The sequence below is a fragment of the Thioalkalivibrio sp. ALE22 genome (assembly GCF_000381445.1).
Lineage (GTDB): Bacteria > Pseudomonadota > Gammaproteobacteria > Ectothiorhodospirales > Ectothiorhodospiraceae > Thioalkalivibrio.
In genome coordinates this window covers 1-55,323 of record NZ_KB906499.1, presented here as the reverse complement: position 1 = coordinate 55,323, position 55,323 = coordinate 1, and the positions used below count along the sequence as shown (strand labels likewise).

The 55,323-nt window shown below is 68.2% G+C and carries 55 protein-coding genes, 1 pseudogene and 1 riboswitch (1 of these 57 only partly in view); of the genes and pseudogenes, 26 read left to right on the top strand and 30 right to left on the bottom strand.

All coding sequences use genetic code 11. The features are described 5' to 3' along the window. Positions 1-993: the 3' portion of an argininosuccinate lyase gene (argH, locus tag F793_RS0100285; RefSeq protein ID WP_018867593.1), read on the top strand. Its footprint begins 456 nt before the window's first position; the window shows 993 of its 1,449 coding nt (coding positions 457-1,449); the start codon falls outside the window, past its left edge; its stop codon occupies positions 991-993. Positions 994-1,050: 57 nt separating this feature from the next. Here argH and F793_RS0100280 read toward each other — a convergent pair whose 3' ends face one another. Further along, positions 1,051-1,554, bottom strand: a complete 504-nt coding sequence (locus F793_RS0100280; protein WP_018867592.1) for a hypothetical protein — start codon at positions 1,552-1,554, stop codon at positions 1,051-1,053. Between the two features lie 145 nt (positions 1,555-1,699). Here F793_RS0100280 and F793_RS0100275 point away from each other — a divergent pair, with 145 nt between their 5' ends. Further along, positions 1,700-3,208, top strand: coding sequence for a YdiU family protein (locus tag F793_RS0100275; protein WP_018881983.1), 1,509 nt, complete (start codon positions 1,700-1,702; stop codon positions 3,206-3,208). 37 nt (positions 3,209-3,245) lie between these two features. Here the strand turns inward: F793_RS0100275 and F793_RS0100270 are convergent, their stop codons facing one another. Together F793_RS0100270 and F793_RS0100265 are read right to left on the bottom strand one after the other, a co-directional pair. After that, positions 3,246-4,505 carry an inorganic phosphate transporter gene (locus F793_RS0100270; RefSeq protein WP_018881984.1) on the bottom strand — a complete coding sequence of 420 codons (1,260 nt, stop codon included), beginning with the start codon at positions 4,503-4,505 and terminating at the stop codon, positions 3,246-3,248. Positions 4,506-4,537: 32 nt separating this feature from the next. Continuing rightward, complete coding sequence (locus F793_RS0100265; RefSeq protein WP_018867589.1) at positions 4,538-5,218, bottom strand: TIGR00153 family protein; 681 nt, start codon at positions 5,216-5,218, stop codon at positions 4,538-4,540. A gap of 100 nt (positions 5,219-5,318) precedes the next feature. Continuing rightward, a riboswitch (TPP riboswitch) is annotated at positions 5,319-5,416 on the top strand. A gap of 77 nt (positions 5,417-5,493) precedes the next feature. Between F793_RS0100265 and thiC the strand changes: the two genes are divergently transcribed. Beyond that, on the top strand, positions 5,494-7,383 hold the full coding sequence (thiC, locus tag F793_RS0100260) for a phosphomethylpyrimidine synthase ThiC (RefSeq protein ID WP_018880936.1): 1,890 nt from the start codon (positions 5,494-5,496) through the stop codon (positions 7,381-7,383). A 30-nt stretch (positions 7,384-7,413) separates the two neighbouring features. Here thiC and F793_RS0100255 read toward each other — a convergent pair whose 3' ends face one another. After that, on the bottom strand, positions 7,414-8,511 hold the full coding sequence (locus F793_RS0100255; RefSeq protein ID WP_018881985.1) for a diguanylate cyclase: 1,098 nt from the start codon (positions 8,509-8,511) through the stop codon (positions 7,414-7,416). Between the two features lie 41 nt (positions 8,512-8,552). Beyond that, positions 8,553-8,858 (bottom strand): annotated as a pseudogene (locus F793_RS0100250) (DUF5362 family protein); the annotation flags it as partial. Between the two features lie 568 nt (positions 8,859-9,426). On the opposite strand from F793_RS0100250, the gene F793_RS0100245 reads away from it, so the two are divergent. Next, a complete protein-coding gene (locus F793_RS0100245; protein ID WP_018867585.1) occupies positions 9,427-9,909 on the top strand; it encodes an FHA domain-containing protein in 483 nt (160 codons plus the stop codon). A gap of 20 nt (positions 9,910-9,929) precedes the next feature. After that, positions 9,930-11,630 carry a protein kinase gene (locus tag F793_RS0100240; protein WP_018880935.1) on the top strand — a complete coding sequence of 567 codons (1,701 nt, stop codon included), beginning with the start codon at positions 9,930-9,932 and terminating at the stop codon, positions 11,628-11,630. A gap of 296 nt (positions 11,631-11,926) precedes the next feature. Here F793_RS0100240 and F793_RS0100235 read toward each other — a convergent pair whose 3' ends face one another. From F793_RS0100235 to F793_RS0100225, 3 genes are all read right to left on the bottom strand, one after another. Continuing rightward, a complete protein-coding gene (locus F793_RS0100235; RefSeq protein WP_018881987.1) occupies positions 11,927-12,964 on the bottom strand; it encodes a LysM domain-containing protein in 1,038 nt (345 codons plus the stop codon). Between the two features lie 52 nt (positions 12,965-13,016). Next, the gene (locus F793_RS0100230; protein ID WP_018881988.1) at positions 13,017-13,853 is read right to left on the bottom strand and encodes a PP2C family serine/threonine-protein phosphatase; all 837 of its coding nucleotides are present in this window, start codon (positions 13,851-13,853) and stop codon (positions 13,017-13,019) included. 75 nt (positions 13,854-13,928) lie between these two features. Continuing rightward, the gene (locus F793_RS0100225) at positions 13,929-14,879 is read right to left on the bottom strand and encodes a PDC sensor domain-containing protein (protein WP_018881989.1); all 951 of its coding nucleotides are present in this window, start codon (positions 14,877-14,879) and stop codon (positions 13,929-13,931) included. A 148-nt stretch (positions 14,880-15,027) separates the two neighbouring features. Between F793_RS0100225 and F793_RS0100220 the strand changes: the two genes are divergently transcribed. After that, complete coding sequence (locus F793_RS0100220) at positions 15,028-15,546, top strand: GNAT family N-acetyltransferase (protein WP_018879292.1); 519 nt, start codon at positions 15,028-15,030, stop codon at positions 15,544-15,546. A 2-nt stretch (positions 15,547-15,548) separates the two neighbouring features. On the opposite strand, the gene F793_RS0100215 is transcribed toward F793_RS0100220, so the two are convergent. The 7 genes from F793_RS0100215 to F793_RS0100185 form a co-directional block, all read right to left on the bottom strand. Next, positions 15,549-15,761 (bottom strand): hypothetical protein, encoded by a 213-nt coding sequence (locus F793_RS0100215; protein WP_018867579.1) that lies wholly within the window; start codon positions 15,759-15,761, stop codon positions 15,549-15,551. A gap of 139 nt (positions 15,762-15,900) precedes the next feature. Next, positions 15,901-16,905, bottom strand: coding sequence for a hydrogenase expression/formation protein HypE (hypE, locus tag F793_RS0100210; RefSeq protein WP_018881990.1), 1,005 nt, complete (start codon positions 16,903-16,905; stop codon positions 15,901-15,903). After that, positions 16,902-17,990, bottom strand: coding sequence for a hydrogenase formation protein HypD (gene hypD, locus F793_RS0100205; RefSeq protein ID WP_018881991.1), 1,089 nt, complete (start codon positions 17,988-17,990; stop codon positions 16,902-16,904). The genes hypE and hypD overlap by 4 nt, the downstream gene beginning before the upstream one ends. After that, a complete protein-coding gene (locus tag F793_RS0100200) occupies positions 17,987-18,241 on the bottom strand; it encodes a HypC/HybG/HupF family hydrogenase formation chaperone (protein WP_018881992.1) in 255 nt (84 codons plus the stop codon). The genes hypD and F793_RS0100200 overlap by 4 nt, the downstream gene beginning before the upstream one ends. Positions 18,242-18,244: 3 nt before the next feature. Then, on the bottom strand, positions 18,245-20,560 hold the full coding sequence (gene hypF / locus F793_RS0100195) for a carbamoyltransferase HypF (protein WP_018881993.1): 2,316 nt from the start codon (positions 20,558-20,560) through the stop codon (positions 18,245-18,247). Further along, positions 20,557-20,817: a hydrogenase maturation nickel metallochaperone HypA gene (locus F793_RS0100190; protein ID WP_018881994.1), complete on the bottom strand. Its 261-nt coding sequence runs from the start codon at positions 20,815-20,817 to the stop codon at positions 20,557-20,559. Before F793_RS0100190 ends, hypF begins: the two co-directional genes overlap by 4 nt. 10 nt (positions 20,818-20,827) lie before the next feature. After that, on the bottom strand, positions 20,828-21,175 hold the full coding sequence (locus F793_RS0100185) for a DUF3024 domain-containing protein (RefSeq protein ID WP_018880930.1): 348 nt from the start codon (positions 21,173-21,175) through the stop codon (positions 20,828-20,830). A 191-nt stretch (positions 21,176-21,366) separates the two neighbouring features. Here F793_RS0100185 and F793_RS0100180 point away from each other — a divergent pair, with 191 nt between their 5' ends. From F793_RS0100180 to ubiB, 6 genes are all read left to right on the top strand, one after another. Continuing rightward, entirely contained in the window at positions 21,367-21,687 is a 321-nt protein-coding gene (locus tag F793_RS0100180) for a hypothetical protein (protein ID WP_018881995.1), read from the top strand. 370 nt (positions 21,688-22,057) lie between these two features. Then, positions 22,058-22,963: a DMT family transporter gene (locus F793_RS0100170; protein WP_018878216.1), complete on the top strand. Its 906-nt coding sequence runs from the start codon at positions 22,058-22,060 to the stop codon at positions 22,961-22,963. Between the two features lie 186 nt (positions 22,964-23,149). Beyond that, complete coding sequence (locus F793_RS0100165; protein ID WP_018867570.1) at positions 23,150-23,515, top strand: gamma-butyrobetaine hydroxylase-like domain-containing protein; 366 nt, start codon at positions 23,150-23,152, stop codon at positions 23,513-23,515. A 13-nt stretch (positions 23,516-23,528) separates the two neighbouring features. Beyond that, positions 23,529-24,278, top strand: a complete 750-nt coding sequence (gene ubiE, locus F793_RS0100160; protein WP_018867569.1) for a bifunctional demethylmenaquinone methyltransferase/2-methoxy-6-polyprenyl-1,4-benzoquinol methylase UbiE — start codon at positions 23,529-23,531, stop codon at positions 24,276-24,278. Between the two features lie 7 nt (positions 24,279-24,285). Further along, positions 24,286-24,906 carry an SCP2 domain-containing protein gene (locus F793_RS0100155; protein ID WP_018867568.1) on the top strand — a complete coding sequence of 207 codons (621 nt, stop codon included), beginning with the start codon at positions 24,286-24,288 and terminating at the stop codon, positions 24,904-24,906. Continuing rightward, positions 24,906-26,591, top strand: a complete 1,686-nt coding sequence (ubiB, locus tag F793_RS0100150; protein ID WP_018867567.1) for a ubiquinone biosynthesis regulatory protein kinase UbiB — start codon at positions 24,906-24,908, stop codon at positions 26,589-26,591. Before F793_RS0100155 ends, ubiB begins: the two co-directional genes overlap by 1 nt. A gap of 144 nt (positions 26,592-26,735) precedes the next feature. Here ubiB and odhB read toward each other — a convergent pair whose 3' ends face one another. Beyond that, positions 26,736-28,085, bottom strand: a complete 1,350-nt coding sequence (odhB, locus tag F793_RS0100145; RefSeq protein ID WP_018867932.1) for a 2-oxoglutarate dehydrogenase complex dihydrolipoyllysine-residue succinyltransferase — start codon at positions 28,083-28,085, stop codon at positions 26,736-26,738. 35 nt (positions 28,086-28,120) lie between these two features. Then, positions 28,121-30,931: a 2-oxoglutarate dehydrogenase E1 component gene (locus F793_RS0100140; RefSeq protein ID WP_018881997.1), complete on the bottom strand. Its 2,811-nt coding sequence runs from the start codon at positions 30,929-30,931 to the stop codon at positions 28,121-28,123. A 181-nt stretch (positions 30,932-31,112) separates the two neighbouring features. On the opposite strand from F793_RS0100140, the gene uvrD reads away from it, so the two are divergent. Beyond that, positions 31,113-33,320: a DNA helicase II gene (gene uvrD, locus F793_RS0100135; protein ID WP_026280364.1), complete on the top strand. Its 2,208-nt coding sequence runs from the start codon at positions 31,113-31,115 to the stop codon at positions 33,318-33,320. A gap of 388 nt (positions 33,321-33,708) precedes the next feature. Here uvrD and F793_RS0100130 read toward each other — a convergent pair whose 3' ends face one another. Continuing rightward, a complete protein-coding gene (locus F793_RS0100130; protein WP_018878209.1) occupies positions 33,709-34,239 on the bottom strand; it encodes a DsrE family protein in 531 nt (176 codons plus the stop codon). Positions 34,240-34,399: 160 nt separating this feature from the next. Here F793_RS0100130 and rpsT point away from each other — a divergent pair, with 160 nt between their 5' ends. Continuing rightward, positions 34,400-34,669, top strand: a complete 270-nt coding sequence (gene rpsT, locus F793_RS0100125) for a 30S ribosomal protein S20 (RefSeq protein WP_018880926.1) — start codon at positions 34,400-34,402, stop codon at positions 34,667-34,669. A gap of 211 nt (positions 34,670-34,880) precedes the next feature. Here the strand turns inward: rpsT and ggt are convergent, their stop codons facing one another. From ggt to coaD, 3 genes are read right to left on the bottom strand one after another with little or no spacing between them, the layout of a single operon-like run. Beyond that, entirely contained in the window at positions 34,881-36,593 is a 1,713-nt protein-coding gene (ggt, locus tag F793_RS0100120) for a gamma-glutamyltransferase (protein WP_018881998.1), read from the bottom strand. A gap of 8 nt (positions 36,594-36,601) precedes the next feature. Further along, positions 36,602-36,853: a YfhL family 4Fe-4S dicluster ferredoxin gene (locus F793_RS0100115; RefSeq protein WP_017942992.1), complete on the bottom strand. Its 252-nt coding sequence runs from the start codon at positions 36,851-36,853 to the stop codon at positions 36,602-36,604. A 36-nt stretch (positions 36,854-36,889) separates the two neighbouring features. Then, positions 36,890-37,378 carry a pantetheine-phosphate adenylyltransferase gene (gene coaD / locus F793_RS0100110; protein WP_018867926.1) on the bottom strand — a complete coding sequence of 163 codons (489 nt, stop codon included), beginning with the start codon at positions 37,376-37,378 and terminating at the stop codon, positions 36,890-36,892. A gap of 92 nt (positions 37,379-37,470) precedes the next feature. Here coaD and F793_RS0100105 point away from each other — a divergent pair, with 92 nt between their 5' ends. Further along, positions 37,471-37,695: a hypothetical protein gene (locus F793_RS0100105; protein ID WP_018877013.1), complete on the top strand. Its 225-nt coding sequence runs from the start codon at positions 37,471-37,473 to the stop codon at positions 37,693-37,695. Positions 37,696-37,755: 60 nt separating this feature from the next. On the opposite strand, the gene F793_RS0100100 is transcribed toward F793_RS0100105, so the two are convergent. The 3 genes from F793_RS0100100 to F793_RS0100090 all read right to left on the bottom strand — a co-directional run bounded on the left by F793_RS0100100 (position 37,756) and on the right by F793_RS0100090 (position 39,769). Further along, a complete protein-coding gene (locus tag F793_RS0100100) occupies positions 37,756-38,733 on the bottom strand; it encodes a PA2778 family cysteine peptidase (RefSeq protein ID WP_051074721.1) in 978 nt (325 codons plus the stop codon). Between the two features lie 67 nt (positions 38,734-38,800). Further along, on the bottom strand, positions 38,801-39,223 hold the full coding sequence (locus F793_RS0100095; protein ID WP_018867923.1) for a PA2779 family protein: 423 nt from the start codon (positions 39,221-39,223) through the stop codon (positions 38,801-38,803). A gap of 108 nt (positions 39,224-39,331) precedes the next feature. Further along, positions 39,332-39,769 (bottom strand): hypothetical protein, encoded by a 438-nt coding sequence (locus tag F793_RS0100090; protein WP_018867922.1) that lies wholly within the window; start codon positions 39,767-39,769, stop codon positions 39,332-39,334. Between the two features lie 154 nt (positions 39,770-39,923). Here F793_RS0100090 and F793_RS0100085 point away from each other — a divergent pair, with 154 nt between their 5' ends. Further along, entirely contained in the window at positions 39,924-40,154 is a 231-nt protein-coding gene (locus F793_RS0100085; protein ID WP_018878207.1) for a GDCCVxC domain-containing (seleno)protein, read from the top strand. 18 nt (positions 40,155-40,172) lie between these two features. On the opposite strand, the gene F793_RS0100080 is transcribed toward F793_RS0100085, so the two are convergent. Beyond that, positions 40,173-41,438, bottom strand: coding sequence for a 6-phosphofructokinase (locus F793_RS0100080; RefSeq protein ID WP_018877010.1), 1,266 nt, complete (start codon positions 41,436-41,438; stop codon positions 40,173-40,175). A gap of 219 nt (positions 41,439-41,657) precedes the next feature. Here F793_RS0100080 and F793_RS0100075 point away from each other — a divergent pair, with 219 nt between their 5' ends. Continuing rightward, on the top strand, positions 41,658-42,671 hold the full coding sequence (locus tag F793_RS0100075; RefSeq protein WP_018877009.1) for a class 1 fructose-bisphosphatase: 1,014 nt from the start codon (positions 41,658-41,660) through the stop codon (positions 42,669-42,671). Positions 42,672-42,742: 71 nt separating this feature from the next. Next, entirely contained in the window at positions 42,743-44,104 is a 1,362-nt protein-coding gene (gene chrA / locus F793_RS0100070) for a chromate efflux transporter (RefSeq protein ID WP_018882000.1), read from the top strand. Positions 44,105-44,119: 15 nt separating this feature from the next. On the opposite strand, the gene F793_RS0100065 is transcribed toward chrA, so the two are convergent. The 3 genes from F793_RS0100065 to F793_RS0100055 form a co-directional block, all read right to left on the bottom strand. Beyond that, positions 44,120-45,115 (bottom strand): 2-hydroxyacid dehydrogenase, encoded by a 996-nt coding sequence (locus tag F793_RS0100065; RefSeq protein WP_018879303.1) that lies wholly within the window; start codon positions 45,113-45,115, stop codon positions 44,120-44,122. A gap of 250 nt (positions 45,116-45,365) precedes the next feature. Beyond that, complete coding sequence (locus F793_RS0100060) at positions 45,366-47,363, bottom strand: CocE/NonD family hydrolase (RefSeq protein WP_018882001.1); 1,998 nt, start codon at positions 47,361-47,363, stop codon at positions 45,366-45,368. A gap of 26 nt (positions 47,364-47,389) precedes the next feature. After that, positions 47,390-48,727 (bottom strand): acetyl-CoA carboxylase biotin carboxylase subunit family protein, encoded by a 1,338-nt coding sequence (locus tag F793_RS0100055; RefSeq protein WP_018879305.1) that lies wholly within the window; start codon positions 48,725-48,727, stop codon positions 47,390-47,392. A gap of 184 nt (positions 48,728-48,911) precedes the next feature. Between F793_RS0100055 and F793_RS0100050 the strand changes: the two genes are divergently transcribed. The 8 genes from F793_RS0100050 (at position 48,912) to F793_RS0100015 (ending at position 54,693) form a co-directional block, all read left to right on the top strand. Further along, complete coding sequence (locus F793_RS0100050) at positions 48,912-50,024, top strand: sulfite reductase subunit A (RefSeq protein ID WP_018882002.1); 1,113 nt, start codon at positions 48,912-48,914, stop codon at positions 50,022-50,024. Then, a complete protein-coding gene (locus F793_RS0100045; RefSeq protein ID WP_018867911.1) occupies positions 50,021-50,494 on the top strand; it encodes a cyclic nucleotide-binding domain-containing protein in 474 nt (157 codons plus the stop codon). The genes F793_RS0100050 and F793_RS0100045 overlap by 4 nt, the downstream gene beginning before the upstream one ends. Continuing rightward, the gene (locus tag F793_RS0100040) at positions 50,484-51,359 is read left to right on the top strand and encodes an FAD/NAD(P)-binding protein (protein WP_018880919.1); all 876 of its coding nucleotides are present in this window, start codon (positions 50,484-50,486) and stop codon (positions 51,357-51,359) included. The genes F793_RS0100045 and F793_RS0100040 overlap by 11 nt, the downstream gene beginning before the upstream one ends. Then, on the top strand, positions 51,356-52,144 hold the full coding sequence (locus F793_RS0100035; RefSeq protein ID WP_018867909.1) for an oxidoreductase: 789 nt from the start codon (positions 51,356-51,358) through the stop codon (positions 52,142-52,144). Before F793_RS0100040 ends, F793_RS0100035 begins: the two co-directional genes overlap by 4 nt. Continuing rightward, positions 52,141-53,439, top strand: a complete 1,299-nt coding sequence (locus tag F793_RS0100030; RefSeq protein ID WP_018882003.1) for a Ni/Fe hydrogenase subunit alpha — start codon at positions 52,141-52,143, stop codon at positions 53,437-53,439. The genes F793_RS0100035 and F793_RS0100030 overlap by 4 nt, the downstream gene beginning before the upstream one ends. A 68-nt stretch (positions 53,440-53,507) precedes the next feature. Next, complete coding sequence (locus F793_RS0100025) at positions 53,508-53,780, top strand: BrnT family toxin (protein WP_018878197.1); 273 nt, start codon at positions 53,508-53,510, stop codon at positions 53,778-53,780. Positions 53,781-53,805: 25 nt separating this feature from the next. Next, positions 53,806-54,015, top strand: coding sequence for a type II toxin-antitoxin system BrnA family antitoxin (gene brnA / locus F793_RS0100020; protein WP_018878196.1), 210 nt, complete (start codon positions 53,806-53,808; stop codon positions 54,013-54,015). A 204-nt stretch (positions 54,016-54,219) separates the two neighbouring features. Further along, entirely contained in the window at positions 54,220-54,693 is a 474-nt protein-coding gene (locus tag F793_RS0100015; RefSeq protein ID WP_018878195.1) for a hydrogenase maturation protease, read from the top strand. A 22-nt stretch (positions 54,694-54,715) separates the two neighbouring features. On the opposite strand, the gene F793_RS0100010 is transcribed toward F793_RS0100015, so the two are convergent. After that, complete coding sequence (locus F793_RS0100010) at positions 54,716-55,078, bottom strand: RES domain-containing protein (protein ID WP_018882005.1); 363 nt, start codon at positions 55,076-55,078, stop codon at positions 54,716-54,718. A gap of 20 nt (positions 55,079-55,098) precedes the next feature. Next, positions 55,099-55,323, bottom strand: a 225-nt coding sequence (locus F793_RS13295) for a transposase (protein ID WP_026279207.1), incomplete at its 5' end; no start/stop codon positions are given.

The window sequence follows — 55,323 nt, the reverse complement described above, 5'->3', positions numbered from 1 at the left end:
TACCAGGACGGTCTGGTCGCCCTGGCCGAACGCGAGGCGGAGACGGTGATGCCGGGCTTCACCCACCTGCAGACCGCGCAGCCGGTCACCTTCGGCCACCACATGCTGGCCTGGTACGAGATGCTGGAGCGCGATGCCGAGCGCCTGCGTGACGCGCGTCGTCGGGTGAACATCCTGCCGCTGGGCGCGGCCGCGCTGGCCGGTACGCCGTATCCGCTGGATCGCGAATACACGGCCGACTTGCTGGGCTTTGATGGCGTGACCCGCAACTCCCTGGACGCCGTCTCCGATCGTGATTTCGCCATCGAATTCACCGCGGCCGCGGCGACCCTGATGATGCACCTGTCGCGCCAGGCCGAGGAGCTGGTGCTGTGGACCAGCGCCCAGTTCGCTTTCATCGAGCTACCGGACCGCTACTGCACCGGTTCCTCGATCATGCCGCAGAAGAAGAACCCGGACGTGCCGGAGCTGGTGCGCGGAAAGACCGGCCGCGTCTATGGCCACCTGATGTCCCTGCTGACCCTGATGAAGAGCCAGCCGCTGGCCTACAACAAGGACAACCAGGAGGACAAGGAGCCTTTGTTCGACACCGTCGATACCCTGCTCGGGTCGCTGCGCGCCTTCGGCGACATGGTGCCGAACCTCGAGGTGCGGCGGGAGAATACCCTGGCCGCGACCCGCAAGGGCTTTGCCACCGCGACCGACCTGGCGGACTACCTGGTCGGACGGGGCGTGGCCTTCCGCGACGCCCACGAGGTGGTCGGCCGGGCGGTGCGCATCGCCCAGGAACGCGGGGTGGATCTGGCGGAGCTGCCGCTGGCAGAGCTGCAGGCGATCAGCCCGGCGGTGGGCGAGGATGTCTTCGCGGTGCTGACGCCGGAGGGCTCGGCGGCGGCGCGCAACCTCACCGGGGGGACCGCCCCGGACCAGGTCCGCCGCCAGGCCGCAGCGGCGCGCGAACACCTGGCCGCGCTGGCCCGCGCGGATACCTGACGCAGAGGGCCTTGCCGGACGGACACGGGGAGAGCGCGACCCCGTTCGCCGCGAGCCTTACCTGCGATCCAGCGTGGACTCCAGCACTTCCCAGTGCACGTTGCCGTGGACGACCTCGTAGGCCAGCAGCAACTGGCCATGCGCGGAGTCACCCTCGAAGTTCGCCAGCACCCATTGGTGGTTGAGTACGTGGATGCCGTCGCGGCGGAAGGCGTATTCCTCGCCCGCCGGGGCCTCGTGGGGGATCAGGTCGGTCTGCGGCATCAGGTCGTCGGCCAGGCGCTCATTCGGGCGCACCATGCCGCGGCGTTGCAGGTCCTGGATGTGGGCGTTGGTCAGACCCAGTTCCACCGGGCGCGGCACTTCGTGGCGGGTGTACTGCTGCAGTTGCATCTGCGCCTGCAGCAGGTCGCGGTTGGCCTCCGACAGATCCTGTTCCAGACCGTTGCCGCGGGCGATGTAGATCGCCAGCACGACCACGAAGAACAGCATGAAGCCGAGCCACACCAGGCGTTCGCTGGTCTTCAGGTTCTGCGGCTTGGGGTTGTCTTGTTCGGACACGGGGCTTGCCTCCGGGATGCATGCGGACGGCCGGTGGCCACGGGCCCCGGCCGGGGAATGAACGTGCGACCGCCGTGGGTTCCTGAACCGGGGTCGTTGCGACGCGCATGATAACCCCTGACACCGCAACCTGCCGAGCTGCCCCATGTCGGTCCACGACCCTGCACAATCTGACCTCCCCGAAACGGAACTGGAGTGGATCAACCGCTTCGCCCGGTTGCCGGAGGCCTTTTATGACCGGCCCGCCCCGGCCCCGTTTCCCGGCGCCAACTGCCTGGCCGCAAGCCCCGACATGTGCGGTCGCCTGGACCTGGACCCGGCCGCGTTGGAGCGCGATCCGTGGTTGGGGGCCTGTACCCGGGGGAGCGAGCTGCCGGGCGCCGAACCCCTGGCATCGGTGTATGCCGGTCATCAGTTCGGAGTATTCGTGCCACAGTTGGGGGATGGTCGCGCCAAGCTGCTCGGCGAGGTCCGAACCGCCCGGGGCGAGACCTGGGAACTGCAGGTCAAGGGGGCTGGGCCAACCCGGTACTCGCGAGGGGCGGACGGTCGTGCGGTTGTCAGGTCCTCGGTGCGCGAGTACCTGGTCTCCGAGGCGATGGCGGCGCTGGGTGTGCCTACCACGCGGGCCGTGGCGCTGTTTGGTTCCAGTCTGCGGGTCTATCGCGAGCGTATCGAACCGGGGGCCATCGTGCTGCGGGCGGCGCCGTCTTTCCTCCGCTTCGGCCATTTCGAGTACTTCCACTACAACGGCTACAGCGCGCGCCTGCAGGAGCTGATCGACTATGCCCTGGCGCACGACTATCCGGAGCTGGTGGATGCCGAAGATCCGGTGGCTGCGATGCTGGAGGCGGTGATTGGACGCACCGCGGAGATGATCGCGGACTGGCAGGCCATCGGGTTTTGTCACGGGGTGATGAACACCGACAACATGAGTCTGGCCGGGCTGACCATCGACTATGGTCCGTTCGCCTTCATGGATGCCTTCGACCCCGGCTACATCTGCAACCACACCGACCAGGGCGGGCGCTACGCCTTCGATCAGCAGCCGCAGATCGCGCAGTGGAACCTGATCCGCCTGGCCGAGACCCTGGTGATTTACTTCGCCGACCCTACCCGGGAGGCGGCGATCGAGCGCGCCAAGGCCTTGCTGCAGGATTTCCAGCCGCAGTACCGCCGTGCCTGGCTCGCGCGCATGCGGGCGAAACTCGGCCTGCAGGCGGCGCAGGAAGGCGACGAGGCCCTGATCCAGGACCTGCTGGCCCGCATGGCGGCCGAGGGCGTGGACTACACCCGCTTTTTCCGCCAGTTGCCGGATCTGGAGCAGGCGGAGACGCGCGCGCAGCTGGAATTGGAACTGGAGGATCGGGACGCCTGGCAGGCATGGTGGTCGCGCTACCAGGCACGCCTGGCGCAGGAAGCCCGGGCGGCGGATGCGCGCCGGGCGGCGATGAACGCGGTCAACCCGAAGTACATCCTGCGCAACCACCTGGCGCAGGCCGCAATCGAGCGGGCCGAGGCCGGTGATCCCTCCGAGGTGCTGCGCCTGCAGCGGATTCTCGCCCGGCCGTTCGATGAGCAGCCCGAGTTCGAGGCCTATGCGGACCTGCCCCCGGAATGGGCCAGCGGGATTCAGTTGAGTTGTTCGTCCTGAAGCAACCGATGCGGGCGCGTGAATCGCGCGCCCGGGCTTAGCCGAGGATGCCGCGCAGGATGTAGAAGTAGACCACCGCGAGGATGGCCCCGGCCGGCAGGGTCACGATCCAGGACAGGAAGATCATCCGCACCAGCCCCAGGTTGATCGCGGCGATCCCGCGCGCCAGGCCCACCCCGAGGATCGCGCCGACCAGGGTGTGCGTGGTGGAGATCGGCAAGCCAGTGCCCGAGGCCAGCACCACGGTCGCCGCCGCCGCGGCCGTGGCCGCATAGCCACGACTGGGCGTGAGCTGGGTAATGCCGGTGCCGACCGTCGCGATGACCTTGTGGCCGTAGGTGAACAGGCCGAAGACGATCCCGAACCCGCCCAGCAGCAGCACCCACATCGGCACGACCGTCTCGGTGCTCACATCGCCGGTCTGGATCACGTCCACGACCGCGGCTAGCGGCCCCACCGCATTGGCGACGTCGTTGGAGCCCAGGGCGAAGGCCATCGCGCAGCCGGTCACCACCATCTGGACGCCGAACACCTTCTCGACATTGGCAAAATGGGAGCCCTCTTCGCCCACGCCCGTGGGGTCGTCGAAGCGCAGGCGGCGGATCGCCATCATCCCGAGCACGACCACCACCGCGCTTACCAGGGTGGCGAAGCCATAGGCCTGCAGCGTCGTCAGGTCCAGCCCGACATGGGTCAGTCCCTTGAACATCGTGACCAGGGCGGTGACGAAGGCCGTCAGGAAGATGTACAGCGGGGCCCAGCGCTTGGCGTTCTTCAGCGGATCGACGGTGTCCAGGATCAGGATCTGCACACTGCGGAACAGGGCAAACGCAATCATGCCGCCGACCATGGGCGAGACCACCCAGGACATCGCTATGGTCCCGACGCGCTCCCAGCGCACCACCTCGAACCCCAGCCCCACCACGGCAAAGCCGACGATCGCGCCGATGATGGAGTGGGTCGTGGAGACCGGCCAGCCGAAGTAGGAGGCCACGAGCAGCCATGTTCCGGCTGCGGCCAGCGCGGCCAGCATCCCGTACACGAGCAGTTCGGGGTTGTCCGCCATCAGGCTGGAGTCGACCATCCCGCTGCGGATGGTCTGGGTGACCTCGCCGCCGGCGAGCCAGGCCCCGGAGAATACGAAGATCGCGGCGACAAAGACCGCCTGGCGGATGGTCAGCGCGCGCGAGCCGACCGAGGTACCCATCGCATTGGCGACGTCATTGGCGCCGATGCCCCAGGCCATGAACAGGCCGAAGATCACTGCAAGGCCGAGCAACAGGGTGCTGTATTCCATGCGGTCCTCGGTTCCTTACTTGGTATGGCCTGTTACTTCGCCAGCATCAGTTGCAGGCGGCTGCCTACACGCTGGGCCAGGTCGGCCAGCTCGCCGATCGAGTCGATCACGCGGTACATGAAGATCACGTTAACCGGGGGCAGCTCCGCCTCCTGGGCGAACAGGATCTCGCGCACCTCGCGCTGGGCCTCGTCGGATTCGTGCTCGATCTGGTCCAGTTCGGTAAGGATGCCGTTGACGACCTCGACCTCGTGTCCGCGGAAACCCGCCTCCACCAGTTCGTCCAGTTCGTTGATCGCCCGACCGGCCTGATCGACCGCATCCACGCTGCGGTCGAGGAAACGCTTGATCGGTTCCCGCATGTTGTCGGGGAACTGCATCTGGCGGCCCAGCATCAGCCCGGCGATGTCCTTCGCCATGTTGGCGATGCGATCCTGGATCAGCAGGGTATCCAGCACGTCGCGGCGCGACATCGCCAGCATCATGCCCTTGGGCAGGTGCAGCCGCAGGTCCTTCTTCAGGCGGTCGGCCTCGCGCTCCAGCTTCGCGATCTTGCGCTGCTGCTCGCGCGCGGTCTCCCAGTCATCGCGCGCCATGGCCTCCATGAACGGGGGGAGCTCGGCGATGCAGGCGCGGATCTTCTCCATGTGCGCCTGCAGCGGGCGCACCGGGGAACGGCCAAACAGCTCGAAGACGAAGTTCTTGGGGGACATGGCGGCGCGAAGGTTGTCACAAAGCCATAATCTAACGCAAAACACCGTGGCCCGCGCGGACTTGTTCGTGTCGAGGCCGCCGTTCTGCGCTAGACTCGTGGATCAGAGCTGGGGGTGCCCGCCGTGGATGCGGGCTGAGAGAGTCCCCTTGAACCTGAACCGGTTAACACCGGCGGAGGGAAGCTCGGTCAACGGTCTGCTGTACCCGGGGTCCCTGCCCCCGCGATCGCCCTGCCCGCGCTCCCTTCGCCTCACGCGACAGCAGAGGTCCGATCATGAGCGCCATCCCCGAGTCGTTTGCCCGCAAGACCGCCGAGGTCTCCGCGGAGGTCACCCGCCCGTTCCCGAACTCCGAGAAGCGCTACGTCGAGGGGTCGCGCGCGGACATCCGCGTGCCGTATCGCGAGGTCGCGCAGACGCCGACGATGACCTCCGGCACGCCCGAGGAGAACCCGCCGATCCCGGTGTACGACACCTCCGGCCCCTACACCGACCCCGAGGCGAGCATCGACCTGCACCGGGGCCTGGCGGACCTGCGCGGCCCGTGGATCGACGAACGCGCGGACACCGAGTGGCTGGACGGCCCGAGCTCGGAGTACGGCCGCGCCCGCGCCGCCGACCCGGAGCTGGCCCGCCTGCGCTTCGAGCACATCCGCCCGCCGCGCCGCGCGAAGGCCGGCGCGAACGTCTCGCAGATGCACTACGCCCGGAAGGGCATCATTACCCCGGAAATGGAGTTCGTCGCGATCCGCGAGAACAACCGCCTCGAGGCGCTGCGCGCCGACCCGCGCTACCAGAAGTTGCTGCGGCAGCACGCCGGGGAGTCCTTCGGGGCCTCCATCCCCGAGGAGATTACCCCCGAGTTCGTGCGCGAGGAGATCGCCCGCGGCCGCGCGATTATCCCCGCCAACATCAACCACCCGGAACTCGAGCCGATGATCATCGGCCGCAACTTCCGGGTGAAGGTGAACACCAACATCGGCAACTCCGCGGTCACCTCCTCGATCGAGGAGGAGGTGGAGAAGCTCGTGTGGTCCGCGCGCTGGGGCGGCGACACCCTGATGGACCTGTCCACCGGCAAGAACATCCACGAGACCCGCGAGTGGATCCTGCGCAACTCGCCGGTGCCGATCGGCACCGTGCCGATCTACCAGGCGCTGGAGAAGGTCGACGGCAAGCCCGAGGACCTGACCTGGGAGCTGTTCCGCGACACCCTGATCGAGCAGGCCGAACAGGGTGTGGACTACTTCACCATCCACGCCGGCGTGCGCCTGCAGTACGTGCCGCTGACCGCCGACCGGGTGACCGGCATCGTCTCCCGCGGCGGCTCGATCATGGCCAAGTGGTGCCTGGCGCATCACCAGGAGAACTTCCTCTACACCCACTTCGACGAGATCTGCGAGATCATGAAGGCGTTCGACGTCTCCTTCTCGCTGGGCGACGGCCTGCGCCCCGGCTGTCTGGCCGACGCCAACGACGCCGCCCAGTTCGGCGAGCTGGAGACCCTGGGCGAGCTGACCCAGAAGGCCTGGGAACACGACGTGCAGGTGATGATCGAGGGCCCCGGCCATGTCCCGCTGCAGAAGGTGAAGGAGAACGTCGACAAGGAGCTGGAGGACTGCTTCGAGGCGCCCTTCTACACCCTCGGCCCGCTGGTGACCGACATCGCCCCGGCCTACGACCACATCACCTCCGGCATCGGCGCGGCCAACATCGGCTGGTACGGCACCGCGATGCTCTGCTACGTGACACCGAAGGAACATCTGGGCCTGCCGAACAAGCAGGACGTGCGCGACGGAATCATCACCTACAAGATCGCCGCCCACGCCGCCGATCTGGCCAAGGGCTTCCCCGGCGCGCAGCTGCAGGACAACGCACTCAGCAAGGCGCGCTTCGAATTCCGCTGGGAGGACCAGTTCAACCTCGCGCTGGACCCGGAGCGCGCGCGCGAATTCCACGACGAGACCCTGCCGAAGGATGCGCACAAGGTCGCCCACTTCTGCTCCATGTGCGGCCCGAACTTCTGCTCGATGAAGATCACCCAGGACGTGCGCGACTACGCCGCGGCCCAGGGCATCTCGGAGGACGAGGCCCTGAAGAAGGGCCTTCAGGAAAAGGCGGTCGAGTTCGTCGAGAAGGGCGCGAAGATCTACCGCGAGGTGTAGGCCAGCGGGGCTGGCCCGGGTCAGGACGCCCTACCGCACCTCGATGCGGTCGCGGCCGTTCTCCTTCGCCGCATACAGGGCCTGGTCGGCACGATCAAAGGTGTCGACCCGGCTTTCACCCGGCCGGTATTCGGTCACGCCGAAGCTCGCGGTGCGCCGCCCGACCGTCTCGAAGTCGAAGGCATTGATACGGGCCTGCAGGTCACGGGCGACCCCCTGTGCCTGCGTGACGGGCGTCTGCGGTAGCAGCACGAAGAACTCCTCGCCCCCGATCCGGCCGATCGCATCCACCTCGCGCAGATTCTGGCGCAGCAGGTCCGCGAACTGTCGCAGCACGCGGTCACCGGCACTGTGCCCCCAGGTATCGTTCACCGCCTTGAAGTGGTCGATGTCCATCAGGATCACCGAAAACGGTTCGCCGTAGCGCTCGGTGCGGGCCCGCTCCGCCTCGAACAGGCGCTCGATATGGGCGCGGTTCCATAGCGAGGTCAGCTCGTCGACCTGCGCCGAGCGTTCCAGCTGGCGTTGCTGCAGGAAGCTGTGCTTGCGCGCATGCTCCAGCATGAAGGCACTCAGCGCGCCGAAGCTGAAGGCGGCCAGCACCCACAGGAGATGAAGCTGGATCAGTTCGCCCTGCATGGGGTTGCGGAAGGCGGCGACAATCACCAGCGCCACGATGGCGGTGGCGGCCATCGTGGCCGGGCGCAGCGGCAGGCCCGATATCGCGAAGGTCCACATGATGCTGAGGTAGATCTCGGGGGCGAACACCAGGAACTGCGGCGACCCGGTATTCAGATAGAGACTGGCGCCGTTCGCGATCACCGGCGCCACCATCAGCAGGGCCCACATCGGCCGCTGCAGGGAGGCCCGCAGGCTCATCGCGGCCACCGCCAGCAGCAGGCCGGGCACCAGCAGCGCATGCGCGACCAGCCGTTCGCTGTGCAGGTCCGCCGCCACAGACTGTTCGACGGCGCTGAACAGGAGGTACATCAGGGCCGTCAGCAGCGCGACATAGCGGACCTGCGGGATACGCGCCTGGCGATGCCAGGCGTCGAACGCCTGTTGAACCGCGGTGTCTTCCCGGTGCAGCGGGTCCCAGGGGGCCCGTGGGCGCCTGGTGTTATCCAAGCCTTGACTCCTTTTCTGGCCCGAGCCCCGGGCGAGGGTACCTACATGGCGCCGCTCATGCCGCCCATACCCATCAGTCCGGCACCGATCCCGAAGATCATGCCCAGCACCATCAGGATCAGGTAGATCAGCAGCAGCACACCGAAGATCGTGAAGTAGATCCGCAGGCGCCCGAGCGCGTACTTGATCGCCTCGGGGTCGCCGCTTTCGTAGGCGCGCTGGGAGGCGCCGGCGGCCTGCATCAGAACCACGCCGGCCCAGATCGGGATCCACGCGATGATGATGCCGATGATCGACAGCGCGGTGAGTACGCCGGAGATGATCAGCATGATGCCGATCAGCTGCATTCAGGGCGACGCTTAGCCATTCGCGCCCTCGCGCTCGAGTCGATTTTGCGTGCTGACAAGGCGCGGTGACTGCCGTGCAGTCACTCTGCACAAAAGAGCCGCAACGCCGTCAGCGGGCAAAATCGGCCGAGCCCCTTCGGGGTTGGCGCCCCATTTTCCCCGATCCTGCGTTGCGTCACTTGCCGGTAGCACCACTACCGGCTGCGCGCCGCGCCTGGTCTCGGAAAAAATGGGGCGCCAACGCGAGGGCGCGAATGGCTAAGCGTCGCCCTTAAATTTCCCGCGAACGAGTGGTTCGATCAGTGCGCGAAGGTCGGCCGTGCTGGTTGCGTCCTGTTCCATGTTCAGACTCCTTGTCGTGTTGGCTGGTCGTGACGGGTGGGTCTCCGGAGCATAGCAGGCCGCCTCATGCTGTGACGCATTCGTTGTTTTGGCGCGTGCAGCCCGTGCATACTCGACCGGGTGCAAGCCCGAAGAGCAGGGCCGGGTCACGGCTCGAGAAGCAGGGGGATGTATGAGCGATCAGGGACGACGCAGGGATGCCGGCCGCAGCGGGCCGCAGGGCACGATGCTGTTTCAGGGGCAGGCCGTGCCCGAGCCGGAGGCGGTAGCCGATCCCGCCGGCGAGGAGACCCCGCCCGGTGGCCATCCGGTGCTGGTGGGGCTCTCCGAGCCCTTCGGCCAGCAGCGCCTGACGCTCAAGCCGGGCAAGCGCTCGGTCGGTCGCCAGGCGGACAACGACATCGTCCTGCAGGAGGGCAGCGTGTCCTCGCAGCATGCCTGGCTGGTCAACGACGGGGGCGAGTGCCGGGTGGTCAACCTGCTCTCCACCAACGGGACCTGGGTAAACGACGAGAAGGTGCACGAGGCCGTGCTGAAGGACGGCGACCATGTCCGTTTCGGGCGTGCCGAGTTCGTCTTCCGCCGCCGCGATGACGGCTCCGATGCCCGACCCGGTGGTGGCCGCCGGTCGCGCTGGCGCTGGCTCGGTATCGCGGTCGTGGTCCTGGTGCTGGCGGTGATCGCGCGCATCCTGCTCGAGACAGCCTGAGGGCCGGGCCCGGCTCCCCCATGCAGCGGATCGGGCGCTACGGGGTCGGCGAGGAGATCGGTCGCGGTGCGATGGCCGTGATCCATCGTGGTTACGACCCGGACATCCGCCGGCCGCTGGCCATCAAATCCCTGCAGCCCGACTACGCCTGCCGCCCCGAGTATCGCCGGCGCTTCCTGGCCGAGGCCCGCGCGGCCGGCACGCTGACCCACCCGGGTATCGTTACCATCTTCGATGTCGGCGAGTCGGATCACCAGCCGTTCATCGCGATGGAGCTGCTGGACGGAATCACGCTCGCGGAATTTGCCGACCAGTTCCGTCCGTTGCTGCTGCGCAATGTCCTGAAGATCGCCATCCAGCTGGTGGAAGCGCTCGATTACGCGCACCGGCATGGTGTGGTGCACCGGGATATCAAGCCGGAAAACATCATCGTCACCAGCGCCACGGCCAATATCAAGGTGATGGACTTCGGCATCGCCCGCACCCTCAGCGATCCCGACTGGCGGGCCGACGATGATGGCTATGTCGCCGGTTCCCCACACTACATGGCCCCGGAGCAGGTGCGCGGCCAGCCCACCGATGCGCGGGCCGACCTGTATTCGGTCGGCGTGGTGCTGTACGAACTCCTGACCGGCGCCACGCCGTTTCGTGGCCACGATGTCGAGACGCTGCTGACCCGGGTGGTCCGGGACCCCGTACCGTCACCCCGAGTCATCGTGCGCGACTGCCCGCAGGAACTGGTCGAGCTGGTATTGCGCCTGCTGGCGAAAGACCCGGACCAGCGCTATCAGTCGGCGGGCGAACTGCTGGTGGACCTCGAACGCATCGAAGAGCAACGCAGCGAACGTGAGCGGGCCGGGGCGGGCCGCCGCATCGTCCCGTTGCGGTTGCGCTGGGCGGCGGTGATGGGGGTCCTGGTCGCGGTCACGCTGGTCGTCGGCGGGGCCCTGGTCCACCAGAAGCAGAATGCGGTGATGACCGACCTGGCCTTCGACTATGGCTCCACGCTCGCCCAGATCATCTCGGTGGAGAGCGCCGAGGACCTGCTGCTGGAGGACACCATCGCGGTCCAGGGCCGCCTGCGCGACATGCAGGCCAACCGCGAGATCGCCCTGCTGAGCGTGGCGGACCATCGCGGACGGGTGGTGGCCAGCAGCGATCCCGAGGCCATGGGCCAGCCGTATCAGCCGCCGCCCGAGGAGCATCTCCTCCAGCGCCGCGACGGCCAGGCCGTGTGGTCCGTGGCCGGGCCGGATGGCGGGGAGCTGTTCCTGTTCGAGGCCCCGGTGCGCTACCAGGATCACCACATCGGCCAGCTCCAGGTCGGGTTGTCCACCGGGTCGCTGCGTGCGGCCAACGAGGCCACGTTCATGGCCCTGCTGATGCTTACCCTGGTCACGTTGCTCGCGGTGCTGCTGGGGGCCTACGTCCTGGCCCGGCGCCTGCAGGAACCCCTGGACCGCCTGCGCGGCGCCCTGGACCAGATCGGTCAGGGACGGCTGGACACGCGCATCCGGGCCCGGCGTCGGGATGACTTCGAACGTGTCTTCAGTGCCTACAACGCGATGGCGGATTCGCTGGAGGCGCGCATGAAGCGGCGCACGGACGGGGTGAGCGAACCCGGCACCGGCCACGCAGCATCTGCCGGGGACCGGACCCAGGAACTGGCCCCCGAGGACCTGCCGTCCGAGGCGGCCCCGAGACGGACCGGAACCGACTAAGGAAACACTGATCCCTGTACACGCTCGCGTTGGCACCCCAGGTTTTCCGAGACCAGGCGCATCGTGCAGCGGGTAGTGGTTCTACCGGCCCGTTTCGGATGGATTTGGGGCGCAACGCAGAATCGGAAAACCTGGGGTACCAACCCCGAAGGGGCTCGGCCGCCCGTTGCTATCAAAAACGGGTGCGCGCACGGCGTTGCGGCTCCCTTGTGCAGAATGACTGCATGGCGGTCACCGCGCATTAAACGCACGCAAAAGCGACTCGAGCGTGAGCGTGTACAGGGATCAGTGTTTCCTTAACCGTCGAGGGCGTCCAGCCGGCGCTGCAGTTCCAGCGCGCGCAGCCGGTACCCGCGGGCCGCCTCGAACTCGGGGTCGATCGCCAGCGCCTCGTCCCACAGCGCGATCGCGGTATCCAGGTCCTGGTTGCGGTAGCGCACGATGGCCTCTGCATGGAGAGCCTCCTTGTGCTGTTGCTCCAGTTCGGCGTGGTGCTGGCGGGCGCCGGAATGCTGCGGGTCCCGCGCGAGCACCTCGCCGAAGGCCTCGAGCGCCTCTGCGGTGTCCCCGGCTGACCGGGCCTCCAGACCGCGCTGGTACCAGTGGCCCTTCTCCGCCTCGAGCGCCAGGGGCTCGAGCCAGTCGGCCCATTGCGTCTCCGCCTCGGGGTGCTGGCGGGCTCGCTCCACGACTTCCAGGGCCGCGCCGAAACGCTCCGCGGCCAGGTCGGCCTCAAGGGCCCGGCGCAGGCCGTCCTCGCCCGCGCCGGGGGCGGCATCCGGGTCCAGCGCGGTCAGCTGATCGTCCAGGTCGCTCGCGCCGCGCGGCAGCGTGGAGGCATCCCGGGGGATGCGCAGCCGCTGCCCGACTAGCAATCGGTCCGGGCGCTCGAGGTCGTTGTACCGAGCGAGGATCACGAAGCGGTTGGCATCCCCCAGGTGTTCGCGGGCCAGTCGGGCCAGGGTCTCACCGGGTTCCACCGTGTGCTCGAAATGCGCCTCGCCGAGCATGGCCCGCGGATCCCCGGAAAGCTGCTCGCGCAGATGACGGGCGGCGTGGTTCCGCGGCTCGTCCGCGAGGATCCGGTCGAGCGCGACCTGTGCCCGGTCCATCTCGCCGCGCTGCAGGAGCTGCACGATCTCGGCGATCTCCAGACGTTCGATCTCCGGTTCTTCCGCTGCCGGTTCGGGCGCGGGGGGTTCCGCAGGCGCCGTTTCTTCCTCGGCCTCCGCATCCGGGTTGAATACCCCCTGCAACTGCGCGCAACCGGGCAGCAGCCCGGCCAGCGCGGCGAGCAGAACGAGGCGTAAAGGCAGGGTGCGGAACTGCGTCATGGCAAGATCTTCGGTTCGGGCGCGGTGCGGCGCCCGGAGTATACGATCGGCATCAGTCCAGCGGCCACAGCAGGATCGCCAGCGCCGCGGCGAGCAGTAGCAACAGCGCCAGCGTCGGCTGGATACGGGCCTTCAGGTGCCGGCGCCAGAATCGGCCACGGGGTCGCGCCGCCCGCCAGGTGGCGAGCGCCACGTTGTCGCCGCCGGGCCCGGCGCGCCGCGCCGCCTCGCGGGCCGCCTCGGTGGTCGCGGTGCCCAGATCGGGATGGTCCAGCAGTTCGACGATCGCGTCTGGCGCGAACTGTTCCCAGAAGCCGTCGGAACACAGCAGGAAGCGGGTCTGGGCGGTCACGGGCGCCGCGTCATGGTCGACCCGTATGGGGTCGACCACGCCTAGACCCTGCAGCAAGCGATTCTGCTCCGGGTGCGTGGCCATCTCCGCCTCGCGGATCACCCCCTGGTCGACCAGCTGCTGCACCCGTGTGTGGTCGCGCGTGCGGCCCTGCAGGCGGTCGCCCTCGATGTGATATAGGCGGCTGTCGCCGCAATGGGCCCAGCAGGCCGAGTCCGGCGTAACGTACAGGGCTACCAGTGTGGTTCCGGGACGCTGGGCTGGATCGGCGCCGCCTTGTTCCAGCAGGGCCGCATGGGTCTCGTGGAACAGGCTCTCCAGCAGGGTAGGGCCATCCGCGGTCCGCCCCGCGCAGCGATTCCACAGGCGTTCGGCCGTCGCCACGGCCGTCTGCGACGCTTGCGCCCCGCCCTCGTGGCCGCCCATGCCATCGGCCACCAGCAGCAACGCAGTTTGCCCGTCGGGACCGTGCAGCACGGTCACCGCATCCTGCTGCTCGGCGCGGCCACCTGTCTCCCTGGCGTATCCGGTTTCCATAGGCATGTAGCCCCGGTGATCCTGTACCCATGATGACCGAGATGGGCGGCCCGCGACAGCCCGGGCCGGGACCCTTTACCCGGTGGCGCCGATCCAGAACTCGATGGAGCGGCCGAGGAACTCGTCCCAGGTCATGTAGTGCGAGCCGTCACAGGAGAAGGTGAGGCTGACCATGCCATTGAACAGGTTGATGGAGGCGGAGCGCAGGTAGATGGTCTCGTCCGCGTAGCGCAAGGCCTTCAGCCCCTCCAGTACCCGGCCGACCTCTTCCTTCGGGATCAGTGCCTCCTCGGGGTACGGCTCGTGCGGAAACGCCAGGCACACGTCGGGATCGCCGAGGGATTCGTGGGTCAGGATGCGGTAGCGGTACGGGTCCTCGGTGGTCCACAGCGTGGCGCGTGAACTGGAGAAGTGGAATACCCCCTGGAACACCCCGCGCTCGGTGAACAGTTCCTCGATGATGGCCAGGGCCGTATCCATGTTCTGGTCCATCAGGCTCTCGGTACGGCTCTGCAGGAACAGCGTGCCGCGGATGGACGGATCGCCCTTGATCTGCCGCCACTCGTTCGGCTCTTCGTACAGGTCCTCGGAAAAGTCGGGCAGGTTGCGCAGGTCAAAGTCCGCTCCGAGAAAGCCCAGCGCATTGCCGTCGCTGTCGCGGACCAGCTGCAGCGCGGTCAGCGAGGGCCGCCGTCCGAGCAGGCTGATGTAGGCATCCGAAAGCAGAAAGCCCGTCGCCGGCACGACCTCCTTCATGTACGGGCGTTGTGACCGGTCGCGCCCGAAATGCTCCGGCAGTACGCCGCTGCGCGAGATGTTGTCGGAGAGCTGGATGCCCCGGGTATTCAGGGCATAGACGAACGTGGCCTCCGGGATCTGGCGGATAGCCTCTTCCAGAATCGAGTCCAGGTCCTCGCGGCGCGGCCAGACCGCGGACAGCCGACGCGCGATGTTGGCCAGAGGCTCCTGCAGCTTGTTCTCGAGGTACTCGCGCTGGTGCTCGATCGCCTTCTTCAGTTCCGTCATGGTGCGGGGTCGTCTCCTTTCGGTGCGGCGCGGATTATCCCCGATCGGGGGTTTCGTTGTCGTGAAGGGCCTCGTGGCTCCACGCGTTTGGCACTTCGCGTTGCGCAAAAGGTCCGAGCAGGAACCGTGCCGACAAACCTGATGACCGATGCCCGAAACCACAACCTCCCTTACCACCTTGACTGCCCGTGCCGCGCGCCCAGAGGATCTCGATGCCATCAACCGCCTCGTCGCCGAGGCGATTGAGGACTGGCCGTTGCCCGAACGCGTGCGCCGCCTGGCCCTGCCGGCCTACCGCTACACCGAGGCCGACCGGATGTTCCTCGACATGGTCGTGCTGGAGTGCGCAGGCGACGTGGTCGGCGTCGCGGCCTGGGAGGCGGCGGGGGCCCAAGAACTGCCGGAGGGTATACCGGATGGCCTTCTGCTCCACGGCCTCTATGTCGGGCGCGCCGCGCGCGGGCAGGGGGTGGGGCGGCAACTGGTCGAGGCCAGTCGCGCCGCCGCGAGGGAGGCCGGTGTCGCCGGGGTGCTGGTCAAGGCCCAGGCCTCCGCCGCCGGTTTCTTCGCCGCCATGGGCTTCGCCCCGGTGCCGGTCCGCGATCGCGACCGGGATTACGAACAGCGTTACTGGTGGCCGGCGAAGGGCGCGTCCTCTCCGCCCTGAGCTCAGCGCCGCGGGCGCTTGCGGTGCCACTGTCGGGCAAACAGCCCCACGATGATCGCCATGGCCAGAAGGCCCAGGCCCAGCGGCCACGCGTGTTCCGGAGCGCTCAGGAAGTGAAGCAACGAGAACCCTTCGCCATGGCCGTGCCCCGGGTGGGCCAGAGCGGGGCTGCTGGCGAGCGTGAGGACTGCGGGAATCAACGGGCGCATCGACATCGGGGGTTCCTCCTGATTGAACCGGGGGGATCACCATAACGCCCGGCGGCCGCCGCCGTCATGCGCGTGATCCCGTGTCGTCGTGAGCACTCCATCGGGCGGTTTCCGTGGTCCCTCGGCAGGCGCTGCAAACAGCGACTCAGCAGATGCGGGGCAACTGCTCGCCGGCGGGCAGGATCACCCGGCGTTCCACGCCGGTCGCGAGGCGTCGGATGACCTCGGGCTCGCCCGCCTTGGCCTGGCCGATCGCAACGGCACCGGCCGTCTCCGGTCGTGACCGCAGCACGCCCAGTGCCTGTTCGGCCGCGGGTTCCGGCACAGCAGCCAGGAAGCGGCCCTCCGAAGCGCTGTGCAGCGGGTCCAGACCGAGGATCTCGCAGGCCCCGCGCACGTCCGCGCGCACCGGGATGGCCCCATCGTCCAGAACCAGGCGGCAGCCGGAGGCGTGGGCCAGTTCCTGCAGCGCGGCCACCGTGCCGCCGCGGGTGGGGTCGCGCAGGGCATGCACGGGCACATCGGCTGCCAGCAGCGCGGCCACTGCCCCGGCGACCGGGGCGCTGTCGCTGGGGATCGGTGGGTCCAGCCCCAGGCCCTCGCGCGCGGCCAGGATGGCGACGCCATGCCGGCCCAGGTCACCGCTGGCCAGCAGCATGTCGCCCGGCCGGATCGTATCCGGCGCGATCCGCACCCCCTCCGGCACGATGCCCACCCCGCTGGTATTGAGGTAGGCCCCGTCGCCGCGCCCGGCCTCCACCACCTTGGTATCGCCGGCCACGACCCGGACGCCGCATTCTTCGGCGGCCGCGCTTACGGAGGCGAGGATGCGCCGCAGGTCCTCCAGGGGCAGCCCCTCCTCGAGGATCAGCCCCAGCGTCAGCCACAGCGGCCGAGCCCCGGCCATTGCCAGGTCGTTGACCGTGCCGTGTACCGCGAGGCGGCCAATGTCGCCGCCGGGGAAGAACAGGGGGCGCACCACGAAGCTGTCGGTGGTCATGGCCAGGCGTCCGTCCGGTGCGTCGAACACGGCCGCATCGGGGGCGCCGCGAGCGGACGTGCCCAGCGCCGGGAGGATCACCTCGTCCAGCAGCTTGGCCTGCAGGCGGCCCCCACCGCCATGCGCGAGGCGGACCACCTCCGTGGTCATGCCCCGCCCCGGTAGTGCAGGTAGGCGGCGCAGGCTCCCTCGGAGGACACCATCGGCGCGCCCAGCGGGGTGTCCGGGGTGCACTCGCGGCCGAAGGCGGGGCAGTCGGTCGGGCGGCGCAGCCCGCGCAGTACCTCGCCGGCGATGCAGGGCCCGTCCGCGCCGGTCGCGGGGGCCGTGATCCCGAAACGCGCGACGGCATCGAAGCGGGCGTAGGCCGGGCGCAGGCCCAGTCCGCTGGCGGGCAGGCGGCCCATGCCGCGCCATTCGCGTTCCACCGGCTCGAATACGCGGGCGACGGCATCGCGCGCGGCCGCGTTGCCGTCGTCGCGGGCGGCCCGGTCGTAGCGATTCTCGACGCGGGCCACGCCGCGTTCCAGTTGTTCCACGCAGGCCCGGATGCCGGCCAGCAGATCCACCGGCTCGAAACCCGTCACCACGATGGGCACCCGGAAATGCTCGGCGATTGCCTGATAGGCCGCCGCCCCCTCCACGGTGCAGACATGCCCGGCGGCCAGGAACCCCTGGATACGGTGGTCCGGGTCCGTCAGCAGGGCCTCCATCGCCGGCGGTACCAGCGAGTGCGAGACCAGCAGCGACAGGTTGGACAGCCCCAGGGCCTCGGCCTGCAGTACCGCGATCGCGGCGGCCGGGGCGGTGGTCTCGAAGCCCACCGCCAGCAGCACCACCTCGCGCTGCGGGTGATCGCGCGCCAGGGCGACCGCATCCAGCGGCGAGTAGATCACGCGCACATCCCCGCCGGCCGCGCGCGCGGCGTTTAGGTCGCCCAGCGCACCGGGCACACGCAGCATGTCGCCGAAGGTGCACAGCATCACCTCCCGGCGGCGGGTCAGCAGTACGGCCTGGTCCAGGGCCTCGGTCGGGGTCACGCAGACCGGGCAGCCGGGCCCGTGGAGCAGTTCGACCGAGCCCGCCAGCAGGTCGTCCAGCCCGTGGCGCAAGATCGCGTGGGTCTGGCCGCCGCAGACCTCCATCAGCGTCCAGCGCCGGGTGCAGGCCGCCCGAATCGCGTCGACCTGTTGCAGGATCAGCGCCGGATCGCGGTATTCGTCGAGGTGCCTCACGGGCCCTCCGGGGCGGGCGGCTCGTGCTCGGGAATCGCGCGCAGTGCGGCCAGCGTGCGCTCGGCCGCGGCCTCGTCGATGGTGGCGATCGCGATGCCGGCATGCACCAGCACGTAGTCGCCGGGCCCGGCCTCCGGGGTGCAGGCCAGCGAGACCGTGCGCGCCACGCCGCCGAACCGGACCTGTGCCTGGCGGAACAGCGGATCGTCGCCCTCTACCGAGTCGATAAGGCCGGGGATCGCAAGGCACATGGGTCAGTCTCCTCCTTCCGGTCGGGCCGGGTGTGCGGCGTGGCGTGCGACCACCGCCTGGCCCAGGGCCAGTCCGCCATCGTTGGGCGGCACGGCCCGTGGCCACAGCGGGCGAAAGCCGGCGTCGCGCAGGGCCGCCACGCAGCATCGCAGCAGATGCCGATTCTGGAAGCATCCGCCGGTCAATGCCACGGTCTCGCGTTCGCTCGCCCGTGCGGCGGCCACCGCGAACCGCGCCAGTGCGCTATGCAGCCTTGCGGCAATCGCCCCGGGAGTGGCACCGCCCGCCTGCGCCGCCAGCAGGGCGGTGATCAGCGGGCCCCAGTCCGCATGCCAGGGCATCGCGTTCTCCAGCTCGAGATCCGGGGCATCCACCACGCCCGGCGCGGCCTCCGCCGCCTGCTGCACCAGCATCGCGGCCTGCCCCTCGAAGCCGGCACCGGTGCGCAGCCCGGTCAGGGCCGCCACCGCATCGAACAGCCGCCCGACGCTGCTGGTCCAGGGCGCGTTGACGCCGCGATCCAGGGCGCGGAGCAGCGCTGGCCACTCGGCATCGTCGAACAGGGCCCGGGCCGGGCTGGCCGCCAGGGCCGCCGTATCGCCCGCGAAGTGTGCATGCAGCAGCCCCAGCAGCGCGCGTCGCGGCTCGCGGATCGCGGCCTCGCCCCCCGGCAGTCGGAACGGGCGCAGATGGCCCGCACGCTGCCAGTCACCGTCGGCGTCCACGGTCAGGCACTCGCCCCCCCAGAGCGTCCCGTCCGTACCCAGCCCCGCGCCGTCCCAGACCAGCGCCAGGACCGGGTCCTGCACCCCGTGCTCGGCCAGACAGGCCGCGGCATGGGCGTGGTGGTGCTGCACGGGGAAGACCGGCACGCCCGGGCGCTCGGCGAGTGTGGTAGAGGCATAGTCCGGGTGTCGGTCGCAGGTGATGCGCTCGGTCTGCACGCCGCAGAGCCCGGCCAGCGCGCGGGCCTCGCTGTCGAGGCGGCGCAGGGCCGGGTCGCTGTCGAGGTCGCCGACGTGGGCGCCGACCACGACCTCGCGGTTCAGGGCCAGCGCCGGTGCCGCCTTGAGGTGGCCGCCCAGCGCCAGCGTGACCGGCCCGGGCTGCGGCAGCGGGATGCGCAGGGGCATGGTTCCCCGCCCCAGGCGCAGACACTGCGGCTGCCCGGCCACGATCTGGAACACGCTGTCGTCCAGCGGCCGCGCAATCGGTCGGTCGTGATCGAGGATGGCATCCGCGATCCCGCCCAGCCGGGCCACCGCCTCCTCGCCGTCGATACAAAGCGGTTCGCCGCTGCGGTTGCCGGAGGTGCAGACCAGCGGGATCGCGAGTGCGTCCAGCAGTAGCTGGTGCAGGGGCGTGGCCGCCCGCATCAGCCCGAGGCGGTTCAGCCCGGGGGCGATGTTCCCGGCCAGTGGCGCGCCAATCTTGCGATCCACCAGCACGATCGGGGCCTCCGGGCTGTCCAGCAGTGCCCGTTCCGCGTCGGATACAGGGGCCAGCCGTTCCAGCCAGTGGCCGTCCGGCAGCAGCACCGCCAACGGCTTTTCCGGGCGCTGCTTGCCTGCGCGCAGGCGGATGATGGCCGCCTCGCGGGTGGCGTCCGCCAGCAGCTGGAATCCGCCCGGGCCCTTCAGGGCCAGGATCTGCCCCGCGCGCAGGGCCGCCGCCGCGGCGTCCAGTGCCGCATCCGCGGTGGCCTGTTCGGTACCGTCCGGCGCGCGCAGCACGAGCCGCGGCCCGCAGTCCGGGCAGGCCATTGCCTCGGCATGGAAGCGCCGATCCCCCGGGTTCTCGAATTCCGCCCGACAGGCCGGGCACAGCGGGAAGTCAGCCAGGGTGGTGTGGGCACGCGCCCAGGGCAGCGCGGTCGTGATGCTCCAGCGCGGGCCGCAGGCCGTGCAGGCGGTGAACGGGTAGCGGTGGCGCCGCGCCGTCGGATCGCGGATCTCGGCCAGGCAGTCGGGACAGGGGGCGCGGTCCGGGGCCAGGGCGGGGGCGCCGCCTCGGTTCGGCCCCGTAGTGAGCCGGAAGCCGGCTGCGCCGGTGGGGGTTACGGGGCTGACAGAGATGTCATTGACACGTGCGGCCACCGGCGCCTCTTGCGCCAGTGCCGAACGAAACGCATCCAGGCGAGCCGCGTCCCCCTCGACCTGGATCACCACGCCCTCGGGCGTGTTGCCGACCGTGCCGGCCAGCGCCAGCCGTTTTGCCAGCGCCGCGACGAATGGGCGAAATCCCACGCCCTGCACCCGGCCGGTGACGACCAGGCGCCAGCGCTCCCGCGCCGGGCTAAGTGTCGCGGGCGTGTTCACGCCACGTCCAGGCTCCGCAGCAGGATCTGTTGCGCCTCGGGGTGGGTCTCGTCGTCGGAGGTCTCCACCTCCAGCTCGGCGCCCTCGGCCAGCGTGCCGCGGGTGCCATCCTCGAAGTGCTCGCGAAAATGCTCCGGCGTGATGTGCGACAGCGCGCCCAGCCAGACCCGCACCCGGGTGACCCGCTCGGCTTTGTTATCCGCCGCCACCTGCTCGATCTTGCGCATCAGGTCGGCCATCAACGAAAACTCGTGCATCCGTGTTCCCCTATCCGAAAAAGCAGGCGTACTCGTCTTTCTCCACCACACTCAGCACATCCTCCAGCGAGGCCAGTTCCGGGTGTGGGTCGTAGCCGTGCCACTTCAGGTCTGCCCGTTGCCAATAGAGTTTCCAACGGCCCGATTTGCGCACGAACGTGGCCTTGAACACCGGGTGTTCCATGACCCTTGTGGGAGCATCCATCAGCGGGCGCACTTCGTACAGCACCACGCTTTGGCCTTCGAGACGCCAGACAAGGTCCAGACGGTCTCGAACATGGGCGGGTGGTCGGCGCCTTTCCATGAACCCCTCCATCCCTTTTTCAATCCGCTTGCGCTCGAATTCGCTCAGGGCCATATGTATCCGTTCTCCGTTGCTGTCGGGGCCAATCGCTGGCTAGTCGGGGTCGGCAAAGTGACGATCCCGATAGTTTAGAGTGTGTGCCACGAGACAGCGCTGCGGCGATCGTACGGGCGCGGCTGCCCGTGTTTGGCCAAGTTTCCGTAAAGCGCGGCACCCTCCCAGCGGCCGCCCCCTCGGGAGTTCCCATGCAGATTCACCTCGATACCCCGGACCTGATGACCCGCGTGCGCCTCGAATCCCGCTGGCGTTCGGCCGGGGCCACGGTCACCAGTGGCGATGGGGCCGAGCGCCCCGATCTGGTGGTGATCGACCTGGCGGCCCGCGACGTGGCCACCGTGGCCACCTGGCGCGAACGCTTTCCGGATGCCGCCATCCTGGCCTTCGGTCCGCACGTGGAAGGCGCGATGCTCAAGGCCGCCCGCCAGGCGGGTGCCGACGAGGTCGTTGTGCGCGGCAAGGTAGCCGATCGCGTGAGCCGCCGAATCGAAGGCTCCGGGTCGTCCTAACGCGCCAGTATCCATTCCGACAATGGACAGCGCGGGCGCCAGCGGCTTGGGGCGGTTGTGCCATGACCTGCGACGCGTATGCTGGCCACTGGGAACGGGGAGGGCGTTCATGCGCTGAATGAGTCTCTGTGGCTGGCCGGTCTGGTCCTGGTCTTGCCGATCGTTGCCAGCGCGGATGAGACGTAGCCGCCAGGTGGACTATCCGCCACGCGACTGACGGGGCGATTGGCGTATACGCCGACGCGCCCTTCACCATAGGACGCTATTTGTGAACCGTGGACCGATCCCTTCGTCGCGATCCTTCATCAAGCGCGGCCATGCGACGACCACGGTGGCGGCTTGTTCCGGACAACAAGAAAGGAAACGAATAATGGGCCTGGGTGTGGGACTGGTGGTGCTGGCGGCCTTCTTCTGGGGGTTGTCCGGCGGGATCGGCGGCATCCTGATGGCCGAGGGCTGGGACGCCTTCGTGGTCTCGTTCTACCGCGGTGCCATCGGCCTGCTGTTCGTGCTGATCTGGCTCGCCTGGCGTCCCGGTGGCAGCGGGCTGGGCAGCGGCAAGATGTGGTTCTGGTCGGCCGTGGCCGGGCTGGGCGTGGCCGGCAACTTCGCGTTCTACTTCCTCAGCATCGCGCATGGCAGTGTGGCGGTCGCCGCCACGTTGATGTACTGCGCCCCGGTGTTCGTCTACATCATCTCCTTCGCCCTGCGGCTGGAATCCCCGACCACGCTCAAGCTGGTGGCCATCGCGATGGTCATGGTCGGCATCGTGCTGCTGACCCAGATCTACGACACCGGAGCGGGCAATGTGACGCTGATCGGCGCCGGTGCCGGCCTGCTGGCGGGCCTGTCCTACGCGATCTTCATCTTCGGCTTCAAGTACGCCGGGCAGCACGGCAGCCCGCAGGCGATCCTGACGATTGCCTTCGGTGTGCTGGTCATCCTGCTGATGCTGCCGGGCGACAATACCCAGATGGTGGAGGTCCTGAGCACCTCCGACTGGCCGCTGTTCCTGGCCCTCGGCATCTTCGGTGCCGGGCTGTCGTTCGCCTTCTACATCAATGGCTTGCGGACTACGGCCCCCGCCGTTGCCTCGATCGTCGCGATGATCGAACCGGTCACCGCCACGCTGTTCGGCGTGGTGATCCTGCACGAAAGCCTGGCACTGGTTCAGATCATCGGCATGGCCCTGATCCTGGTCACCGTCACCGCCCTCAGCGTGTCCTCCCGCGCCACGCCGCCCCCGGTCCCCGAGCGGGGCCGCGACGCCGAGTAGCGTTGTCGCACGGAGTTCCGGATCGCCCGCGCGATCCCTCCTGCCGGGCGGCAGGCCTTTGATGCGCGGGGAGATGCCACGCCGGTCTGCAGGGCTGGTATCCTCGCAGCCTGTTGAAGGTGGCCGCTGCGGGCGGTCGCGCACGATCTTTCCGGGCTCGCCCGGACCGAGGATTCTGGAGGCTGCATGAGCAGTACGCACCGACCCACCGATATCCAGCTGCATCAGAAGTCGCGCATCCTGGAGTTGACTTACTCCGACGGTTCGCATTTCGAGCTGCCTTGCGAGTTCCTGCGCGTGTACTCGCCCTCGGCCGAGGTGCGCGGGCACGGGCCGGGCCAAGAGGTGCTGCAGGTGGACAAGGAGGACGTGAACATCACCGCGATCGAGCCGGTCGGCAACTACGCGGTGAAGCTGGTGTTCTCCGATGGTCACGACACCGGCATCTACGACTGGGACTATCTGCACAAGCTCGGCACGGAGCAGGAAAGTCTGTGGCAGGATTATCTGGATCGGCTGAAAGAGGCCGGCCACGAGCGCAAGACGCACTGACAACGGCAGCTTGATGAAAGAAGAACCCGGCAAGACCCACTTCGGCTACCAGACCGTACCCGAGTCCGAGAAGGCCTCGCGGGTCGGCGAGGTCTTCCATTCGGTCGCATCGCGCTACGACGTGATGAACGACCTGATGTCGATGGGCATCCATCGCATCTGGAAGCGCTACACCCTGGAGCGCACCGGGGTGCGCCCGGGCATGAAGATCCTCGACCTGGCCGGGGGCACCGGGGACCTGGCCGGGGCCTTCGCCCCGCGCGTCGGGCCGAAGGGGCAGATCGTGGTCTGCGACATCAACGCCTCGATGCTGGAGGCCGGGCGCGACCGCATGCTGGACGAGGGCCATGTGGGCAACCTCGACTTCGTGCAGGCGGACGCCGAACAGTTGCCCTATCCGGATGACTACTTCGACCGCGTAACCATCGCCTTCGGCCTGCGCAACGTGACCCGCAAGGAACGCGCACTGGCCGAGATGCGCCGGGTGATCAAGCCGGGCGGGCGCGTGCTGGTGCTGGAGTTCTCGCAGCCGATGGCGCCGCTGCGCCCGCTCTACGATGTCTATTCGTTCAAGATGCTGCCGCTGATGGGCAAACTGGTCGCCAACGATGCGGACAGCTACCGCTACCTGGCGGAGTCCATCCGCATGCACCCGGATCAGGAGACCCTGGCCGGGATGATGCGCGACGCCGGGCTGGAACGGGTCGAGTACGACAACCTGACCGGCGGCATCGTCGCGCTGCATCGCGGCACAAAACTGTAACGTTTTCATGGCCGAACCCTTCGCTCTGCCCAGTCCGTTCACGGCCCTGATCGAGGCCACGCTGAACGAACACCTGGCGAGCGCGCCGGAGAAGGACCGGGCGCGCCTGGCCGGGCGCGCAATCGCCATCGTGATCGAGCCCCCGGGGCTGGCCCTTTCGCTGGTCGGGGCCGCCGACCGACTGCAGGTCATCGGCGGTGTCGAGGAGCCGGTGGATGTGCAGCTGGCGGGCTCGCCCCTGTCGCTGGCCGCGGCGCTGGGCCGCGACGACCGTTCCGGGCTGACCATCACCGGTGACGCCACCGTGCTCTCCGATCTGCAGCATGCGCTGCGGGATTCCGGAATCGACTGGGAGGGGCTGTTCGAGCGCTTTGCCGGCGCCGGGGCCGCCGGACCGCTGCGCCACCTGCTCGATCAGGCCCGCGGCAGCCTGCGCCACCTCGGCCGCCGCTCCGCCGAGGATACCGCCGACTATCTGCGCGACGAGCTCGAGTGGCTGCCGGCCGGCGGGGCCTTCGAGGCCTTTGCCGAGGACGTCGCCGACCTGCGTGACGGGGTCGCCCGCCTAGATGCCCGGCTGCGCCGTCTGGAGGCACAGTCCTCCGCACCTGACGACCGGCAGTCCTGATGCGCCGCGCGCTGTACCGGGGCCTGCGGCTGTGGACCATTGCGCGGGTCCTGGTGCGCTATCGCCTCGACGTCATCCTGTTTACGCTGAAGCCGCTGCGCCCGCTCAGCTTCCTGCTCTACCTCGCGCCCTGGAACTGGTTTCGCCGTACCGAAGGCACGCGCGGCGAGCGTATCCGCCGCGCGCTGGAGGACCTGGGGCCGATCTTCATCAAGTTCGGGCAGATGCTGTCCACCCGGCGCGACCTGCTGCCGGACGACATCGCGGTGGAGCTGGCCCGGCTTCAGGACCGCGTACCCCCGTTCCCGTTCGAGCAGGCGCGCGCCCTGATCGAGTCCGAGCTGGAGCGTCCGATCGAGATCGCCTTCGCCACCTTCGAGGACACCCCGATCGCCTCGGCCTCCATCGCCCAGGTGCACGCGGCCACGCTGCAGGACGGGCGCGAGGTCGTGGTCAAGGTCGTGCGCCCTGGCATCCTCAAGACCATCCGCGCGGATCTCGAGGTGATGCACCTGATCGCGGACCTGGCCGATCGCTACTGGTCCGAGGCCAAACGCCTGCGCCCGCGCGAGGTGGTGGACGAATACGAAAAGACCGTCACCGACGAGCTGGACCTGATCCGCGAGGGTGCGAACGCCGCCGCGATCCACCGCAACTTCGAGGACAGCCACCTGCTGTACATCCCGGAGATCATCTGGGACTACACGCGCCGCAGCGTGCTGGTGATGGAGCGCATCGGCGGCATCCCGGTGGCCGACATCGCCGCGCTGCGCGAGCGGAACGTGGATCTGAAGCTGCTGGCCGAGCGCGGGGTGGAGATCTTCTTCACCCAGGTGTTTCAGCACAACTTCTTCCACGCCGACATGCACCCGGGCAACATCTTCGTCGATGCCACCCACCCGGACGATCCCACCTACCTGGCGGTGGACTTCGGCATCGTCGGTTCGCTTCTGGATTCCGACCAGCGCTATCTGGCGGAGAACTTCCACGCGTTCTTCAATCGTGACTACCGCCGGGTGGCGGAGTTGCACGTGGAGTCCGGCTGGGTGCCGAAGGACACCCGCGTGGACGAATTCGAGGCGGCCATCCGCACCGTCTGCGAGCCGATTTTCCAGCGCCCGCTGGACGAGATCTCGTTCGGCCAGGTCCTGCTGCGCCTGTTCCAGACCGCGCGGCGCTTCAACATGGAGGTCCAGCCACAGCTGGTGCTCTTGCAGAAGACCCTGCTGAACATTGAGGGCCTGGGCCGCCAGCTGTACCCGCAGCTGGACCTGTGGACCACCGCCAAGCCATTCATCGAGAAGTGGATGCACGAACGCATGGGCGTGCGCGCGTTCATCCGCAACGCCCAGCAGCACCTGCCGCGCCTGCTGGCGCAGCTGCCCGAGATGCCCATGCACCTGGAAAAGGCCCTGACGGTCGAAGAGCAGCGCGCCGAGCGCGACGCCGCTCTGCGCCAGCAGATCCGTGAGCTGGAGGAAGGCCTGCGCCGCCAGAACCGTCGGCGCCACGAGGCCTGGGGGGGCGCGGGACTGCTCGCCTTGGCGGGGCTGGCCACCCAGCTCGACGTGTCCACCTGGCTCGGACTGGCCTGGCCGTCCTGGCCGCTCGGCCTGGTTGGCGCCGCCATGCTGCTATTCGGGCTGCGCCCGGGCCCGTACCGCCGCCCCGTTGATCGCACCTGAACACCACAGGCAGCGTCGCCCGTTCATTCATGGGCCGTGTCGCTGCAGACAGTAGGAGGCCAGCCCTCTGGCCGATGGGGACCTGTCCAACGCCCCATCGGCCAGAGGGCTGGCCTCCTACGGGGAGCGGTCCGGCGCCCGGGGTCAGACGTCGAGGAGCAGGCGCGCCGGGTCCTCGATGGCGTCCTTGATGGCGACCAGGAACTGCACCGCATCGGCGCCATCGACCAGGCGGTGATCGTAGGATAGAGCTACGTACATCATCGGCCGGATCACCACCTCGCCGTCCACCGCGACCGGGCGCTCCTTGATGGCATGCATGCCGAGGATCGCGCTCTGTGGCGGGTTCAGGATCGGCGTGGAGAACAGCGATCCGAAGACCCCGCCGTTGGTGATCGTGAAGGTGCCCCCGCGCAGCTCGTCGATATCCAGCTTGCCATCACGGGCGCGCTCGGCGAAGTCGCGGATGCGGCGCTCGATATCGGCGATGGAGGCGTTGCCGGTGTCGCGCAGCACCGGCACCACCAGCCCGCGCGGTGACGACACCGCGATCCCGATGTCGCTGTAGTGGTGGTAGACGATCTCCTCGCCGTCCAGAGCGGCATTGATCACCGGGAAGCGCTCCAGCGCCCGCGTGGCCGCGGCCACGAACAGGCCCATGAAGCCGAGCTTGATGGAATGGCGCTTCTCGAAGGTCTCCTTGTAGCGCCCGCGCAGGGCCATCGCCGCGGACATGTCGATCTCGTTGAAGGTGGTCAGCATCGCGGTGGATTGCTTGGCCTCCAGCAGGCGCTCGGCGATGCGCGCGCGCAGCCGTGTCATGGGCACGCGCTCGATGCGCTCGGCACGGTCCGTCGGCTCGGTCGGGCGTTGCGCAGTGCGGGCGGCCGAACCGGAGTCCTCCGCCTGCGCACCCGTACGGGTCCCGGAACCCGCGGCCCGCTGGTCACGAACGCGCTCCACATCCTCGCGCTGGATGCGCCCATCTTCCCCAGTGCCCTCGACCTCCCCGGCACTGAGCCCGGCCTCCTGCAACAAGCGCCGAACGGAGGGAGAGGGCGGCGGCGCACTGCCGGCATCATCCGCGCCCGTACCGGACGCTGCGGACTCGGCAGCGGGCTGCGCGTCGGCGCGCTCCTCCTGTGCGTCGGCAGCCGGGGCGGGCTCGGCAGGCTGCCCCTGAGCCGCGGTCTTCGCCGGCTCCGGTTCGTCACCGGACTCGTCTTCCTCATCCTTTGGCGCGGCCTCGGCCGGCCCCAGATAGCCCAGCACGGCATCGGCCTTGACCACGTCGCCCTCGCTGGCGGACAGCTCCACCAGGGTGCCGGGGCCAGGCGCCGACACCTCGAGGACCACCTTGTCGGTCTCCAGCTCGGCAATGAGTTCATCGCGCTTCACGGGGTCCCCGGCCTTTTTGTGCAGGGCGATTACGGTCGCGTCGGCGACCGATTCGGGGAGTTCCGGGACCTGGATCGGGGTGCGATCGGTTGCCATCTCGCTTCCTTGTGCTGTACGTCAGTTTCGAAGATTCAGGGCGTCGGGTGCGGCGTGTCCCGCGAGCTGATGGGCCCGAACGCACGTTCGAGCAGATCCTTCAGCTGGGCCTTGTGCACCTCGGGGTAGCCGACGGCAGGGGCCGCGGCCGGGGGCCGCGCCACCGCGTGCAGGGTCTGGCCGCGTACCGCCAGCAGCGGGTTGATGCGCGGCGCGACGAACTCCAGATACCCCTGGTTCTCCGGCTCGTCCTGGACCCAGACGAACTCGTCCGCCTCCGGGTAGCGGCCCAGCAGCTCGGTCAGGCGTGCCTCGGGGAAGGGGTAGCACTGTTCCAGGCGCAGGATGGCCGTGTCCGCGTGCTCGCCCTCGGCCTGGCGGGCGGCCAGGTCGTAGAAGATGCGGCCGCTGGTGAGCAGGACGCGCTTCACCCGGTTCGGGTCGTCAATGCCGGCGTCGTCGATGACCGTCTGGTACTGGCCGCTGGCCAGGGCATCGAGGTCGGAGACCGCGTCCTTGTGTCGCAGCAGGCTCTTCGGCGTCATCACGATGAGCGGCTTGCGGTAGGGGCGCAGCATCTGGCGGCGCAGCAGGTGGAACATCTGCGCTGGCGTGGTCGGCACGCAGACCTGCATATTCTCCTGCGCCGCGAGCTGCAGGAAGCGCTCCGGGCGCGCCGAGGAGTGTTCCGGACCCTGCCCCTCGTAGCCGTGCGGCAGCAGCAGGGTCAGACCGGACAGGCGGCCCCATTTCTGCTCCCCGGAGGAGATGAACTGGTCGATTACCACCTGGGCGCCGTTCACGAAGTCGCCGAACTGCGCCTCCCAGATCACCAGGGCCTCCGGGGCGGCGGTGGCGTAACCATATTCGAAGGCCAGCACGCCCTCCTCGGAGAGCAGCGAGTCGATTACCAGGAAGCGCGGATGGTCCGGGTCCAGACGCCGCAGCGGCACGATGGCCTTCCCGGTCTCCTGGTCGTGCAGCACCGCATGGCGGTGGAAGAAGGTGCCCCGGCTGGAGTCCTGTCCGGAAAGGCGGATGCGGTAGCCATCCTGGATCAGCGCCCCATAGGCCAGGGTCTCGGCCGCGCCCCAGTCCAGCGGCTGTTCGCCCCGCGCCATGGCGACGCGGGCCTCCAGGATCTTCTGCACGCGGTCGTTCGGGCGAAAGCCCTCCGGCGGCGTGGACAGCTGCTCCAGGGTGCGCGCCAGACGCTCGGCGGGCGCACCGGTCTCCACGTCCTGGTCCCAGGTCTGGTTCACGTAGGGGCCCCAGTTGGTCGAAGACCCGGTATGGCCATTGCGCTCGCGCAGCAGCGACAGCGCCACCGGCTGTCCGGCATCCAGCCGGCCGCGGTAGTCCTCCAGGGCCTGGTCCTGGGCCTCTTCGGTGGTCAGGCCGTCGCGGATCAGGCGCGTGGCGTAGCGCTCGCGGGTGGTCGGCAGCTCGCGGATGCGGTGGTACATGCGCGGCTGGGTGGCGGCCGGTTCGTCGGCTTCGTTGTGCCCCTGGCGGCGATAGCAGACCAGGTCGATCACCACGTCCTTGCCGAAGCGCATGCGGTAGTCCAGCGCGATCTGGGTGACAAACACCACGGCCTCGGGGTCGTCGCCGTTCACGTGCAGGATGGGCGCATTCACCATCTTGGCCACATCGGTCGCGTAATGGGTCGAACGTGCGTCTTTCAGGGTCGATGTCGTGAACCCAATCTGGTTGTTCACCACCACGTGCACGGTGCCCTTGGTGGAGAACCCCCGGGTCTGGGACATGTTCAGGGTCTCCATGACCACGCCCTGCCCGGCGAACGCGGCATCGCCATGGATCACCACCGGCATCACGCGGTTGCCCTTGCGATCGCCAACGCGGACCTGGCGCGCGCGCACCGAGCCCTCGACTACCGGGGTGACGATCTCCAGATGCGACGGATTGAAGGCGAGCGCCAGGTGAACCGGCCCGCCCGGGGTATCCAGATCCGACGAGAACCCCATGTGGTACTTCACGTCCCCGGTACCGCGATCGTCACGCGGCCGGCCCTCGAATTCGTTGGCCAGTTCTTCCGGCGACTTGCCGAACAGGTTGACCAGCACGTTCAGGCGCCCGCGATGGGCCATGCCGACCACGAGTTCGTGCAGCCCACGCGCGCCGCCGCGCTGAACCAGGGCATTCAGCAGCGGGATCAGGCTCTCCGCGCCCTCCAGCGAGAAACGCTTCTGTCCGACATAGCGTCGGTGCAGGTAGCGCTCCAGGCCCTCGGCCGCGGTGAGACGCTCGAGGATGGCCAGGCGCGTCTCGTCGTCGAAGCCGAACCGGCCATGCGCGGACTCCAGGCGTTCCTGCAGCCAGCGCTTCTCGTCGGTGGCCATCAGGTGCATGTATTCCGCGCCGATACTGGCGCAGTAGGTCTCCTTCAGGACCCGCTCGATGGTATCCAGTGAGACGCGCCCCTCGATAAACAGGGAACCCGGATCGAAGGTGATGTCCGGGCCGACCTGGTCCAGCCCGTGATGCTCGCGGCTCAGCTCGCGCGGCGGCTCGGGGGACTCGCGTTCCAGCGGGTCGAGGCGGGCGCCGAAGTGCCCGAGATAGCGGTAGGCGTTGATGAACTGCAGCACCCGGATCTGCAGTTGTTCGTGCGCCAGGTCCGGACGGTCGGTCGAACGCCGGCGGCGTTCCGGCCGCGCCACACCTTCCAGCGAGCGAAAATAGTCGGCCCAGGCGGGCGGGACCGAATCGGGGTCCTCGCGGTAGCGCTCCAGCAGACCCTCGGCAAAGGCCAGATTGTCGGGGTGCAGTTCCTGGCCGGAGACGGGGCTGTCCAGCCGGTGCCGGGATGGCATCTCGTTCATTCGCGGTCTTCCCATTCCTGATGCGACTACCCTTGTGACTCCGTCGGCGTGCGAGGTTCCTTGCAGGCACCCTGGCGCTTCGACGCGGGCTGACTTCGAGAGTAGCGCGTTTGCCCGGCCGAAGGCACACGGCCCGCATGTGGAACGTGCGATTCCGGCCGGGTTTCCCTACCATTCGCGCATGGATGTCTCCCCCCTGCTTGATTCCCTGAACCCGGCCCAGCGCGAGGCCGTGGCCGCCCCGCCGCAGCCGCTGTTGGTACTGGCCGGCGCCGGCTCCGGCAAGACCCGCGTGCTGGTGCACCGCATCGCCTGGCTGATCGGCGTGGAGGGCGTGGCCCCGCACAGCCTGCTGGCGGTCACCTTCACCAACAAGGCGGCGGCCGAGATGCGCGGGCGCATCGAGGCGCTGCTGGGCCACCCGGCCACCGGGCTGTGGGTCGGCACCTTCCACGGCCTGGCGCACCGGCTGCTGCGCCAGCACTGGCAGGAGGCGAAACTGCCGCAGGGCTTCCAGATCCTCGACTCCGACGATCAGCTGCGCATGGTCAAGCGCGTGCTGCGCGGCCTGGAACTGGACGAGGCGCGCTGGCCGCCGAAGCAGGCGCAGTGGTACATCAACGCGCGCAAGGACGAGGGCTCGCGCCCGGAACACCTGCCGGATACCGGCGACCCCGTCGCGCGCCAGTGGGTGCGCGTCTACACCACCTACCAGCAGGCCTGCGAGCGCGCCGGCGTGGTGGACTTCGCCGAGCTGATGCTGCGCTCGCTGGAGCTGCTGCGCGACAACAAGGCGCTGCTGGAGCACTACCGCACGCGCTTTCGCCATGTGCTGGTCGACGAGTTCCAGGACACCAACGATATCCAGTACGCCTGGCTGCGCCTGCTGGCCGGCGACAGCCCCGTGTTCGCGGTCGGCGACGACGACCAGTCCATCTATGGCTGGCGCGGCGCGAAGATCGAGAACATCCAGCACTTCCAGCAGGACTACCCGGGCACCCAGGTCGTGCGCCTGGAGCAGAACTACCGTTCCAGCGCCAACATCCTGAACGCGGCCAACGCCTTGATCCGCCACAACGCCGGCCGCCTCGGCAAGGAGCTGTGGACCGAGGACAAGGAGGGCGCGCCGGTGCGCCTGTACACCGCGCTGAACGAGCAGGAAGAGGCGCGCTTTATCGCCGAGACCATCGCCCGCCATGTGGACGAGGGCGGGCTGTACCGCGAGTGCGCCGTGCTCTACCGCTCCAACGCCCAGTCGCGCGTGCTGGAAGAGACCTTCATCGGCCGGCGCATGCCCTACCGCGTCTACGGCGGCCTGCGCTTCTTCGAGCGCCAGGAGATCCGCGACGCCCTGGCCTACCTGCGCCTGGCCGGCAACGGCGATGACGACGCCGCGTTCCTGCGCGTGGTCAACCAGCCGCCGCGCGGGATCGGCGAAAAGACCCTGGAGGGCCTGCGCCAGGCGGCCCAGGCGGCGGACACCAGCCTGCTTCAGGCGGCGGCCCACGCGGTGGATGCCGACGCCCTGCCCGGGCGCGCGCGCAACGCGGTCGCCGGGTTCGTGCAGCTGGTCCGCGATCTGCAGCAGGAGCTCCCGCGCCAGCCGCTGGCGGACCAGGTGGAGCAGGCGATCGAACGCGCCCAGCTGCGCGAGCACTACAAGAAGGAGAAGGGCGAGCGCGGCGAGGCGCGCCTGGAGAACCTGGACGAACTGGTGGGGGCGGCGCGCGCCTTTGACATGGAATCCACCGCCGAGAGCGAGGAAGGCGAGGGCAATCCGCTGACCGAATTCCTCGCCCACGCGGCGCTGGAGGCCGGCGAGGGCGCGGCCGACCCGCACGAGGACGCGGTGCAGATGATGACCCTGCACTCTGCCAAGGGCCTGGAGTTCCCGCTGGTGTTCCTGACCGGCATGGAGGAGGGCCTGTTCCCCAACGCGCGCTCGTTGGAGGAGCCGGGCCGGCTGGAGGAGGAGCGCCGCCTGGCCTACGTCGGTATGACCCGCGCCGAGAAGGAGCTGTACCTGATCCACGCCGAGACCCGTCGGTTGTACGGGCGCGAGTCCTACAACGTCGCCTCGCGCTTCATCAACGAGATCCCGGAGGACGCGCTGGAGGTGCTGCGCCCGCAGGCCTCGCCCTACGGCGCCGGACGCTTTGCGGCGGCCCGGCAGAAGACGGCGGGCTTCGGGTCCATGGATGCACAGGCCGCCGAGGCCTCCGCGGCGGGCCTGGCCATCGGCGCCCGTGTGCATCACGCGAAGTTCGGCGAGGGCCTGGTCACCCAGTTCGAGGGCTCCGGCAACTCGGCGCGGGTACAGGTGAACTTCGCCCACGCCGGCTCCAAGTGGCTGGTGCTCAGCTTCGCCAAACTGGAGGTTCTGGGTTAGGCGGAATGCCGCTTATTTCACCACGGAGAACACAGAGGCCACGGAGAAGGGCCAGGGCGATTTACAGGAAGGTGGGGAGACAGGAAGAGAAGGGCTGGATTAATAGGGCTGGCATTGTGAGCGTAGGCGGCAATCTTTTCGTTAACACTGGCGGGACTCCCAACCCGATCGCCACGTCGCTTCGCTTCTCGCGATGACGTACTCAATAGCGACACGATGCGATTCGCTGCGCTCGCCACATCCTGCCCCTCTTCGCGGGGTTTCTCCGTGTCCTCTGTGCCCTCTGTGGTGCAAACGCCCTTGATCCCCTTCGTATCTTCGTGCGCTTCGTGGTGACACAAAAAAGCCCCGCCGAGGCGGGGCTTGTGAGCATCGAGCCGAATGGCGATCACTCGATCTTGATGTAGGCGAAGCCTTCCTCGTTCTGCAGTTCGGCCACGCGCACCACGCCCGAGGGGACGAAATTCACGTGGTCGTAGATCAGATCCTCGTCGAGGCCGATCTGCGAGCGGGTGATCTCGCACAGCTCCAGTTGCACGCCATGGGTGCTTGCGAGGCTCATCAGGCGGCCGCGCAGGGTCTCGCGCTCTTCCTTCAGTTCCTCGTCGGCCTCGAACGGCGTATCGGCGAGATTGTCGTCGGTCAGGAAGCGGATGCCGTGGGCCACGAACACGATGCGCACGTCGGCGTCGATGAACTCGTTCTGGTAGTGCGTCATCATGTTATTGATGCTGGTCAGCATCGCGGAGAAGCGGCGCGGGTCGGCGAAGTCGGCGTGATAGACCACCTTGGCCTCCGGCTCGAAGGCCTTGGCCTGGGGCATGAAGGCCAGGCTCGCGACCAGCAGGGTGGCCAGCAGGAGGGCCATGCCCGCGGCGGTTGCCGAGGTGGTTTGAAGGGTCCGGGGAAAGCGGTTCATCGTGGTCTCCTTTGTATGGTGTTGTTTCTTTCTAGAGTAGACGCCCCGGAACCCCCCTGTCATTCCCGCCACGCCCCGCTCCCGGTTGACGCGCAGCCGGCCCGGCGGTATGCTCTGCCGCCTTTTCCAGAACCTAGCGATTCAACGCGAGGGAAGTACTTTGGCGAATATTGCTTCTGCCCGTAAGCGGGCCCGTCAGGCGGTCAAGAACCGCGCCCACAACATGGCGCTGCGCTCCCGTTTCCGTACGGCCATGAAGGCCGTGCTGAAGCCGCTGCACAAGGGCGATGCCCAGGCTGCCGCCGAGGCCTACAAGTCGGCCGTGCCGGTGATCGACAAGACCGTGAGCAAGGGCCTGATCCACAAGAACAAGGCGGCCCGTCACAAGAGCCGTCTGAACGCCCGCATCCGCGACCTGGCCCAGGGCTAAGCCCCCGGGCATCTGGCCGGCCTCGCGCCGGCCGCGGATAGCTGAATCGCGAAGCCGCGCCCCGCAAACGGGCGCGGCTTTTTGCGTGGGTGGCATTCGGCGCGCCCCTGAACGTATTCCTCGCCGCTATCCCCCGTCATCGCGAGTCGCACAGCGACGTGGCGAGCTCTCGGGGTACCCCGCGACCGCCGCGTTCCTTCCACAATGAGGGTTACCGGGGCTGAAAGACGCGCGCCTCGCCCTCACCGCGCGGGTCGGAGGCGGCCTCCAGACGGTCGGCCTCGGGCTCCCACAGGATGGCGTGCATGTCGCCGAACGGGCGGACCTGAGGCACCAGCTGGTGCCCGCGCGCGACCAGCTGGCCGCGCAACTCGGCATCAAAGGCGCCGGTCTCGTGCTCGACCCGGTCCGGCAGGTACTGGTGGTGATAGCGCGGAGCCGCCACCACATCCTCGATGGACTGTCCCTCGAGCACCCCGAGGATGCCGTGCAGCACCATGGTGATGATACGGCTGCCCCCGGGCGTCCCCAGGATCGCCACCCGCTCGCCGGTGTCGACGAAGGTCGGGCTCATGCTCGACAGCGGCCGGCGCTGCGGCGCGATGGCGTTGGCCTCGAAGCCGACCAGGCCGTAGGCGTTGGGTTCGCCCGGTTTCGCCGAGAAGTCGTCCATCTCGTTGTTCAGGAGCACACCGGTGCCGGGCACCACATAGCCGGCGCCGAAGGGGTAGTTGAGGGTCAGGGTGGCCGCGACGCGGTTGCCCTCGGCATCGATCACGGAGAAATGCGTCGTCTGGCGGCTCTCGGTGGCGGCGGCCTCCGGGTGGTCGGCCTGCGGATCCACCGACAGCGGCAGGTAGCGGCTGGGGGTGGCCGTGTCCGGATGGATCGTGGCGCGCAGTCCGGCGGCGTAGTCGCGCGACAACAACCGCTCCAGCGGCATCTCGACATGATCCGGATCGCCCAGATACTCGGCCCGGTCGCGGTACGCGCGGCGCATGGCCTCGATGGTCAGATGGGCGCGCATGTCCGGCGCCAGTGCCTCGAGGTCATAGAATGAAAGGATGTTCAGGATCTGCCCCAGTGCCACCCCCCCGGAGGATGGCGGGGATGCCGTGGTGATCTCGGCCCCGTGGTAGTCGAGTCGGATCGGGTCGCGCTCGACCACCGCGTAACCGGCGAGGTCGTCCAGCGTCCAGATCCCGCCCGCCTCGCGCACCCCCGCGACCAGCAGCTCGGCCAGTTCGCCGGTATAGAACCCGTCGCGGCCGGCGTCCGCCAGGCGCCGCAGGGTCGCGGCCAGATCCGGCTGGCGCAGGGGCGCCCCTTCGTCCGGCAGCTGGCCGTCGTCCAGGTAGATGTCGCGCGCGTCTGCCCCGTCGCGCAGGGCCTGGTGGCGGAACCCCGCCATCTGCCGATAGCGACCGCTGACGGGCACGCCATCCTCGGCCAGACGGATCGCCGGGGCCAGGCTGTCCGCCAGGGACAGACGCCCGTAGTTCCGCGCGAGGTGATCGAGGCCGGCCGGCATGCCGGGGATGCCCGCCGCCAGCACGCCGTCCAGCGACAGTCCGTCGACCACCTCGCCTTCCGCATCCAGGTACATGTCGCGATGCGCCGCGGCCGGGGCGGTCTCGCGGGCGTCGACCATCACGCTGCGGTTTGAGTCGGCCTCGTACAGCAGGAAGAACCCGCCGCCCCCGAGGCCGGAGCCATAGGGTTCGGCCACGCCCAGCGCGGCGGTGATGGCCACGGCGGCGTCGAAGGCATTGCCGCCGTCGCGCAGCACGGCCTCGCCGGCCTCGCTGGCCGCGGGGTGGGCAGTGGCCACCGCATGCTGCCCAGGCCCGGCCCAGGCCAGCGGGGCGGCCAGTGCCAGGATGACAAGGACGGCGCCGCGCAGGAGGGGTCGATGCCAGTCCACGAGGTTGCCTACTTCGCGGCCATCAGGGCTTCATACTTGGCCTGGAGCTGTTCGCGGGTCTCCTTGTGATCCGGGTCCAGCGGGATGCAGTCGACCGGGCAGACATCCTGGCACTGCGGCTCGTCGAAGTGCCCGACACATTCCGTGCACAGATTGGGGTCGATCTCGTAGATCTCGTCACCCGGGTAGATGGCCTCGTTCGGGCACTCGGGCTCGCAGACATCGCAGTTGATGCATTCGTCGGTGATCATCAGGGCCATGGGCCAATCCTCGTATCCAGTCGCAGGGCCCGGCAGCTAGCGCTCCAGGCCGTTTTGTTCGGCCAGCATGCGCGCCACGCCGGGGCTCACGAATTTTGAGACGTCGCCGCCCAGACGGGCGATTTCCCGTACCAGACTCGAGGAGACGAAGCTGTATTCCTCGGCCGGTGTCAGGAACAGGGTTTCGACCTCCGGCGCCAGCTGGCGGTTCATCGCCGCCAGCTGGAATTCGTGTTCGAAGTCGGACACCGCCCGCAAACCGCGCAGGATCACGTTGGCGCGCTGGGCGTGGACAAAATGCGCCAGCAGTACGTTGAACCCCTGCACCTCGACGCCGGGGATTTCGCCCACGGCCTCGCGGGCCAGGGCCACGCGCGTCTCCAGCGGGAAGGCCGGGCCCTTGTTGGGATTGGCGGCCACCGCGATCACCACGCGATCGAACAGGCGGGCGGCCCGGCGCACGATATCGGTGTGACCATGCGTGATGGGATCGAAGGTGCCGGGGTAGATAGCGGTAACGGACATGGGCGAAAGGCCGGCCGGGAAAGCCCCCATTAGACCCCAAGCACCGCAAGCAGACAAAATGCGCCCGCCGCACCGCAACCAGGGAATGCCCCATGAGTGACGACTACCGCCCTCCGCTTGCCGACTACTGGGATCAGCTCGAGTCCCGCTACGGTGGCGGCTTCAATTTTCACCAGATCTCGCGCGACGAACTGGCGCAACTGGTGGAACACCTGCGCCACGCCGTGAAGGAAGACCCGCAGGTCACGGACGTCGAGAAACAGAACCTGGGCCTGGTCCTCAAGCACGCTGAACAGACGCTCGAGAAGCGCAAGTAGGCGCGCCGCACACGCCCCGGCCGGAGAGGACCGGCGTGCGCCGCGCAAGCGTGCACCCGCCTAATGGCGCTCCGCTAAAGCCGCGGAGTCCATCGTCGCGGCACAAGGCGGCAGGGCGCGGCATTCGGCCCCCGTGTCCGGCGCATCCGCCGCCGCACCGAGGGTGCGAGCGTAGCTGCCCGGCCCCGCCAGACCGGCCGCGCAGCTTGCCGCCTCGCGCGCCTGCTCACCGCACTCGCGGGCGATCAGTACATGCGCCAGGTTGTTCCACCCTTCGTGACGCGCCGGATCACGCTCCACGAGGTTCCGCAGGGCGTCCTCGGCCGTGGTCAGGTCGCCCTGGGCAAACGCCACGTTGGCCCGGCCCACATAGGGGATGGCCTCGTCGGGCCAGCGCTCCATCGCCGTTTCATAGCCAGTGGCGGCCGCCGCGAGGCGTCCGGTCTGCTCCAGCTCGTTGACCGCTCGCAGCCAGCGCAGGGGCGTGGCCGTTGCCGGCAGGGTGTCCGGTGCCATCACCAGGAAGGCCCAGCGTTCCCCGCGGACCCAGGTCCGCTCGAAGCGGGCAAACGAGTTCACATGGCGCTGGATGGGGCCGCTGCGCAGGAAGATCTCGCGATCTTCCAGGTCATAGCCGATCACCACCGCGAAGTGCCATTCCGGGATCAGGGCCACGCCGAGGTTCTGGAACACCACCACCGGGTTGCCGGCGGCCACTTCGCGCAGGACGGTTTCCAGTTGCGGCTCGATGCGGTAGGCGACCTGGTCGCGGGCCCGCACCGCCGCGCGCATCTCGGCCTGGAGACTGCCCTCGCGGCCGGGGAGGTAGACCTCCTCGATCAGGTCATCCAGCGCGGCGTCGATGCCGCGGGCGTTCAGGGCCGTGGCCAGGGCGGCGGGGCCGCACTGGTATTGCTCCTGCGGGAAGAAGGGCGTGTCCGTCAGTTCCACGCGGGTCGGCAGGTCGGCCGGGCGCTCGCTCGCCAGGCTCGCGCTCTGCGGCGCGGTGGCGCAACCGCCCAGGGCGAATGCGCCCATCACCAGGCCGAACACAAGAACGGCGAGCCCGGAGGCTCGCCGTCGGTTCCACGATGCCATGACCGCGTCAGCGGTTGGCGCGCGCCGGACCCACGAACGAGAAGATGTCGGTCACGCCGACCGCATCGAGGATCACGAACACCACGAACACGATGGCGACCACACCGAGGGCGCTGGCGGCGCCGGCCGGGTCGGTCTCCATGTGCGCCTCCAGGCGGGCGAGTTCCTCGTCGGTCAGACGCGCCACGCGCTGCTCGGCCCGTTCGGGGTCGACCCCCATCTCGATCAACTGGGCACGGACCTCGGCGTCATTGAGCTGTTCCAGCAACTGGGCGCGGGTGTCATCCGCGCTGGCCTGCTGGATCATGCTGCCGGTGTCGAGCATGCCCACGCCGGCGAAGGCCGGGGTGGCGGGCAGCAGGGTCAGCGTCAGCGCGACCAGGAAGGCCGCAGGGGCGGACAGGACTTGGCGAAACGAAGGGACGCGCATGGACAGACTCCTCGAATGGGGACGGGGTGCATAACGCTTACGAGTGTAGCGCGCCCACGGCGCAAGGGAACCGGCCGCGAAGAAAAATCGCGGCCGGAATCACAGGCCTCAGCTTTCGTCGGGGGCGTCAACCACGTTGATCTCGTACTCCAGGACCTCGACCCCGCGCGCCCAGGCCCCACCGCACACCGAGTTGTCACGCGTGCGTTCCTGGGTCTCGCCCGGACCGAGGGTGCGCCACAGGCGGGTGGTCGTGCGGACATCGTCCTCCAACTCGCCGGGGCAGTTGTAGGCGGTCTTGGTGACGCGCACCTCCAGCCAGTCGTCGGTGTTGTTGGTCGCCCGCCATTGGCCGCGCACGTTGGCACAGCCGTATTCGCGCATGCGGTACTCGAAGGTGACCTCGTCCGGCGAGCCATCGGCCGGCGCGAAATAGGCGCCCTGCGCGGCGACCTGGCCTGGCGCCAGGAATGCGGCGGCCAGGACGCTGGCGGCCGACAGGGCAAACGTGCGGTTCAGGATTCGCGTGTACATCGTTTCCTCCATCCGGTATCCGGTGTTGGCGCCCGTCTTGCGCGGGCTTGCAGTGCTGTAGACTCCGGAACCGCCCGTTTTGTGCCGATCCCGGTTGTCCGGCGGGGTTTTTCGCCTGCCCGCCTGGATCTTGCATCCCATCCTCGCAAACCGACCTGAAACGCATATGAACGAGATCATCCCCGACTCGACCCTGACCTGCCCGGAGTGCGGCCATCAGAAGACCGAGACGATGCCCACCGATGCCTGCCAGTGGTTCTATGAGTGCACCGGCTGCGGTGCCCTGCTGAGGCCGTTGCCGGGGGATTGCTGCGTCTTCTGTTCCTACGGGTCCGTGCCCTGTCCGCCGATCCAGCAGGAGGGCCCCGGTGCTTGCTGTACCCCCGGGAGGCCTTAGGGTCCGTAGTCCGCGTATCTACTCGGTCTTCACGTCGAATGGCGGGCAGCGTTTTGGCAACAGCTCGCCGCGGATGCGCGGGTAGCAGGGCAGGCCCCGTTCGAATGGCGGGGCATCCTCGCCCTGTATCAGCGGGCGCAGGTAGTCGCGCGCGGCCTGGGTGATGCCGTAGCCATCCGGGGTGATGTAGTTGCGCGGCATGCCCTGCTCGATGTCCGCGACGGTCTCCAGCGGGGTAAAGCCGATGCTCCAGCGGTACGGCTGGTTGGAGTCCCGGCGAATGATCGGCATGAAGGCGTCCTCGCCGGCCACCACCCCCTCCACCGCCGCGCGACCGCAGGCATAGGCCTGCTCCACGTCCACCTTCGATGCGATATGGCGCGAGGCGCGCTGGATATAGTCCACCACGGCCCAGTGCAGCTTGTGGCCGGTCTTTTCGCGGATCAGTTCGGCCAGGCGCGGGGCGGCACCGCCGAGCTGGGTATAGGCGTACACGTCGTGACTCTGCGCGACCGAGAACAACTCCCCGTCCGGGTTCTTGATGCCCTCGGAGACGACCACCACGCAGTAGCCGTGGCGCTCGATGGTCCGGTTCAGGTGGTCGAGGAAGTCGTCCTGGTCGAACGGGACCTCGGCGAACAGGATCAGCATCGGCGGCTGACCGTCGAACTCCTGCGCCAGCGCCGCGGCGGCCGCCAGCCAGCCGGCATGCCGACCCATCACCTCCATCACGAACACCTTGGTGGAACTGGTGTGCATGGACTCGACGTCCAGGCTGGCCTCGCGCACTGCCGTGGCGATGAACTTGGCGGCCGAGCCGAACCCCGGGCTGGAGTCGGTCACGGCAAGGTCGTTGTCGATCGTCTTCGGCACCCCAATCGCCTTGATCGGAAAGCCCATGCGCTCGCCCATCTTTGCGATCTTCAAGGCGGTATCCATGGAGCCGCCACCGCCGTTGTAGAAGAAGGTGCCGATGTCATGGGCGCGGAAGACCTCGACCAGGCGCTCGTATTGTTGCGGGTCCTTGTCGGGGTCACCCAGATCGAAGCGGCAGGAACCGAACGCACCGCCCGGCGTATGGCGCAGGGCGGCGAGGGTCAGCGGGTCCTCCTGGTCGAGGTCGATGATCTCTTCGCGCAGCACACCCAGGATGCCGTCGCGCGCCGCATAGATCTTGCCGAAATGGGCCGGGTGGGCGCGCACCGCCTCGATCACCCCCCAGGCGCTGGCGTTGATGACGGCAGTGACTCCGCCCGACTGGGCGTACAGCGCGTTCTGCGGCATGCGAATCCTCCATTTCCTGTTGGTTCCCGAAGGCCGAGCAAACACAGTGCCAGGCCGATCACGCCACGATCAGTACCGTGGATCGGCCCCTCCGGGTGCTTTTGCTACACTATGCCGCCTTTGACACCCGGCGCGCCGGGGCCGTTCGCCCCGCGACGGGGCTGCTGTGCCCCATTTCGCGCCGTGTCGCCCGATTCACAACAGCATCAGGATTGCATCATGCATATCGGTACCACTCTGACCAACTGCATTATCGAAACCCAGCGCGGCATCCAGGGCGCGACCGGCGAATTCACCGGTCTGCTGAACGACATCTCCGTGGCGTGCAAGAAGATCTCCGACCTCGTTGACAAGGGTGATCTGGTCGGCGTGCTCGGCTCCGCCGGCTCCGAGAACGTGCAGGGCGAGACGCAGAAGAAGCTCGACATCATCACCAACGAGGTGTTCATCGAGAGCCTGAGCCACAACGGCCACGCCGCCGGCCTGGCCTCCGAGGAGATGGACGAGATCTGCGAGATGCCGGCCAACGAGCCGCGCGGCCACTACCTGGTGCTGTTCGATCCGCTGGACGGTTCCTCGAACATCGATGTGAACGTTTCGGTCGGCACGATCTTCTCCATCCTGAAGGCCCCGGAGGGCGTCACCGATCCCAAGACCGAAGACTTCCTGCAGCCGGGCACCAAGCAGGTCGCCGCCGGCTACTGCCTGTACGGCCCGTCCACCATGATGGTGATGACCACCGGCCAGGGCGTGAAGATGTTCACCCTGGACAAGGACTTCGGCGAATTCCTGCTGACCAAGGACAGCGTGCAGATCCCGGAAGACACCCAGGAGTTCGCGATCAACATGTCCAACAGCCGCTTCTGGGAGGCCCCGGTCAAGCGCTACATCGACGAATGCCTGGCCGGCAAGGAAGGCGCCCGCGGCAAGGACTTCAACATGCGCTGGGTGGCCTCCATGGTGGCCGAGGTGCATCGCATCCTGTCGCGTGGCGGGGTGTTCCTGTACCCGATGGACACGAAGATGCAAGCCAAGGGCACGGCCGGCAAGCTGCGCCTGATGTACGAGGCCAATCCGATGAGCTTCATCATCGAGCAGGCCGGCGGCGCCGCCACCACCGGCCGCGAGCGCATCATGGACATCAGCCCCGAGGGCATCCACCAGCGCGTACCGGTGGTCCTGGGCGCGAAGAACGAAGTGGAGCGCATCACCAGTTACCACAACGAGGGCTGATCCCTACGCCCTTTACAGTCCGAGGCCCGGCCCCGCAAGGCGCCGGGCCTTTTTGATGAAGGCAATCGACCATGACCGACTATCGTAGCCGGCAAGACGTCCAGCCCGGACCGCCGCCTGCACCGGGCCGGGGCGAGGCCTTTCGCTACTGGCTGAAACTCGGTTTCATTTCGTTCGGTGGCGCCGCCGGGCAGATCGGGATGATGCACGAGGATCTGGTCGAGCGGCGGCGCTGGGTCTCGGAGAAGCGTTTTCTGCACGCGCTGAACTACGCCATGGTCCTGCCGGGTCCCGAGGCACAGCAGCTGGCGACCTATCTCGGCTGGCTGTTGCACGGGACCTTGGGCGGCTTGATGGCCGGACTGCTGTTCATCCTGCCTTCGCTATTCCTGATCGCCGGGCTTTCATGGGTCTACCTGGCCTTTGGCGATGTGCCGGCGGTGGAGGCGGTGTTCTACGGCATCAAGCCGGCCGTGGTCGCGATCATTGTCTACGCCGGCTGGCGTATCGGCGGACGGGTGCTCAATAACGGCCTGCTGTGGCTAATGGCCATCGCGGCCTTCCTGGCCATCTTCGCCCTCAACGTCCCGTTCCCGTACATCATCATCACGGCGGGGATCCTCGGCTGGCTGGGCAGCCGCGTCTGGCCAGAACGCTTCCAGAACGGCGAATCTCACGGGGCCGGCAGTGTTGAGTCGCGGGGCCCGGCGGTGGTGGATGACGACACGCCACCCGCCCCCTGGATGCAGTTTCGCTGGTCGCGGGTGATTCGCTTTCTGGTGGTGGGTCTGGGGCTGTGGGCCGCCGTGTTCGGGGCCCTGCTCGCGCTGTTCGGCTGGGACGCCACGCTGACCCGCATGGGGCAATTCTTTACCCAAACGGCGCTCGTGACCTTCGGCGGGGCCTACGCGGTCCTGCCCTATGTCTACCAGGGTGGGGTGGAGACCTATGGGTGGCTGAGTCCCGCGCAGATGATCGACGGGATCGCACTGGGGGAGGCCACACCAGGGCCGCTGATCATGGTGGTCACGTTCGTGGGCTTCATTGGCGGCTGGACCCAGGCCTTCCTGGGTCCGGATCAGGTCTTTCTGGCGGCCGTGCTGGGTGCGCTGGTCGCAACCTTCTTTACCTTCCTGCCATCATTCCTGTTCATCCTGGTCGGTGCGCCGCTGGTCGAACGCACGCGCGGGGATCTGCACTTCACGGGGCCGCTGACCGGCATCACCGCCGCGGTGGTCGGGGTGATCGTGAACCTCGCGGTCTTCTTCACCTGGCACGTGCTGTGGCCCGACGGCTTTGACGGCGCCTTCGAATGGTTCTCCGCCCTGCTGGGCATCGCCGCCTTCATCGCCCTGGCCCGCTTTCGCGTCGGGATCATCCCGCTGATCCTCGTTTGTGCGGGGCTGGGGGCGGGCCTCCAGCTCGCGTTCTGATCGCGGGGAGATGCCTCAGACGACGCGGCCTTCGGGTTGCGCGTCCGGGTCCTGGTGCAGGGTGGTCAGGTTGGCGACGGTGGTGTCGGCGATGTTGGTCAGCGCCTCGTGGGTCAGGAAGGCCTGGTGGCCGGTGACCAGCACGTCGTCGCGCTGCATCAGCCGCGCGAGGCGCCGGTCCGGCAGACCGGCCAGCGACCAGTCGTGGAAGAACAGCCCCGCCTCGGCCTCGTAGACATCCAGTGCGAATCCGCCCAGCTGACCCGAGTCCAGTGCGACCTCGGCGGCATCGGTATCCACCAGCGCCCCGCGCGCCGTATTGATCAGAAAGGCCCCGCGCGGCATCCGCGCCAGGGTGTCGGCATTGATCATGTGCCGGTTCTCCGGTGTCATCGGGCAGCTCAGGCTCACCACCGAGGACGCGGCCAGCAGCGTGTCCAGGTCCTGATACTCCACCCCCGCGGCCTGCAGCTCCGCATTCGGGTACGGGTCGTGCGCGAGCACCCGGCAGCCAAAGCCGAGCATGATCCGCGCGAAGGCCTGGCCGATCCGCCCGGTGCCCACCACACCCACGGTACGCCCGACGAGATCAAAGCCCGTCAGATGGTCGAGCCGGAAATCGCCGCGTCGGGTCCGCTCCCAGGCCCGGTGCACCCGGCGGTTCAGCGTCATCAACAGGGCGACGGCATGCTCCGCGATCGCGTTCGGGGAGTAGGCCGGAACCCGCCCCACGCGCACGCCGCGCTCGCGGGCCCGCGCCACATCCAGATTGTCGTACCCGGAGCAGCGCAGCGCGATCACGTGGATGCCCTGATCCGCCAGCCCGTCAATCACCCGGCGGTGCAGGTCGTCGTTGGTGAATACGCAGACCGCATCCGCACCCCGGGCCAGGTGCGCCGTCTCCGCAGTCAGGCGCTCGGCGTACACCACCGGCACCATTTCGGCGGCCACCAGCGCCGGTATCAGGTGCTCGCGATCATGCTGCTGGGTACTGAAGACGGCGACCTTCATCGCATCCCCCGGACAGTGGTTGGGCCAAACTCCAGCATAACCGGGAAAGGTTACACCCTGATTGGCTCGCGAGTCGGGATGGCCACACTCGGTTTCGAGCCACACGTAGCGAGTTCGCTACTGCGTGTGGCAAACGCTCCGGTAGCGATTCCAGCATGTGGTCGCCACACAAGCCGCCTACACCCCTACTGCCACTGCAGGGTGCTTTCCACTGACCCCGCGCTCTTTCCGGGGGTTCAAGCTGGCTAGTTCAGACGAGGTCGCGGGGGATCCGGACATCCCAGTTGCGGGCATATACCCTGCGTTCACCCTCGTACGCATCCAGCTGTGCGTGGATCTGGAACTCGTTGGGGGTCGAGGTGAGGACCGTACGGGTCACCGTGCGCACTTCCCAGTCGCCGCGCCGGAAGCCACGTTCCCAGAGGGTTTCCCCGCGCGCGGAGTTGAAGTCGTCGCCGCGGTAGCTGTACCACTCCAGCGCCTTGCGCTGCATCTCCAGATTCAGGTCATCCAGCTGGACGGTCCCCGCGTCATTGGTAACCGCGAGGGTCGATTCGTCCTCGGCCAGGTCGCGGATCACGCGCCAGTTGTGCTGCTGGGGGGTCAGCTGGTGGACGGACGTCGAGGGTGGACCACCCTCGGGCGGCGGGAAGGTGATGCGGGCGTCGAGATCCTCCCGTCGCCCCCGCCGTGGCAGCAGCAGACGGCTTGCGCCCGCCATGATCCGCAGCCGCACCGGATGCGGCGCCGGCCATGCCAGCGGGAAATACGAAGTGGACAGCGACAAGCGAATGCGATGCCCCGCCGGGAACTGCTGGGCCACATCGTTGAACTTGATCCGGACACGGTAGGTTTTATCGGGCTCCAGCGGCTGCGGGTTCTCCGCGCCTTCGCGGTGGGTCAGGTTGAGCAGGCCGTAGGTAACACGGGTGGCCTTGTCGTCGGCCGCCACGTCGGACAGCCGCGCCGCCACCATGGCGACGGGCCGGTCGACCCGTAGCTGCAACTCCAGCACTGCGGCACCCAGGATCTCCAGCGACTCCTCCAGTGGGGCACTGGTGAATACCAGGGCACCCCCGTCCTCTTCGCGCTGGTCGTGCGGCAGGTCGGGTGTCGCTGCATACGAGCACCACTTACCGGCAAAAAGTCCCACGCTCAGCGGTGACTGCAGCGTCATCTCGCGCTCCGGAGACGCGGCCGACGCGTGTTCCAGCCGCCCCGGCCAGGCCAGGGTCAATGGCTCCATCTCGACGTTCTTCGAGGGCCAGCAGGGTTCGCCCACCCAGCGCCCCGGGCGTTCCTCGTAGCGAGTGGTCGGCGGGACGCTGTCCTGGATCCAGGCACGCAGCATCGGCTCGTCCATGATCCCGTTGTCGACGCCCTTCAGCCAGTGATCCCACCAGCGCAGGCACTCCTGCAGGAAGCCGATCGCCGGGCCGGGCACGCCCTGATGCGGGTATTTGTGGCTCCAGGGGCCGACCAGGCCCAGGCGGGGTGCCTGGAGGTTGGCCAGCAGGCGGAACACGGCGTTGGAGTAGCCATCGGCCCAGCCGCTGACGGCCATCACCGGGATCTGCACGGCGGACCAGTCCTCGCAGATCGAACCGTGCTTCCAGTAGTCGTCGCGGCGCTGGTGGCGCAGCCACTTCTCCAGCCACAGCCCGCTGCCCTCCAGGCGCTGGAACCACATCTCGCGCCAGCGCTCGCCCACGATCTCCGGATCGGGGGGCAGGGAGTTGTAGGCGAACATGGTCGAGGCCCAGGACAGATTGTCGCCCAGCAGGCAGCCACCCATGTGGTGGACATCGTCGGCGTAGCGGTCATCGGTGGAACAGACGCTGACCACCGCCTTCAGCTCCGGCGGTTGCAATGCCGCGATCTGCAGGCCGTTGAAGCCGCCCCAGGAGATGCCGATCATGCCGACGCTGCCATTGCACCAGGGCTGCTCGCCCATCCAGCGCAGGACCTCCACGCCGTCGTCGAGCTCCTGCTGCAGGTACTCGTCCTCCAGTACCCCCTCGGAGTCGCCCGATCCGCGCAGGTCCACCCGCAGACAGGCGTAGCCGTGACCGGCGAAGTAGTGGTGGATCGCGTCGTCGCGCAGGCGGGTCGAGTCGCGCCGGCGATACGGGATGTATTCCAGGATTGCGGGGACGGGCCGCTGTTCGGCGCCCTCGGGGCGCCACAGTCGGGCGGCCAGGTGCGTACCGTCGGACAGCGGGATCGGGATGTATTCCTCGATTGCCACGGGGCAGGAAAGGTCGGTGACTGTTTTCACGTCGGCACGTTCTCCTCACGGCGGGGCGTGACGGGCTCGAATGCCATGGGCAGTCGCTCCATGACGCGCACGTAGGTTCGTTCCAGGTCGGTGTGGTTCGCAGCTCCCAGAAACAGTGTCGCCACCTCGTAGGAATAGCTGTCCTGCCAGCACAGCTCCGACAGCAGCATGCCCTCCTCGACCTCGATCTGAATGACCAGTCCCGGGAACTCGGCCTCGACGGCCGCAATCTCGGATGCCGTCGGAACCCGCACGACCCGCGCGTCCTGATGCCGCCGAACCATGAACTTGGCCGCACACGCGAATTCCCCCTGGCGATGCGGCATGGCGGGCTCGCGGCCCAGTCCGAGGTCGATCATCACCTGGTGGTGGTAGCAGCCATCGACCATCCGGAACAGCGGGGCGTGGGACTTGGAGATCCGGGTATTGATCTCCAGCAGCCAGATCCGGTCCGTGGCCTCGTCCCAGTAGAACTCCATGTTGAACGGGGCGCAGTCATAGCCCACCTGGCGGATCACGCGGTCCGCGATCTCGCCCATGCGCGCCTGCACCCCATCCGGCAAGGTCGACGGATACTGGTAGCGCGAGAACGACGAGCCGGCCGCACCCTCGCGCAGGGAGTCGACCGCACCATAGATCCGGACCTCGCCCTGCCAGGCATACCCCTCCAGGGTGCACTGGCGCCCCTCCGATATCAGGGCCTCGACGATGCAGTGGTTGCCGTCGATTCCGGCCACCTCCGGCGGCAACGTCGCGTGCCCCAGGACATGGTTGAAGGGTTCGCCAAAGCGATCGATCTCCCGGCGGATCCGCTGCATGGCACGCCGGAAGTCATCCGCATCGCCGATACGAAAGCCGAGATAGGAGAGCACCGACTTCACCGGTTTGATCCAGAACGGAAAGGCCAGCGTGACCTCGCGCAGGGGATCGCTGGAAAACGGGTTGACCGCACAGAAGGCCGGGATGTTTTCGGGCACCACGCGGGCCTGTTCCAGCCGGCTCCAGTACTTGTGTTCGCACTTCAGTACGCTTTCAAGGGTCGGCCCCGGCAGGTCCGCGGCCTGTCGCAGGATGGGCAGGATCGTGCTCACCGGGAAGTCCCAGAATCCGACCACGGCATCCACCGTGCCGGGAAACCGCTGCAACCGTTCGCGACCCTCGGTCAGTATCCGTTGGATCGGAAACCGGGCACAGGGCTTGACCTCCGCGCGCGTGAAGAGCGCGTGGAAGGCATAGTCCTCCGCCCCGGGCAGGGTCCGGAGCTGGGCCAGATGAAAGTCATCCAGACCGACCACAAAGATGTTGCGCTTCACCGGCGCCCCCGAAATCGCCACTGCCACCTCCGGGCCACCGGCCGTCAAGATCGCATCACGTCTTTCCCGGAGTGTGGCACGTATCGGCGCTATTTCCAGTCCGTCACGCGCTGGATCATGGTCGGCACCTGGCGCAATATGAGTGGCACCCGGGTCGGCGGGGCCTGCTTGCCTGCCGTTCGGAGCCACTGACCGGGAGTCGCCGATGGACGTGATCTCGCCAAAAGCCGTGGATACGCTGATCCGTCTGCTGGCCGGTGATGGCTACGAGGTGGTGGGTCCGACGCGGCGCGACGGGGCGATCGTCTACGACCGCGTGCAAGGCCTGGATGACCTGCCGGCGGGCTGGGGGGACGAGCACGCCCCCGGCCACTACCGCCTGCGCGAGCGTGACGACGCGGCCCTGTTCGGCTATGTGGTCGGGCCGCACTCCTGGAAGAAATACCTGTTTCCCCCGCAGGAGACCCTGTTCCGCCTGACCCGCCAGGCGGACGGCAGCTTCACCACCGAGCCGGGCGAATCCGACGCGTCGCCGCGTGCGTTCATCGGCATGCGTGCCTGCGAGCTGGCGGCGATCGGCGTGCAGGACCGGGTGTTCCTCGGCCAGACGGTGCAGGACCGCGGCTATGCAGCGCGGCGTCGGGACGTGTTCATGGTCGCGGCCCACTGCGCCGAGCCCGGCGCCACGTGCTTCTGCGCCTCGATGGATACCGGACCGCGCGCCCGCGAGGGCTTCGACCTGGCCCTGACCGAGGTGATCGATGCCACGCAGCATTTCCTGGTCATCGAGGCGGGGAGCGAGGCGGGGCGCGCGATGTTCGAGCGGCTGGAGCCGCGCCCGGCCACGGACGCCGAGCAGGCCGCGGCCGAACAGGTGTGGGCCGAGGCCCCGGAAAAGATGGGACGGCAGATGCCCGGCGACGCGCGCGAGGTGCTGAACCGGGCCTTCGAGCACCCGCGCTGGGAGGAGACCGCCGAGCGCTGCCTGTCCTGCTCCAACTGCACCCTGGTCTGCCCCACCTGTTTCTGTTCCCAGGTCGAGGAGGTGCCCGATCTGGAAGGTCTGCGCACCGAGCGCCTGCGGCGCTGGGACTCCTGCTTCAACCAGGAACACTCGCACCTGGTCGGCGGCGCCCACCGCGACTCGGTAGCCGCGCGCTACCGCCAGTGGATCACCCACAAACTGGCCACCTGGCACGATCAGTTCGACACCTCCGGCTGTGTCGGCTGCGGACGCTGCATCACCTGGTGCCCGGTGGGGATCGACATCACCGAGGAGGTGACCGCCGTGCGCCGCGACCCGGAGGGCCGGGGATGAAGGAGCTGCTGGCCATCCTTGAGGAACAGCCGTTCTTCGAAGACATGGACGAACGGCACCGGCGCCTGCTGGCGGCCTGCGCGGCCGAACGCAGCTACGCGGCCGGGGCCATCCTGATGCGCGACCACGAACCCACCGAGACCTTCTGGCTGATCCGCGAGGGCCAAGTGGCGCTGGAGGGTCGCCTGCGCGAGGGCAATGTACCCTTTATGACCCTGGGCCCCGGCGACATCCTCGGCTGGTCCTGGCTGCTGCCGCCGTACCGCGCGAGCTACGACGCCCGCGCGACCACCGACTTGCACACCCTGCGCTTCGACGCCGGCGTGCTGCGCGAGCGCATGGAGGCCGACCCGGCGCTTGGCTATACCCTGATGAAGCACTTCGCCGCGCTGATCGTCCAGCGCCTGCAGGCCGCGCGGCTGCAGGCGCTGGACATCTACAGCCACGGAGGGCCCGGGCATGGCACCTGAGACCCTGCAGCCCCGCGCCGACAGTGACCTGCCGGAACAGGCGATGGCGCCGCAGCCCTGGCGCATCCATTCGGTGCGGCCGGATGTCGCCAGCAACGAGGTGTTCAGCTGGACGCTGTACCCCGAACCGGGAGTCGACCCGGGGCCGCTGCCGACCCCCGGGCAGTTCAACATGCTCTACCTGTTCGGCGTGGGCGAGGTGCCGATCTCGGTCTCCGCCATCACCGAGGACAGCGGCATCGTGCACACCACCCGCGCGGTGGGCAGCGTGACCCGCGCGATGCAGGATCTGGAGGCCAGTGCGGTGGTTGGCCTGCGCGGGCCGTTCGGCACGGCCTGGCCGCTGGAACAGGCGCGCGGGCGCGACCTGGTGCTGGTCGCCGGCGGCATCGGTCTGGCCCCGCTGCGTCCGGTGATCCATGCGGCGCTGGAACGGCGCGACGACTTTGGCCATGTGGTGATCTGTTACGGCGCCCGCTCGCCCGGTGACATTATCTTTCGTGACGAGCTGGAGGCCTGGGGCGCGCGCGACGACATCGATCTGCGCATCACCGTGGATCGTGGCACGGCCGCCTGGCGCGGCGATGTCGGCGTGGTCACCCAGCTGGTCGATCGTGGCGGCTTCGACCGGCGCAACACACTGGCGATGACCTGCGGCCCGGAGGTGATGATGCGCTTCACCGCGTCCTCGCTGGAGCGCCGTGGCCTGAAGCCGGAAGACATCTACGTCTCCATGGAGCGCAACATGCGCTGCGCGGTGGGCTTTTGCGGGCACTGCCAGATCGGGGCGCATTTCGTCTGCCGCGACGGCCCCGTGTTCCCCTACCCGGTGATGGAACCGGCCTTCCGGATACGCGAACTATGAGACGGGAACAACCTACCCTCGCCGTATTCAAGTTCGCCTCCTGCGACGGCTGCCAGCTCTCGCTGCTGGACTGCGAGGACGAGCTGCTGGCGGTGACCGACCGGATCCAGATCGCGCACTTCCCCGAGGCCACCCGCACCCGCATCGACGGGCCCTGGGACCTGACGCTGGTGGAGGGCTCGATCACCACGCCGGAGGCGGCCGAAGAGATCCGCGAGATCCGCCGCGCGTCGAAGTTCCTGGTCACCATCGGCGCCTGCGCCACCGCCGGCGGCATCCAGGCCCTGCGCAACTTCGCCGATGTCGAGGCGTTCACCCGTCAGGTCTACGCCCACCCGGAATACATCGAGACCCTGGCCACCTCGGATGCGATCAGCCAGCACGTGCCGGTGGACTTCGAGCTGCGCGGCTGCCCGATCGACAAGTACCAGCTGCTGGAGGTCATCAGCGCCTTCCTCTACGGCCGCCGCCCGCAGGTCTCCAGCGCCAGCGTCTGCGAGGAGTGCAAGCGGGCGGGGCAGGTCTGCGTGATGGTCGCCCACGGCACGCCCTGCCTCGGCCCGGTCACCCACGCCGGCTGCGGCGCGCTGTGCCCCGGCTGCCACCGCGGCTGCTACGGCTGCTTCGGCCCCAAGGAGACGCCCAACGCGCCCGGTCTGTCCGGGCAGCTGGAGGCCCTCGGCATGGAGCGCGCCACCCGCGTGCGCTTCTACCGCACCTTCAATGCCGGCGCCGACGCCTTCCGCGAGGAGAGCGAGCGCGAAGAATCAGGAAACGGACCATGAGCGAGACCCGCACCATCGAAGTCGACTACCTCGCGCGCGTGGAGGGCGAGGGCGCGATGTACGTGCGCACCGAGGGCGACCGCGTGGAGGAGGTGAAGCTGTCGATCTTCGAGGCCCCGCGCTTCTTCGAGGGCTTCCTGCGCGGACGCGACTTCCGCGAGGCCCCGGACATCACCGCGCGCATCTGCGGCATCTGCCCGATCGCCTACCAGCTGGGCGCCTCGCTGGCGATGGAGGACGTCTGCGGGGTGACCGTGGACGGCGTGCTGCAGGACCTGCGCCGGCTGGCCTACTGCGGCGAATGGATCGAGAGCCACGCCCTGCACGTGTTCATGCTGCACCTGCCGGACTTCCTCGGCTATCCCGACGCGGTCACCGCCGCGAAGGACCACCCCGACATGGTGCGCAACGGCCTGCGCATCAAGAAGATCGGCAACGCCATCCTGCGCCTTTTGGGCGGGCGCGAGATCCACCCGGTCAACCTGCGGGTCGGCGGCTTCTACCGCACGCCGACGCCTGCCGAGGTCGCCGGGCTGCGCGAGGAGCTGGCCTGGGGCCTGGAGGCGTCCTGCGAGGTCGCCGAATTCCTCGCCACCCTCGACTATCCGCACCTGGAGCGCGACTACGAGTTCGTGTCGCTGGTGCACCCGGACGAATACCCGATCACCCACGGCCGGCTCGGCTCCGGCAGCGGCCTGGACGCCGCCATCCGCGACTACGACGACGTCTTCACCGAGGAGCACGTGGCCCACTCCAACGCCCTGCACAGCCACCGTTCCGACAGCGGCGAACCGGTGTTCATGGGCCCGCTGGCGCGCTTCGCGCTGAACCGCGAACGTCTTACCCCGCGCGCCGCCGAGCTGGCCGAGCGCGCCGGGCTGGGCACGGCCTGTCGCAACCCGTTCCGCAGCATCCAGGTGCGCATGATCGAGATCGTGCTCGCCTTCGAGGAGGCCCTGCGCCTGGTCGACGGCTACCGGGCCGCACCGGCCGAACCCGCGCTGCCGGTCACCCCGCGCGCCGGCACCGGCTTCGGCGCCACCGAGGCCCCGCGCGGCATCTGCTACCACCGCTACCGCATCGACGACGCGGGCATCATCACCGACGCCAAGATCGTCCCGCCCACCTCGGTCAACCAGCCCACCATCGAGGCCGACCTGCGCGAACTGGTGCAGACCCGCCTCCACCTGCCGGACGACGAACTGCGCCACCACTGCGAGGTCGCCATCCGCAACTACGACCCCTGCATCTCCTGCGCCACCCACTTCCTCGACCTCACCGTCGACCGCCAGTAAGGCCCTGCGCGAAGGAACGCTTGACTCTACGAGAGCAAAAAACACCATTCTGGTATAATTTCTACACCATGAAGTCATTCGAGTTCGACGAACGGAAGAGTCGATCGAATCTGGAGAAACACGGCATCGACTTCGTGACCGCCCAGGCCCTCTGGCGTGACCCCGATCTGCTGGAGATCCCCGGCCGCACGGAGGACGAACCCCGCTTTCTGGTGATCGGTCGCATTGAAAGAAGGCACTGGACCGCCGTTGTCACTCACCGAGAGGCCTGCGTTCGTATCATTTCCGTACGCAGGTCGCGCAAAGAAGAGGTTGCGCTGTATGAAAGCGAAGACATTTGACGGGCGCTTTGACAGCGGAGAAGAGATGACCGATGCCCTGGACCTGTCAAGGGCCAAACGCCCGCTGCGCAAACAACGGCGGGTAAACGTGGATTTCCCGGACTGGATGATCGAGTCCCTGGACCGAGAAGCCAGCCGATTGGGCGTCACCCGTCAATCCATCATCAAGATCTGGCTGGCGGAGCGGCTGGAAACGACCACTGCTGCCCGGAAAAGCGAGGGCGCGCCGCGTTAGTCACCGCCAGGTATCGACTGGGAGCGCCCCGTGGCACGACCATCCGGACAGAACCCTCAGGAAAAACGGCTGTTTCCGGCCTCCGAGACCGAAGAGTGGCGATCGGATCTGAGCGACGAGCGCCGCGAAGAAATTGTCCAGGCGGCACGAAACACCTCCATAGCCCCGGAACGCCCGCAAAAGGCGTTGGCTACGCCTCCCGTCATGCCAATCACCGGCAAAGGGCCGTTGGTGATCGGCATTGGCAACCCCTGGCGCGGCGACGACGGCATCGGCCACGCGGTAGTCGATGCACTCGAAGGCACGGCAGGCCTCGCCACCGCGAAAAGCCACGGCGAGCCCGCCGAACTGATGGAGCTGTGGCAGGGCCACGACCCGGTGATCCTGGTCGATGCCATCGTCACCGGCGCCGCCCCCGGCACCCTCCACCGCCTGGACGCCCGCGAGCCCCTGCCGCGCGGCGCGCGCTACTCCTCCCACGGTATCGGCCTCGCCGAAGCCGTCGAACTCGCCCGCTCCCTGGGCGATCTCCCGGGCACTCTTATCGTCCACGGCATCGAGCCCGCCCGCCTCGAAAATGGTGCCGGGCTCTCACCCGAGATCTCAGCTGCCATTTTCCAGATGAGCCGGAACATCCTGAAGGAATTCACCAGGCCCCGGCCTGACGCTTCTCGCTGACCGGAACCCTATGGGGGACGGATCAGGCGGAGGATGAGGCCGGGAAGGTAAAGGACTCAGCCCGGCCGGCCCGGATGCAGTTGCTTTCGCTGGCGCCCAGGTAGAGATACCAGGTTTGCTGGGTAAGAGGTTCCGGCTGCGTGAATACTTCCGGGGCCAGGAGCGCCAGATTGGCGCCTCGCTGAGGATCGCGCACGGATTCATAACGGATGGCCTGGATACCGGCTCGTCGTGCCTCTGCGGCGAGCGCCCGGGTGGCGGTGTAGTCGTCCGGGTGGGTCCATTTGGCGTGATCCCGGTTTAGCGGCGGACGGGTGAGGTCCAGGTGTCTCGGGGTGAGCCAGGCGGTTGTGTGCGTCAAGTTGTGCAGAAGTGAGTGGGCCATGTTCGGTTGGTCGGTATGGCTCAGGCGGCCTCGGCCTGCCGGAGCAAGATCTTCTTGTGCTCTTTGAGCAGATCCATGTTCAGGTAGCGGTTGTCCTCCAGCCAGCCTTCGTGGATTTCGACGGCCAGGGCCCGCACCAGACGTAGACAGCTGTGGGTGTTGGGGAAGATCCGGACCACCCGGGTCCGGCGCCGGATCTCCTCGTTCAGCCGCTCGAGCATGTTGGTGCTCTTCATGTGCTTGTG

Excerpts from the sequence above, each read along its gene's own strand:
- brnA (WP_018878196.1), top strand. The coding sequence starts at position 53,806 with ATGACCGATGCCCTGGACCTGTCAAGGGCCAAACGCCCGCTGCGCAAA.
- ubiB (WP_018867567.1), top strand. The coding sequence starts at position 24,906 with ATGCGCCGCGCGCTGTACCGGGGCCTGCGGCTGTGGACCATTGCGCGG.
- F793_RS0100040 (WP_018880919.1), top strand. The coding sequence starts at position 50,484 with ATGGCACCTGAGACCCTGCAGCCCCGCGCCGACAGTGACCTGCCGGAA.
- F793_RS0100115 (WP_017942992.1), bottom strand. The coding sequence starts at position 36,853 with ATGGCCCTGATGATCACCGACGAATGCATCAACTGCGATGTCTGCGAG.
- F793_RS0100155 (WP_018867568.1), top strand. The coding sequence starts at position 24,286 with ATGGCCGAACCCTTCGCTCTGCCCAGTCCGTTCACGGCCCTGATCGAG.
- F793_RS0100180 (WP_018881995.1), top strand. The coding sequence starts at position 21,367 with ATGCAGATTCACCTCGATACCCCGGACCTGATGACCCGCGTGCGCCTC.
- F793_RS0100025 (WP_018878197.1), top strand. The coding sequence starts at position 53,508 with ATGAAGTCATTCGAGTTCGACGAACGGAAGAGTCGATCGAATCTGGAG.
- F793_RS0100215 (WP_018867579.1), bottom strand. The coding sequence starts at position 15,761 with ATGTCGATGCGCCCGTTGATTCCCGCAGTCCTCACGCTCGCCAGCAGC.
- F793_RS0100200 (WP_018881992.1), bottom strand. The coding sequence starts at position 18,241 with ATGTGCCTTGCGATCCCCGGCCTTATCGACTCGGTAGAGGGCGACGAT.
- F793_RS0100235 (WP_018881987.1), bottom strand. The coding sequence starts at position 12,964 with ATGACGCAGTTCCGCACCCTGCCTTTACGCCTCGTTCTGCTCGCCGCG.
- F793_RS0100225 (WP_018881989.1), bottom strand. The coding sequence starts at position 14,879 with ATGACGGAACTGAAGAAGGCGATCGAGCACCAGCGCGAGTACCTCGAG.
- chrA (WP_018882000.1), top strand. The coding sequence starts at position 42,743 with ATGACCGACTATCGTAGCCGGCAAGACGTCCAGCCCGGACCGCCGCCT.
- F793_RS0100050 (WP_018882002.1), top strand. The coding sequence starts at position 48,912 with ATGGACGTGATCTCGCCAAAAGCCGTGGATACGCTGATCCGTCTGCTG.
- F793_RS0100190 (WP_018881994.1), bottom strand. The coding sequence starts at position 20,817 with ATGCACGAGTTTTCGTTGATGGCCGACCTGATGCGCAAGATCGAGCAG.
- F793_RS0100030 (WP_018882003.1), top strand. The coding sequence starts at position 52,141 with ATGAGCGAGACCCGCACCATCGAAGTCGACTACCTCGCGCGCGTGGAG.
- F793_RS0100010 (WP_018882005.1), bottom strand. The coding sequence starts at position 55,078 with ATGGCCCACTCACTTCTGCACAACTTGACGCACACAACCGCCTGGCTC.
- uvrD (WP_026280364.1), top strand. The coding sequence starts at position 31,113 with ATGGATGTCTCCCCCCTGCTTGATTCCCTGAACCCGGCCCAGCGCGAG.
- F793_RS0100240 (WP_018880935.1), top strand. The coding sequence starts at position 9,930 with ATGCAGCGGATCGGGCGCTACGGGGTCGGCGAGGAGATCGGTCGCGGT.
- F793_RS0100220 (WP_018879292.1), top strand. The coding sequence starts at position 15,028 with ATGCCCGAAACCACAACCTCCCTTACCACCTTGACTGCCCGTGCCGCG.
- F793_RS0100090 (WP_018867922.1), bottom strand. The coding sequence starts at position 39,769 with ATGGAGGAAACGATGTACACGCGAATCCTGAACCGCACGTTTGCCCTG.
- odhB (WP_018867932.1), bottom strand. The coding sequence starts at position 28,085 with ATGGCAACCGATCGCACCCCGATCCAGGTCCCGGAACTCCCCGAATCG.
- F793_RS0100170 (WP_018878216.1), top strand. The coding sequence starts at position 22,058 with ATGGGCCTGGGTGTGGGACTGGTGGTGCTGGCGGCCTTCTTCTGGGGG.
- F793_RS0100140 (WP_018881997.1), bottom strand. The coding sequence starts at position 30,931 with ATGAACGAGATGCCATCCCGGCACCGGCTGGACAGCCCCGTCTCCGGC.
- F793_RS0100085 (WP_018878207.1), top strand. The coding sequence starts at position 39,924 with ATGAACGAGATCATCCCCGACTCGACCCTGACCTGCCCGGAGTGCGGC.
- F793_RS0100075 (WP_018877009.1), top strand. The coding sequence starts at position 41,658 with ATGCATATCGGTACCACTCTGACCAACTGCATTATCGAAACCCAGCGC.
- F793_RS0100185 (WP_018880930.1), bottom strand. The coding sequence starts at position 21,175 with ATGGCCCTGAGCGAATTCGAGCGCAAGCGGATTGAAAAAGGGATGGAG.
- F793_RS0100080 (WP_018877010.1), bottom strand. The coding sequence starts at position 41,438 with ATGCCGCAGAACGCGCTGTACGCCCAGTCGGGCGGAGTCACTGCCGTC.
- F793_RS0100100 (WP_051074721.1), bottom strand. The coding sequence starts at position 38,733 with ATGGGCGCATTCGCCCTGGGCGGTTGCGCCACCGCGCCGCAGAGCGCG.
- F793_RS0100065 (WP_018879303.1), bottom strand. The coding sequence starts at position 45,115 with ATGAAGGTCGCCGTCTTCAGTACCCAGCAGCATGATCGCGAGCACCTG.
- F793_RS0100035 (WP_018867909.1), top strand. The coding sequence starts at position 51,356 with ATGAGACGGGAACAACCTACCCTCGCCGTATTCAAGTTCGCCTCCTGC.
- F793_RS0100105 (WP_018877013.1), top strand. The coding sequence starts at position 37,471 with ATGAGTGACGACTACCGCCCTCCGCTTGCCGACTACTGGGATCAGCTC.
- F793_RS0100230 (WP_018881988.1), bottom strand. The coding sequence starts at position 13,853 with ATGGAAACCGGATACGCCAGGGAGACAGGTGGCCGCGCCGAGCAGCAG.
- F793_RS0100270 (WP_018881984.1), bottom strand. The coding sequence starts at position 4,505 with ATGGAATACAGCACCCTGTTGCTCGGCCTTGCAGTGATCTTCGGCCTG.
- ubiE (WP_018867569.1), top strand. The coding sequence starts at position 23,529 with ATGAAAGAAGAACCCGGCAAGACCCACTTCGGCTACCAGACCGTACCC.
- thiC (WP_018880936.1), top strand. The coding sequence starts at position 5,494 with ATGAGCGCCATCCCCGAGTCGTTTGCCCGCAAGACCGCCGAGGTCTCC.
- F793_RS0100265 (WP_018867589.1), bottom strand. The coding sequence starts at position 5,218 with ATGTCCCCCAAGAACTTCGTCTTCGAGCTGTTTGGCCGTTCCCCGGTG.
- coaD (WP_018867926.1), bottom strand. The coding sequence starts at position 37,378 with ATGTCCGTTACCGCTATCTACCCCGGCACCTTCGATCCCATCACGCAT.
- F793_RS0100245 (WP_018867585.1), top strand. The coding sequence starts at position 9,427 with ATGCTGTTTCAGGGGCAGGCCGTGCCCGAGCCGGAGGCGGTAGCCGAT.
- F793_RS0100045 (WP_018867911.1), top strand. The coding sequence starts at position 50,021 with ATGAAGGAGCTGCTGGCCATCCTTGAGGAACAGCCGTTCTTCGAAGAC.
- F793_RS0100095 (WP_018867923.1), bottom strand. The coding sequence starts at position 39,223 with ATGCGCGTCCCTTCGTTTCGCCAAGTCCTGTCCGCCCCTGCGGCCTTC.
- F793_RS0100015 (WP_018878195.1), top strand. The coding sequence starts at position 54,220 with ATGCCAATCACCGGCAAAGGGCCGTTGGTGATCGGCATTGGCAACCCC.
- F793_RS0100275 (WP_018881983.1), top strand. The coding sequence starts at position 1,700 with ATGTCGGTCCACGACCCTGCACAATCTGACCTCCCCGAAACGGAACTG.
- F793_RS0100130 (WP_018878209.1), bottom strand. The coding sequence starts at position 34,239 with ATGAACCGCTTTCCCCGGACCCTTCAAACCACCTCGGCAACCGCCGCG.
- hypE (WP_018881990.1), bottom strand. The coding sequence starts at position 16,905 with ATGACCACGGAGGTGGTCCGCCTCGCGCATGGCGGTGGGGGCCGCCTG.
- F793_RS0100165 (WP_018867570.1), top strand. The coding sequence starts at position 23,150 with ATGAGCAGTACGCACCGACCCACCGATATCCAGCTGCATCAGAAGTCG.